This is a genomic window from Paenibacillus sp. Y660 (assembly GCF_057221575.1).
Window position 1 is genome coordinate 1 of record NZ_JBXBBJ010000012.1, and the last position, 57,671, is coordinate 57,671.

The 57,671-nt window shown below is 48.9% G+C and carries 32 protein-coding genes and 2 pseudogenes (1 of these 34 running past the window's edge); 6 read left to right on the plus strand and 28 right to left on the minus strand.

Annotation, left to right across the window (positions count from 1 at the left end; all coding sequences use genetic code 11):
• Positions 1–677: 677 nt before the first annotated feature.
• The 20 genes from AC2TDN_RS15120 to AC2TDN_RS15215 form a co-directional block, all read right to left on the minus strand.
• Positions 678–1,049 carry a hypothetical protein gene (locus tag AC2TDN_RS15120; RefSeq protein WP_484688583.1) on the minus strand — a complete coding sequence of 124 codons (372 nt, stop codon included), beginning with the start codon at positions 1,047–1,049 and terminating at the stop codon, positions 678–680.
• Between the two features lie 124 nt (positions 1,050–1,173).
• Positions 1,174–2,187: an S-layer homology domain-containing protein gene (locus tag AC2TDN_RS15125; RefSeq protein WP_484688584.1), complete on the minus strand. Its 1,014-nt coding sequence runs from the start codon at positions 2,185–2,187 to the stop codon at positions 1,174–1,176.
• Positions 2,188–2,367: 180 nt separating this feature from the next.
• Positions 2,368–3,228: a helix-turn-helix transcriptional regulator gene (locus AC2TDN_RS15130; RefSeq protein ID WP_484688585.1), complete on the minus strand. Its 861-nt coding sequence runs from the start codon at positions 3,226–3,228 to the stop codon at positions 2,368–2,370.
• On the minus strand, positions 3,218–4,036 hold the full coding sequence (locus tag AC2TDN_RS15135; RefSeq protein ID WP_484688586.1) for a response regulator: 819 nt from the start codon (positions 4,034–4,036) through the stop codon (positions 3,218–3,220). The genes AC2TDN_RS15130 and AC2TDN_RS15135 overlap by 11 nt, the downstream gene beginning before the upstream one ends.
• A gap of 21 nt (positions 4,037–4,057) precedes the next feature.
• Positions 4,058–5,419, minus strand: coding sequence for an ABC transporter substrate-binding protein (locus AC2TDN_RS15140; protein WP_484688587.1), 1,362 nt, complete (start codon positions 5,417–5,419; stop codon positions 4,058–4,060).
• 232 nt (positions 5,420–5,651) lie between these two features.
• The gene (locus AC2TDN_RS15145; RefSeq protein ID WP_484688588.1) at positions 5,652–7,370 is read right to left on the minus strand and encodes a sensor histidine kinase; all 1,719 of its coding nucleotides are present in this window, start codon (positions 7,368–7,370) and stop codon (positions 5,652–5,654) included.
• 238 nt (positions 7,371–7,608) lie between these two features.
• Positions 7,609–7,677 (minus strand): histidine kinase, encoded by a 69-nt coding sequence (locus AC2TDN_RS15150; RefSeq protein ID WP_484688719.1) that lies wholly within the window; start codon positions 7,675–7,677, stop codon positions 7,609–7,611.
• 109 nt (positions 7,678–7,786) lie between these two features.
• Positions 7,787–8,590, minus strand: coding sequence for a response regulator transcription factor (locus tag AC2TDN_RS15155; protein ID WP_482067452.1), 804 nt, complete (start codon positions 8,588–8,590; stop codon positions 7,787–7,789).
• Positions 8,587–10,467 carry a sensor histidine kinase gene (locus tag AC2TDN_RS15160; protein WP_484688589.1) on the minus strand — a complete coding sequence of 627 codons (1,881 nt, stop codon included), beginning with the start codon at positions 10,465–10,467 and terminating at the stop codon, positions 8,587–8,589. Before AC2TDN_RS15160 ends, AC2TDN_RS15155 begins: the two co-directional genes overlap by 4 nt.
• A 44-nt stretch (positions 10,468–10,511) precedes the next feature.
• Complete coding sequence (locus AC2TDN_RS15165; RefSeq protein WP_482067454.1) at positions 10,512–11,342, minus strand: carbohydrate ABC transporter permease; 831 nt, start codon at positions 11,340–11,342, stop codon at positions 10,512–10,514.
• 17 nt (positions 11,343–11,359) lie between these two features.
• Entirely contained in the window at positions 11,360–12,250 is an 891-nt protein-coding gene (locus tag AC2TDN_RS15170; RefSeq protein WP_482067455.1) for a carbohydrate ABC transporter permease, read from the minus strand.
• Positions 12,251–12,349: 99 nt separating this feature from the next.
• Positions 12,350–13,672: an extracellular solute-binding protein gene (locus AC2TDN_RS15175; protein ID WP_482067456.1), complete on the minus strand. Its 1,323-nt coding sequence runs from the start codon at positions 13,670–13,672 to the stop codon at positions 12,350–12,352.
• A gap of 322 nt (positions 13,673–13,994) precedes the next feature.
• On the minus strand, positions 13,995–15,230 hold the full coding sequence (locus AC2TDN_RS15180; RefSeq protein ID WP_482067457.1) for an aminopeptidase: 1,236 nt from the start codon (positions 15,228–15,230) through the stop codon (positions 13,995–13,997).
• 217 nt (positions 15,231–15,447) lie between these two features.
• The gene (locus AC2TDN_RS15185) at positions 15,448–16,713 is read right to left on the minus strand and encodes a glucuronate isomerase (protein WP_484688590.1); all 1,266 of its coding nucleotides are present in this window, start codon (positions 16,711–16,713) and stop codon (positions 15,448–15,450) included.
• A 161-nt stretch (positions 16,714–16,874) separates the two neighbouring features.
• Positions 16,875–18,317: a nickel pincer cofactor biosynthesis protein LarC gene (larC, locus tag AC2TDN_RS15190; protein WP_484688591.1), complete on the minus strand. Its 1,443-nt coding sequence runs from the start codon at positions 18,315–18,317 to the stop codon at positions 16,875–16,877.
• A gap of 1 nt (position 18,318) precedes the next feature.
• Positions 18,319–18,993, minus strand: a complete 675-nt coding sequence (gene larB / locus AC2TDN_RS15195; protein ID WP_482067460.1) for a nickel pincer cofactor biosynthesis protein LarB — start codon at positions 18,991–18,993, stop codon at positions 18,319–18,321.
• Complete coding sequence (gene larE, locus AC2TDN_RS15200) at positions 18,990–19,805, minus strand: ATP-dependent sacrificial sulfur transferase LarE (protein ID WP_482067461.1); 816 nt, start codon at positions 19,803–19,805, stop codon at positions 18,990–18,992. Before larE ends, larB begins: the two co-directional genes overlap by 4 nt.
• A gap of 26 nt (positions 19,806–19,831) precedes the next feature.
• Positions 19,832–21,346 (minus strand): gluconokinase, encoded by a 1,515-nt coding sequence (locus tag AC2TDN_RS15205; protein ID WP_484688592.1) that lies wholly within the window; start codon positions 21,344–21,346, stop codon positions 19,832–19,834.
• Positions 21,343–22,620 (minus strand): nickel pincer cofactor-dependent isomerase, group 22, encoded by a 1,278-nt coding sequence (locus AC2TDN_RS15210; protein ID WP_484688593.1) that lies wholly within the window; start codon positions 22,618–22,620, stop codon positions 21,343–21,345. Before AC2TDN_RS15210 ends, AC2TDN_RS15205 begins: the two co-directional genes overlap by 4 nt.
• On the minus strand, positions 22,617–23,378 hold the full coding sequence (locus tag AC2TDN_RS15215) for an SDR family oxidoreductase (protein ID WP_484688594.1): 762 nt from the start codon (positions 23,376–23,378) through the stop codon (positions 22,617–22,619). The genes AC2TDN_RS15210 and AC2TDN_RS15215 overlap by 4 nt, the downstream gene beginning before the upstream one ends.
• 170 nt (positions 23,379–23,548) lie before the next feature.
• On the opposite strand from AC2TDN_RS15215, the gene AC2TDN_RS15220 reads away from it, so the two are divergent.
• Positions 23,549–24,550, plus strand: coding sequence for a LacI family DNA-binding transcriptional regulator (locus AC2TDN_RS15220; protein ID WP_484688595.1), 1,002 nt, complete (start codon positions 23,549–23,551; stop codon positions 24,548–24,550).
• Between the two features lie 104 nt (positions 24,551–24,654).
• Here the strand turns inward: AC2TDN_RS15220 and AC2TDN_RS15225 are convergent, their stop codons facing one another.
• On the minus strand, positions 24,655–24,891 hold the full coding sequence (locus tag AC2TDN_RS15225) for a helix-turn-helix domain-containing protein (RefSeq protein WP_484688721.1): 237 nt from the start codon (positions 24,889–24,891) through the stop codon (positions 24,655–24,657).
• Between the two features lie 11 nt (positions 24,892–24,902).
• Here AC2TDN_RS15225 and AC2TDN_RS15230 point away from each other — a divergent pair.
• From AC2TDN_RS15230 to AC2TDN_RS15245, 4 genes and pseudogenes are all read left to right on the plus strand, one after another.
• Positions 24,903–25,184 (plus strand): annotated as a pseudogene (locus AC2TDN_RS15230) (Gfo/Idh/MocA family oxidoreductase); the annotation flags it as partial.
• A gap of 18 nt (positions 25,185–25,202) precedes the next feature.
• Complete coding sequence (locus AC2TDN_RS15235) at positions 25,203–25,943, plus strand: Gfo/Idh/MocA family protein (protein WP_484688596.1); 741 nt, start codon at positions 25,203–25,205, stop codon at positions 25,941–25,943.
• A 190-nt stretch (positions 25,944–26,133) separates the two neighbouring features.
• On the plus strand, positions 26,134–26,316 hold the full coding sequence (locus AC2TDN_RS15240) for a hypothetical protein (protein WP_484688597.1): 183 nt from the start codon (positions 26,134–26,136) through the stop codon (positions 26,314–26,316).
• A 206-nt stretch (positions 26,317–26,522) separates the two neighbouring features.
• A complete protein-coding gene (locus AC2TDN_RS15245; RefSeq protein WP_482067468.1) occupies positions 26,523–26,888 on the plus strand; it encodes a hypothetical protein in 366 nt (121 codons plus the stop codon).
• Between the two features lie 206 nt (positions 26,889–27,094).
• On the opposite strand, the pseudogene AC2TDN_RS15250 reads toward AC2TDN_RS15245, so the two are convergent.
• Positions 27,095–27,214 (minus strand): annotated as a pseudogene (locus tag AC2TDN_RS15250) (DMT family transporter); the annotation flags it as partial.
• Positions 27,215–27,936: 722 nt separating this feature from the next.
• On the minus strand, positions 27,937–29,217 hold the full coding sequence (ectB, locus tag AC2TDN_RS15255) for a diaminobutyrate--2-oxoglutarate transaminase (RefSeq protein WP_482067469.1): 1,281 nt from the start codon (positions 29,215–29,217) through the stop codon (positions 27,937–27,939).
• A 234-nt stretch (positions 29,218–29,451) separates the two neighbouring features.
• Between ectB and AC2TDN_RS15260 the strand changes: the two genes are divergently transcribed.
• On the plus strand, positions 29,452–30,930 hold the full coding sequence (locus tag AC2TDN_RS15260) for an alpha/beta hydrolase family protein (protein ID WP_484688601.1): 1,479 nt from the start codon (positions 29,452–29,454) through the stop codon (positions 30,928–30,930).
• 60 nt (positions 30,931–30,990) lie between these two features.
• On the opposite strand, the gene AC2TDN_RS15265 is transcribed toward AC2TDN_RS15260, so the two are convergent.
• The 5 genes in view from AC2TDN_RS15265 to AC2TDN_RS15285 are tightly spaced (at most 36 nt apart) and all read right to left on the minus strand, a layout consistent with a single transcriptional unit that may run on beyond the window.
• Entirely contained in the window at positions 30,991–32,772 is a 1,782-nt protein-coding gene (locus AC2TDN_RS15265) for an ABC transporter ATP-binding protein (protein WP_484688603.1), read from the minus strand.
• Positions 32,769–34,568 carry an ABC transporter ATP-binding protein gene (locus AC2TDN_RS15270; RefSeq protein ID WP_484688605.1) on the minus strand — a complete coding sequence of 600 codons (1,800 nt, stop codon included), beginning with the start codon at positions 34,566–34,568 and terminating at the stop codon, positions 32,769–32,771. The genes AC2TDN_RS15265 and AC2TDN_RS15270 overlap by 4 nt, the downstream gene beginning before the upstream one ends.
• Before the next feature lie 19 nt (positions 34,569–34,587).
• Positions 34,588–47,262, minus strand: a complete 12,675-nt coding sequence (locus AC2TDN_RS15275; RefSeq protein ID WP_484688607.1) for a non-ribosomal peptide synthetase — start codon at positions 47,260–47,262, stop codon at positions 34,588–34,590.
• 21 nt (positions 47,263–47,283) lie between these two features.
• Positions 47,284–55,017 (minus strand): amino acid adenylation domain-containing protein, encoded by a 7,734-nt coding sequence (locus AC2TDN_RS15280; protein WP_484688609.1) that lies wholly within the window; start codon positions 55,015–55,017, stop codon positions 47,284–47,286.
• Between the two features lie 36 nt (positions 55,018–55,053).
• Positions 55,054–57,671 carry the final stretch of an amino acid adenylation domain-containing protein gene (locus AC2TDN_RS15285; protein WP_484688612.1) on the minus strand. 5,095 nt of this gene lie beyond the right edge of the window, so only the last 2,618 of its 7,713 coding nucleotides appear in the window; its start codon lies beyond the right edge, outside the window; its stop codon occupies positions 55,054–55,056.

The following is a 57,671-nucleotide window of genomic DNA, read 5'->3' on the forward strand; positions in this document are numbered from 1 at the left end:
TTGATTAATACGGTGCGATGATTTAAACTTCATAGTAGAGCGTCCTCCTTGGATGATAGGTAATAAGGGCTTTGACCCCGTGCAACCCTATCGTACCAGAGGCGCTCCTTTTCATTCAAAGGCCATTTCTTAGCACCTACAGGAATTTTATCACCATTTAAACGAGGTTGAAATTGGTTTTTTGAGTGAATAGCGGAACCTGAGTCCGCGAACGCCACAATAATCGCTGAATTAGAAAAATAAAGGATTGTCTGTCCGCCGAAGTTCTCATTTACACCACCGCCCTCATGCCTGATTAGTTACAATCGAAGATTGTGGAAGAGCCTATCACTTAGAAGCGTCTCTTGCGCTTGCTCAACATTTACTCCATTTGGCTGCGATAGCTCTAAAAAGAAAAATAGCGGTACAGGAATAACCCCTGCACCACCATCATATCACTTTTTTATTCAATCCGAGCTACTTCTCTAGCGAGTTTAGTCCTTTTTATACGAAAATAGCCCCTCAAAAAAGCGCAAAAAGACACTCTCCTCTTAAAAAAGAATGTCAAAAATTTTTAAGAGACTTCGGCGGATTCTACCTTAACATTGAATCCCTGGGCCTCGATTTTTTTTATCCAATATTCCACAGATGATGTTGAAGAGGTTAGATAGTCCCAGCCTACTTCACGGTAAGCTATTCTATCTTTTAGTATTCGTATCGTATTGGATGACATTGTAATTGCTGCTGTCCACATAACGATAGACTAAACCAAACCTTGTCGGCGCCTCGTTAAACTTCAGCTTGACTTCATATTCGCCATTCGCATATTGCGGCGAATCCTGATCGTAGACGATGACGGCTCCTTGCGTAACCGCTTTGACAGTCCCATTGTCCGCAGTAAAAGCGGTAATCCCTTTGCCTGCTGTCCAACCTGCAATGCTGCCGTCATTGTAATCCTTAAAGTAGCCATCATTTGTCTCAGCTGCGAAAACAGCAGCGGAAGGCATGCAAAGCTGAATGCCAAGCAGCATAGCCAAAAGAACGCTGAACGGTTTGGTGCTTCTTTTCACTTTGATCTCCCTCTCTTTGCTTAATGAAAACCAGACGAAGCTATGCCGTTCTATGTATCTTCTTTTTTTTGCATCCCCCCCCAACATTGCCGTCTGATCGATATTGACGATACAAAATGTATCATCAAGAGCCTGACAATAAACGCTTAATGACGACAGCCGACTCTGCTCTAGTTGTCTGCTTTTTCGGCGCGAAGGAGCTTGCCGTTCTTCCTTTCAACAATCCGGAAGCAATGGCGAACCCTGCCGATTTTTTGGCCCATTCGCTAATTTGGCCTTCATCTTTAAACCCTTTTAGGTTGCCCGCTTTAAGGCTGTCTACTTTAACTCCGGCAGCATAAGCCTTCGCCCTCATCAGCATGACGCTCATTTCCTCTCGCGTAATGCTTTTATCAGGCGCAAAGGTTTGGCTCGTAATGCCGTTGATAATACCTGCGGCATATGCGCTTTTTACCGTTTCCTCATACCATGAGCCTGCCTTCACGTCTGCAAACGGATTTTTCCCGCTGCCGACCTTCAGTTCTAGTGCTCTTGCAATCAATGCTGCGAACTGCGCTCTCGTTACATTGTTGTTTGGAGCAAACCGATCGCTATCGATTCCTTCCACGATTTTTTTATCGACCATTTGCATAATGTCGTCTTTAGCCCAATGGCCGGCGATATCGCTGAAGATTCTAACAAAATCGATGGACTCCTTTAGCGTGAAGGCTTGATCCTTCAGATTTTGATCTATTATTTTCATCGAAGTCCAGTCCACCTTGGCGGTTCCTGCCTTTTTCGCTTTGAACGTAATGGTGCTAATTTCCATATTTCCTGCTTCACCCTTCACATTTCCGATCTTCGTATGGGCAAAAGTAATTTCATTGTTTTTAACGATTGGAGCGACGGAAAATCCTTTGAAGCTCGATTCCGCTTTTACAACCTCCAATTGTTCCGGATCAAACTTGAATTTTGCTTCATACGCGTACAAATCCTTCATGTTTTCTCCGCTAAAGGTGATCGTAAACTGTGCTTGAGCAGATTCCTTGACCGATGAGCTCATCACAAAGTCAGATGCCTTCTCCGCACTGGCAGCCGTCATCAGCAGCATGGAACAAATCGTACAGATTAACGTGTTCAACAGTATTTTGCGATACAAATTGTATCCCTCCCCTTGGTTTTATTGACCCCTCTATCATACAGACCGTGGAAACGGATACACATGATCTATTTTGAAGTAAAGTTGATTATTTTTGCATTTAACGACTTATTTTTCTCTATAACGAAAAAAGAACCTCCCAAACCACTTAAACGTGATCAGTAGGCTCTTTTTGTACCCTTACATATAAGAAGTGATGATAAGACGCTTATCTTTCTCCTTGCGATAGGCTACTGGGCTAAGTCCGGTAACTTTCTTGAAAATCCGGCTGAAATGCTCAGGGTTGACGTACCCTACTTTTTCCGCGACATCATATATTTTCAAGCCGTTTTCCAGCCCTTCCTTCGCTTTCTCAATTCTCAAACTCGTCAAATAAGAAATGAAGTTAACACCGGTCTCTTTCGCGAACTGCTTGCTTAAATAGCTCTCGCTGACGCCGACCATCTCGCTAATATTGGAAAGATGAATATCCTCGTCAAAATGATTCTCAAGAATCGACTTCGCTCTCGCGACAACCGGGCTAAGCCAGCCAGCTGTGGATGGTGATTTGGGATGCAATTTCTCATGCAGCTTCTCCAGAAACAGCTCAACCCAATGAATGGTCTCTTCCCAAGTCTCCAAATTCCGAACATGCTCCATCGGATGAGGAAACTGCTCATGGAACTTTTCCCAGGATACGCCATTTTGGTGCATGAGCGATCCCAGCTCCCATATTAGGTCACTCAGCGCTGACTTGATATCATCAGGCGAAGAAGGAAAACGCTCGACCAGCCGTTCTAAGCCTTGCTGCAGCCGCTGCTTCCAAAGCGAAGGTTCTGCTTCCTTTAAAGCTTGCAGCAGCTCCGGCTTAAATGACGCCCACTCCTCCTTCCAATCGTCCTCCTCTATTCGATACGGCCGCTCCGCCTCTGGATATAATAAACGATCATAACCATGATAGTAGCTAAGAATAGACAGCCGTTCAGCTTGTCTGAACAACCGGTTCCATTGCATGACGCCGCTTGCGACATCGCTGATTCCAATCGATAGATTAAGATTCAAAAACTGGCGCAGCCTTATTTTCACATCGGTTAATACGCTTTGGGTCAGCCTTCGTATGGCTAGTGTGCTGCACTGCTCGGGAAACGTAAAAAAATAAAGTGTAATGGCGATCATCTTGGCGGCATACGCGGCATACCCCTTCATTCCGGTCTCTATTGGTCACCGTTCGTATCGTCTGCAGCACCATGCGGTGAACATGCTCGAAGGGTACAACCTCCGATAATCGGATAAGCGCTACCTCTTGATTTTTCTCTCCCAAATGATTTCTGACAAATGCCAATCCTTGCCTAAGCTCCTCATCATGCTCGTATGAAGGTAGATTTGAAGCATGCGATAAGGAAAGCCGGTGAAGGATTGCGCACACCGTTTCCTCTTCATCCTGAGCGGGGGATGCTGCAGCTGCAGTGTTTTGCCGCCGGTTTAATTCCGCTATCGTCTTGTGCAGCACAGGCGCGATATACGCTTCGTCCAATTTCGCTTTAAGCATATAATCGAAGGCGCCAAGAACAAACGAATCCCTCACATAACCGTAATCGCCGTACGCGCTGAGCATAATGACCAGCGGCTCGCGGGATAATGAAGCGTCACGGAGCGCTTTCAGCAGCTCCACTCCGTTCATCCTCGGCATTTGAATATCGGCTAAAATGATGTCGATATCCTGACATTCCCGCAGCAGCGTTAACGCCTCTTCCCCATCACCGGCTTCCCCGGCAATTTCGATGTCCGTTGAAGCTAATGAAATATACTCCCGTAGTGCCAATCTAGCTAAAGGTTCGTCGTCAATAATGAAAGCTTGGTATTTCGCCATCATATTTCCCCCTTTTTGATATCACCTGTCAAAATATAATGGAAAATGGATATTGTTGCTCTCGACGTATTCAACCGCCTTACTCCAATTTTCATTCAATTTACTCAGAATATCAGCTACGGAAGCGCCTGCAAAAATTTGCTGCGCCATCTTCTTCTCGTCATATTGCGCTGCGTTTTTCAGCTTCACAAATTTCTCATCCGACCCTTGATACATAAACGGATTGAAGGGATGCCGGTTGTTCACCTCATTAAAGAAGGGCAGATGAGCTGTCACATCATTCAAGGTGGAAGAGTTCTGTGAATAGTTAATATATTGTTGATAAACATCTCGGCTGAACATCCATTCCAGAAAAGCTATCGTATCTTCCGTGTATTTGGAATTTTTGTTGATCGCCATATATTGATCTGGCATGGTGACAGCTTGCAGCGTCTCATTTGTCGTTGCTCTCCAGGGAAGGGCGAATGCATCGATATCCGCATCCTCCGAATTCACCTTCGACATATGATCGGTATAATACCATTGCCCTAGAGCGATCATCGCTGCTTGGCCCGTTTGAAACAATTGTGTTGCCTGATCGAACCCGATCGCTAGCGCATCTTCTCCTGCAAGCTTGTTTTCCGATATGATTCTCAGCATATTCGCTGCTTTCTCGAAGCCCGAGCCAGCTCCGAACGGTCTTTTAATATTCGCAAGATTAGCCAAATATTGCTCATCCTCCGTCAATATAGGAGGGCCGAATTCAATAAAGGGATAAAAGGTCCAGTCGTCCTTCCCCCCGATCGCAATCGGTATATATTGGCCATGTTTTTTGATTTTTTTCATTACAGCCATAAACTCGTCATAGGTTTGGGGCACCTCTACGCCAGCCTCTTTAAAAATACTAGGGTGATAATAGACGTATTCCGAGAAGGACACAAGCGGCAAACCGAGTATATGCCCATCCAGCCTGGCCGGGTACCGGTTTCTGCCTGTCGCATTCAATTCATCCAGCGATAGGAGTGAATCTTTATATGTCGTGAGATGGCCTGGTTTCAAATAGAACAAGTCGGGCAAATCATTTGCCGCCAATCGCACCTTTAAATATTGACCGCTGTTATCCGGAATCGTTTCTACTTCGACCGTTACATTCGGTTTAACAACCGAGTATTCCTTTACCTTTTCCGTCCAGAAGGCAATATCCGTCTTGGATTCCCATATTCCTAATTTTATTTTGACCGGCTGATTATGATTGGAGGCCTTTTTTGATCGTGTATCATGTGAGCCAAATGAATTAACCTTATTATTGATTTCGATTTTGTTATAGCCGATGTAACCGGCAAGCAGGCTTATAAAATTAAGGCTGATGACTAAGGCGGAACCTACTCCTTTTCTCAATCTCATTCATTTATCTCCCTATGATGCTTGGAATATGATTAGACTTGTTGGCGCTTTCAGCGATCTATTTGCCATCTTACACGGTAAATAGACAAAGCGATATGACGTTTTTGGTTCAAACATGATCTTTTATGCATCATTTTCCACTTATCCACCAGCCCAACTCTTGCTTACTTCCTAAAAGGAATGTCGGCCATTTCCTCCTCATCCGGTTCAATAATTAAAGGCAGCCGTATTCTCACCTTCGTGCCATGCGGATAATTGGGCTCATATTGCAAACCGTAACGATCGCCATAATGCAATTGAATACGCCGATGCACGTTTCGATTCCCCATCCCGCTAAAAGCATAGCTAGGCGATCATGTACTTGAGCCATCAGCTCATCTGGCATGCCCGCCCCGTTGTCTGCGATCGTAATGATCAAATCGTCATCTGCCGCATGAATGGCAACATCGATTTTTCCGGGATAATCGATTTCTTTCAGTCCATGAATAATACTGTTCTCCAAAATAGGCTGCAGCAGCAGCTTGAGCAAATAATGGCGGGAGATGTTGCTGTCGATATCCCATTCCGTCTGAATCGACCTTCCGAATCGAATCTCCATAATATATAAATAATGCTTCAGGTGGTCTACTTCTTCCTCTATCGTAGTGAGCAGACCGCCGCGATTAAACGAAGAGGCGAGCAAACGGGTTAAGGCATGCGTCATGTTGCGAATATTGTCTGCTTTGCTGATTAAAGCCATGTACTTGATCGAATTTAACGTATTGATCAGAAAATGAGGGTTGATTTGGGACTGAAGAGCGGCAAACTCAGCTTTGCGCTTCTCGATCTCCTGCTGCTCATGCTGATCAATTAACTCCTTAACCTGTTCCGTCATCAAATTAAAGGAATGGCCAAGCCGCACCATTTCCAAGCTTCCCGAACCGGTATATCTCGCATTTAAGTCACCGCCGGTGACACGGACCATTTGACGGAGCAGCGCGCTGATCGGCTCTGTGACATTGGATACGAGATAGAAGGAAACGAGCACAAACGCCAAAATGATCAAAATCGCAAGAAACCATACAAACGAATTAACGCTTCTGTAATTTTCGAGCAAATCCTTATAAGGAAGCATCTGTACAATATACCAATTTGAATTATCCACTCTAGCATAGGTAATTAATTTGCGGCTGCCCTCTGTATCGTCGACGAAAGAGCCCTTCTCCTCATGGCCGATCTTCGATTTCCAATTGCCAGAAATCAAGCTGCCTCTATCCACAATCGTATTGGATGCGATAATTTCACCTTTCTCGCTTACGATGTGCAGAACCGATTCGGAATTATCACGGGATTGCAAAATACGATCGAATGCGCCGCTCTCAAACGTAAACAAAATCATCTCTAGTTTAGAAAAAGGGTTAGGGTCGCTTGGGGAAAGTGCAGCGGCCATAATATGTGGATTATAATTGCCATACAGCATATTCGGGAGCATGCCTAAGAAACGGACGATGTTAGGCGTACTCGTCGTATCGTGATACCATTTCTGCTGACGGATGTTCGACTCTTCGCTCACCATATTTTTTAAATAGGAGTACGATTTGCCGTTATCAAAAAAGAAGTTGACCGATAAGACTCGGCCAGAGACTGACGCCGTATACTTCTCGATCAATATTTTCAGCTTATTGCTGGCTAATTGCTTCTCAATGCCCACCTTGTGATGGACGTCAAACACCGATAATATGACATCCTGATCCACCCCGATTGAAGCAAATAGACCCGCCATCCGGTTAATTTCCTGACTAACGGAATAGGCTACCGCTTGCGAGGTCTGAAGCGACCGTCCCGTATTTTGCTGAAGGATATCCCGCTCATAGATGTTCAAAATGACCGCGCAAATTAATATGACCGGTACGATGACGACTAAAATGAAAAAAAGTCTAAGTATCGTGGACATGCGTAAATTTTTTTGCATAAGGACCCCTTCAGCTAAATTTTCAGAGCCTGTCTAGCAATTACAGCATTTGGAAGCCTCTCGTTTCAATTCGACAATCTGCGATAAAACCCTCTCGCGATGTCTTCGTTAGCTTTATCATAAACGAGCAAGCCCTTTTTTTATTTAGCCATAAACGAGAATAGTTGGACAATTCCGTTATGAATAACCGAAACTCCTCCTAGAACCCCGTTTCGAATAAAATAGGACAGGTTAAGTTCTAAATAGCTATCCACTTTATATAGTTTAATGTATTCAGCAAAACATGCGGATTTATTTGCGCTTGCAGCGCGCGGAAGCCTTATCCTCTTTGCCATCCAGCCATGATGCTAAACAGAAAAAAACCGCCATATGCGCATGGCGGTTTAAGCTTGCTATATCCCGATTCACACCTACAATTAAAGTGATGTGCGATCAGTCTTCTGAGACTCTGACATTCGATATTCGGTTGGTGTTTCCTGACATGATTTTCGGAACACCTGCGTGAAATGACGCATATCATTAAAGCCAACCTGCACCGCAATATCCGATACTTTAAGATTTGTATCTCGCAGCAATGCCTTGGCTTTTTCCATTCTTAGCTGAGTAATGTATTCCTTATAACCAGCACCGACTTTTTGTTTGAACAGCAGGCTGAAATAAGTTGGATTTAAAAAAACGGCCGCAGCGATTTTATCGAGCGACACATTTTCATGAAAATGCTCATGAATATATTGAATGGCTGTGTCGATCATTCCTGTTGATGCTTTGTCGCTATCCTTTAACAGTTGGGTTGACTTTGTTGCCTTTTCTTCGAGCTCCAACAACTCTTTTGCAGATAATCTTTCTTGCTCCTTAATCATTTCGGCCTGCAATCTTGTAATAAGCGCTATCAATTTTTGCTTCCCGATCGGTTTAAGCATATAGTCGGAGGCTCCTTGCCTGAGCGCTTCCTGTGCATAGTAGAAATCGGCATGGGCTGAAATGATGATCCACTTAATACGTTGATCCAATTCCCTGCCTGCTGCCAGAAGCATTAATCCGTTCATCTTCGGCATCTTGATGTCCATAATGACGATATCAACCGGTGATTTGGAGAGTAGATCCAGCGCTTCCTTCCCGTTTCCTGCGACTAAAATCGAAGCATCCGGAAAGGAGGAGAGAATGGTCCGTTTCACACCGTCACATATCGGTTTCTCGTCATCCACGATCAAAATATTCATGAATGCTCCTCCTCCAAAATAGCGGGAACGACAATGGATACTCGCGTTCCCTCTCCAAATGTGCTGCGGATTTGCACGCCATAAGCTGGTCCATACCAAAGCAAAAGTCGTCGGTGTACGTTAGACAGCCCAATCCCCGTATCGGATTCCCGCTGCAAGTCAATGGAGATTAAATCTTCTGCTTGCCCTTCAGGGATTTCCTCGAGCCCGTTCGCCGTCTTCCTCTCAAACGTGCGCTCCTTCTCAGACTTGATATGGAGTAAGGATAATAGTGACCGAAGCTTGTCCTGCTCCATGCCAACACCATTATCCTCAATATGAATATAGAGATTCCCAGCATCAAAATTGGATGTAATAAGGACAACTCCAGCTTCATCCGAGTCCTTCTCGTCCAGACCGTGAACGATAGCGTTCTCAACAATCGGCTGTAAAATCATCTTCGGGAGCTTTATTTCATGCCAAATGGGATCGATCTCTATTTTAATTTCTAATCGATGACTCATTCGTGTTTGGCAAATGAGTGCGTAGTTTTTAATTTGTTCGAGTTCTTCGTGGAGCTTTACACTTGATGAATGCTCCCAGTTGCTGCTATATCTAAATATTTCAGAAAGGGAAAGGACAACCTCGCTAAGCGTTTCTTCTTCCTTCTCCTCCAGCATCCAGTAAATCATATCCAACGTGTTATACAAAAAATGAGGATTCACTTGTGCTTGCAGAACTTGAAGCTGTACATTCTTCTCACTCGCGGATATCGCTCGAATACGATCTATCAAACCATTGATCCGATCAACCATTCGGTTAAATCTTTGAGCCATTTCCCTAATTTCCTCGAATGACTTTACTTCCATCATACCATTAAAATCCCCACGCTCAACCTGCTTCATTTGACGAATCATTTGGCTTATCGGCAAGGAAACCGATCTCGATACAAACAATGCCAATAGGATGGACAAGAAAATCAGCAGCATAAAAATCATGAGAAGAAATTGCTTCGTCTGATTGAGCTCAAAAGCGAGATCCGATCTGGGCGTTATGCTCAAGAGCTGCAGTCCCTTGCTGTTCAGCATGCCATTAACTATTAAATAACGATCATTGTCAATGATCTGAACAGGCTTGCTGTCATGTTTATCCGCAATATCACGCGCAATAGAAGTTGCAATGTGATCTTGCTTATTATGAGCCAGTAAGGCCTTATCGCTGTTCAAGAGAAATGATTCGCTATTATTGGACAACTCCAAATTTTTCATGATGTCATTAAGAGCCTTTGGCTCCATCTCGACAAGTATGATGCCCATCGACTTCTGATTGGTGAAGTCCACCAATTGGCTTCCGAAAGCGAATACAGATCTTTGTTCAATTTGATCAATAATTGATTTTTCCTTTACGCCAAGCCAAATAGGCTCCCCTTTGGATTGCTTAATCTGATAGTACCAGAGGGAATCCTTATAGCCAACGTCAATCACCTGTGCATTTCGGCTTCCGTAGCTGTACACTTTTCCTGTATCCGTTATCACGTAGATGCCAATAATGTCATCCCACGAATAATAAATCGAGCCTAAGGCGTTTGTTATCGTACGCTCTCTAATAGCCTGTAGTGAAGGAATGTCTTTTTGATCACGTGCCGCATAGGTTTGGATCTCCGGACTGCTGACAATCGATTTCGCCAATATCGAATAACCCTTCAGAAGCAGCTCGGCATGACCGCTAGCTTGCGACATGCTCTTTAATGCCACGTCTCCTACTTTGTCATTGACTTGGATTGCCGATCTTTGGTAATACAGCATGGTTAACATAAGCATGAGGATAAAGGAGCTCCCGACAAACAATAGAAATAAACGAACACCTAATCGATTAAACCGTTGTTTGCCCCGCCTCATGCTTTTATCTCCCTTGAATCCATTTTAAGGCAGATCTCAATGGATCATCCTTTTACCGCGCCTGCAACCATGCCTTGCGTAATTTTGTCAGCAAGGAGGAAGTAAACGATCAGTACAGGAATAACGCCTAAGATCAAGTATGCACCAATTGCACCGTAATTCGTCGTATATTTTCCGACAAAGCTATAAATACCGAAAGGCAATGTTTTGAGATGAGAGCTAGAAATAAAAGTAGCCGCCATAATGTATTCGTTCCAAATGGTGATGAACGTTACGATCGATACAGTCATCAAAGGCGGAACTGTAATTGGGAAAATAATGCTTGTAAAAATCCGATAAATGGATGCCCCATCAATTGCTGCCGATTCTTCGAGCTCATGAGGAATTCCTTTATAAAATTCGGACAAAATAAAGACAGCCATTGGCACAGAGAATGCGATATAAGGCAAAATAAGCGATAGATGCGTGTCCATAATATGCAGCTTATTAAACAATACAACAAGCGGAATCAGCGTCGCTTGTGTCGGTATCATAATACCGACCAAGAAAACAAGCATGACGATTTTGGATGCTTTCCATTTGAAACGGGCAATTGCATAGGAAACCATGGCGCCGAGTATCAATGTGATAATCATCGATACCCCTGTCACAATAACGCTATTCCACAAATATTGCAAGTAGTGGCCGTTCACGAATGCATTCGTGTAATTTTCCCATTTCATAACTTGTGGAAGGGCAAAGAAGGTGCTTGATAATATTTCCTCGTTAGTCTTAAAGGAGTACAACACAAGCCATAGCAATGGATATACTTGTGTTATTATTAGAAGGGCCAAAAAAGCCCGGACAATCGTTTTTTTGATTTTCACTTGTATCATCCTCCTGTTCCGCACTATTAAGATGCGGCATTCTCTGAGCGTTTGAAGGCAAAATTAAGCAATATTGTAGCGACCAAGCCTTCTGCGACTAAAAATACGGACATTGCGCTGCCGTAGCCGTACTGGAAGGACATGAACGTTTTGTTATACATGAGGGTAGAAATAACTTCGGTTGAATTTCCTGGTCCTCCGCCTGTCATTACCATAACAATATCGAATGCATTAAGTGAACCGATAACCGCTAGTATAAGCGATATTTTAAGTACGGGTGCCATTAACGGAATGGTAATGTAACGATCAGCTTTAAAGCCTTCTGCTCCGTCGATACGTGATGCTTCATATATTTCCTTGGAAATATTCTGCAAGCCTGTAAATTGGATTAATACATGGTAGCCTAGATACTGCCACAAGGCGACGAAAAAGATTGCATAGATCGCGATTTTAGGTTCTGCCAGCCAAGTATGTGTCCAGCTCTCCAGCCCTACCGATACAAGCAGCTTGTTCAGCATGCCTCCAAATTCGGCTGGGTTATAGATCGAACGCCATAGCTGACCGATTACGACAACAGACAAAATAACGGGCAAAAAGTAAATCGAAACCAAAGTGTTCGGTTTGCGAAGGTACCTTGTAAGTAGAATACCTATAAACAATGCAAACGGAATTTCACATGCCGATATTAGCGCGAAGAGCAAACCCCGATTTACCGCTGGCCAAAATAACGGGTCTTTCGTAAGCATGGAAACAAAGTTGTGAAGTCCTACAAATTTCGCCGTGCTCATGCCGTCCCATTGGTAGAAAGAATAGAACATGGATACAATAATTGGAACAAACACCATCAGCACATACAAGATAAGACACGGCAGTATGAAGATCGCTAGTGCTGTTTTTGAAACTTTCAAAATATTCATTGTAATCCCTCCGTGTTGCCATAGGCTTCATTGGCCTGCTTATTGAATAAAGGAAGGGAACCGTGAAGGCTCCCTTAGTTAATGTTTTAGGTTTGTAGATTAAGGATTGTTGATGTCAAAATTACTTTTGTGCTCAGCAGCAATATCTTCAGGTTTAACCTTCTGAATGAACATGCCTTGAAGCGAATTCAAGTGATATTGAGTCGTGCTTGGATCAATCAAGTTGTCGAACGCGATCGAGCCGCCTTTTACTGACTTGAAAATATCAAGAACATCAATTGCTGTTTGCGAGTAACCCGCGCCAGCGAAATCACCGTCTACGATTTGTGCAAGACCAACTGCACCTTTCATGTCAAACATCTTTTTCGGATAGTTAGTCATGTAGTAAAGCAAGAACGCTTTGGATTCTTCCATATGCTTCGTACCCGCGGAAATAACATAACCTGAACCAGGTCCAAGCATAAATTCATTTGGATCGCCTTTGCCATCTACTGTAGGGAATGGTTTCGCGACTACTTTATCCTGAACTTCAGATCCTTCGATAGAAGCAGTTACCCAAGAACCCATGTAGTACATTGCAGCTTTGCCAGTCAAGAACAAATTCTCGCCTTGCTCATAGTCGAATGATGTTGCACCTTCTTGGAATGCACCTGCTTGAATGAGATCTTGCATTTTTTCAACGGACTTCACAAATGCTGGGTCGTCGAAAGATTTTTTCTTTTCAATTACGTCTTGCAAGAAGCTAGCACCGCCAAGACGGATTACGATGTTTGTGAACAAGAACGATCCTGTCCAAGGCTCTTTCTCACCAATTGCCATCGGAATGATTCCTTTAGCTTTAAGCACTTTGGAAGCCTCTACAATTTCTTCGAAAGTAGTCGGGATCTCGAGACCCGCTTGTGCGAACAGATCTTTATTGTAATACATTAGACCAATGTCATTTGCTTCCGACAATCCATAAGTCTTGCCATCAAATGTGTAGTAGTCAAGTATTCCTTGTTGGTAGGAATCACGCAAGCCGTCTTTGTCCAAAATGTCGTCAAGCGGAGCAAGCTTGCCGCCATCAACATAAGGTTTCATTTGAGCCCCTGGATTCACCACAGTAATATCCGGCATGTCATTGGAAGCTGCTTGCGTTTTCAACTTCAATTTCTGTTGGTCGCTGTTTAACGCGTCCACTTCGATTTTGATGTTAGGATTTGCCTCAGTGTAATCCTTTACAATTTGACGAAGCGCTTTCAATTGAACCGAAGATTCATCTGCTGTATGAATTTGAAAATTAAGCGTAACCTCTTTTTTCTCCGTGCTTGTGTTGCCAGTAGTCGGATTACTGCTTTCTTCCGTTGGTGCGTTGTTGCCTCCGCATGCAGCCAAGCTGATAGCGAATAATGACATTACCATGATCAGAATCAATTTCTTCATCTTTTTCTCCCCCGATTCTAAAATTTGATAGTGCGCCTTGCCTATTTACAATTATCACGTAATATAGCCTATTGACGTGATACGTTTTTTTTTGGTTTAATGTTTAATTTTTTTAGGATAATCCACATTCCTGACACAAACCTCACATGAATCCGATTGCGACAATTCCAGTAATTTGGATATGCCCATCTACTCTAATCCAAGTATGTAAGAATTAAAAAAACCAGCGCAACAGCGGATTCCATTTAGAAATCGCAATTGCGCTGGTTTTTGTTGATTGGCCAAGCAGATCATTCTGAATGAGCCAAAGCCTTTGCTTTAACTAGATCGCCCAATTGCCATTGCGGAAAATAGGCTCGCGGGTTCCATCCTGCATCACGCCGTCAATATTCATATCGGGCGAGCCGATCATAAAATCTTCATGCGTAAGGCTTCTGTTTGCACCGTGAGCGAGCAGCTCCTCAGGGGACATTTTGGTACCGCCAGTGAGGTTAACTGGATACGCCTGACCTAGTGCAAGGTGGCAAGAGGCGTTCTCATCATATAAGGTATTGATAAAAATCACATTAGAGTTTGATATTGTCGAGTCATGAGGAACAAGCGCGATTTCGCCCAAATGTCTAGCCCCTTCATCCGTACCCAGCAAATTAGTCAGCGCCTCATAGCCTTGCTCAGCCGAGTAATCGATCACTTTGCCGTCCTTGAAGGTCAAGGTGAAGCCGTTAATAACCTGGCCATTGTAATTTAAAGGCTTCGTGCTTCGAACGACACCATTCACACCATCTCTATGGGGCATCGTAAATACTTCTTCCGTCGGCATATTCGGGTTAAAAAACACCCCTTTGGCGTTCGCTTTGGCTCCGCCCAGCCAAATATGACCTTCCGGCAGCTCAACGGTCAAGCTAGTGCCTGGCGCCTCATATTGCAGCTGCTTGTAGCGCTTGCCATTAAGCACCTCAACCATTTGGAGCAGCTTCGCATTATGTTCTCTCCATGCTTGAATCGGATCTTCTAGTCCGATGCGCGTGGCATCGACAATCCGCTCCCACAGCTTCTGAACCGCTTCTTCCTGCGATACATCCGGAAATACTTTCGACGCCCATTCCGGCGTTGCATAGGAGATAAGCGTCCATGCGTTGGTATGGCTCATCAAGGCGCCGCGGTAGCTGCTCATCGCAGTAGAGGCCGTCTTAGTCGCTGTCGCAACCCGGGCCGGATCCACGTCGTTCAGAAGATCCGGGTTCGGCGAATAAATGGTAATAAACGCCGCACCTTTATCTGCATAATCCTCCCATGCCTTGGCACGCCACATCGGGTACTCCAAGAAGGCTTCCTCCGGCGCCTGCTTGTACTTAATGCGGGTTAGCTCCTCATCGTTATATTCGACATGCACGTTTTTCGCTCCGGCTTCATAAGCTTTGGAGGCAATAAGCCGTACCAATGGAGCGGCGGTAATCGGAGCCATAACGACAACCGTCTGCCCTTGCTGAACGTTGACGCCAACTTGTACGGCCAGCGCAGCGTAATTTTCCAAATGCTGATATGTAGGATATGTCATTGTCAGTTTACCTCCAATATTAGTATAAATTTACTTGGCAATTGCTTGCTTCTATTATAGTACTCCCTTACAAAATGCTCAAATGAAGCTAGGGATCTATGCGTTTAATGAAGCATGGAATGCATATTCGGAATTAAAAAAATCTCCCTTATGCAAGAAAAGGCAATTCCCCGCTTTACGCGGTAAGAATCGCCTTTTCATTTGAAGCACCATTCGATTAGGAAATACCTTTGCCAAGGAAACGCCAGAAGTTCCGATTCAACATATCATCCAAATCTCTTTTGATTTCCTCCTCAGTCACTTCCCAGCCGCTATGATGCAGCTTCTCGTATTTATCTGCCAGCACGTTCCCGATAATTGACCTCGAATGCTCCCATTTATAGATCAGCTGCTCGAAGACACGACAATCCGAATGCTGCGGAATGACCGAAGTGCCTAGAAGCTCTATGCGGAACCTAGTCATTTCCTCAACCATGGACTCGATATGGAGAAACCACCAGCAGCCAAAGATCATCAAATTACGGAACTTGCGGGCAAGCACCGTTAATTCATGCTGATTCTCTCTTGCAAGCATAGTAATAAGAAACTTTTGCTCCGGATAACGTCGGCATAACGCTTCAACGGCAGACACGTCTGAGCGCATGCTCATATCACCAGCAAGTCCCAGCGACGGGTTCACTTTTCTGCGAACGCCAATCATAAGCGCAAACGGAATTTGCTGCTCCTGGCATACGGGAATCATAACTTCATCTATCATCTTGCTTCTATGATCATCGGCTGGGTATTTAAAATCGCCCGGCATCGACACCGCAAGATAGAGAGCATCCATCCGAATAATCCATTCAGACAGAAAACGACGGGTCTCCTCTTTTGTCCGCTCCGTCCACTCTGCTTGCACGTCATACCCGAGCTTTTGCAGCTCGTTTACGGAGTGAGGCCAATCATTAAGCAGTGCGTCAACCCGAAGCGCCGCAAAAAAACGGGGATCCGACTTCCCATTGCCTGACAACCAGACCGGGCGTTCTACAGCATCAAATGGGTCGTTTGTCATGACGATTTTTTCAATTCCCGCAATCTGCATCACCGTATCGACTTGCTCATGCACCGTTCGCTTCGCCAAGGCTTGACGGTAATCGTCCAGGTTGCGCGAGGATACGTCGAATCCTAGTCGCTTCAAGATGGTGATGAATCCGGTAGCCGCCTCGCTTACCGGAGAATGGTCAATGAATAGCTGCTTCCATATCCAATCCGCTTGCTCGCGCTTGGTCATTGACCAGAAGCGGCTGTATTCATCCTCTGACCATCTAAACGATTCCGAAATCAAATAATGATAAGTCAGCAGATCATCGATACCCCACAAAAGCAGATCCCCGAATTCGGGAGCGTATAAATGCGTATGCATATCTGTGACAGGCATGCTGTGAGCCCATTTTTGTACCGTTTGCCGAAGATCAGCCAAGCTTATAACGGATTGGGTATTCATTATTTTTTCCCCCTTGAATTAGTTTCATTGATCATGTTAAAAGGCCAGCTTTGTCGATAGTACGGAAAGCACATGTGCAGCATTTGGCAGGATATAGGCTACGTTATACCAACGTTGTTATTTTTGGCCGAAATTACGTTATCCCCTCTACTCCCAGTCTCCTATTCTTTCAACTGTTTGTAGACTTCGCGATATACGGTTTCTAGAGGTATCCCGGATGTTCGGGCAGCATGAGCCGCATCCTCAAATTCCGGTGATTGGCGAATGATCCTCTCTCCGTCAATCGCCTGCTTTACTCTTACTATGCCGTATGGCGTTTCAACTTGAATCCATCGGCGCTCCAGCGCCCTGCGCTGCCGCTCGCTTCGGCGCACACCGAAGGTTGACGTTTCTGCAAGCAGCGTTTCCTCGCATCGGTCGCTATCAGCTGGTCGGCATAACACGCTGACGAGGACACCCGGACGGTTTTTTTTCATATAGACCGGCGTATGGTACACATCGAGCGCCCCGGCTTCGAATAGCTTTTCCATCGCATAACCAAGCATTTCCCCCGTTGAATCGTCCACTTGGGCTTCGAGTACGACAATCGTCTCTTTGTTTTCTTGCTGCTCTTGTTGATACAAAATAGCGCGCAAAACGTTCGGATGCTCAAAATCCTTTGTACCTGCGCCGTAGCCGATTCGATCAATCGTACCTGCGGGCAAAGTGCCGAAGCCTGCTGCCAGCGCTTTGACGATCCCGGCGCCGGTCGGCGTCGTCAATTCACCCTTAGCCGTGAACGGCGATAACGGTACGCCTCGAAGCAGCTCCGCAGTCGCAGGGGCCGGAATCGGATATAATCCATGTGCCATGCGAAGCTTACCGGTTCCTGTAGGCACGGGTGAAACGATTATTTTGCCGACATCGAGGCTCTCCAGCGCTAAACAAACGCCAATGACGTCTAAAATGGAGTCCATAGCTCCGACCTCGTGAAAGTGAACGTCAGCCGGGTTCATGCCATGAATTTTGCCTTCTGCTTCGGCAATCAGACGAAAAATGGAAAGACTCCGCAATTTAACTCGGTCTGGCAGGCTTGAGTGTTCGATCATGCGTAAGATGTCGGAAGCTTTTCTATGCTCATGCGAATGCTCATGCGAATGATCGTGGCTGTGATGATGATTATGATCATGACTATGATCGTGACTATGATCATGGCTGTGACCGTGACTGTGATCATGGCTGTGACCGTGACTGTGATCATGGCTGTGACCGTGACTGTGATCATGGCTGTGACCGTGACTGTGATCATGACTGAGATCATGACCGTAATCATGACTATGATCGTGATCATGCCCATAACTGTGACTGTGGCTATGAGCGTGTTCATGATCATGGTGATGATGAACATGAGCATCCACATGATCGCTGTTAACAAAGTCTAACTTCAACCATTTCGCTGTGATGCCCCTCCGGTCCACCTCTATAAATTCCATGGTGAACGGATCGATTGGCAGCTTCGATAAATGGCTAATCATATAAGTCGGGTCTGCTCCAAGGTCCACCAGCGCGGACAGAGCCATATCTCCTGCGATGCCTGAAATGCAATCCAAATAAAGCGTCCTCATGCTACGTGCCCTCCGCTACCAGTTGTAAAATCATTGCTGCTTGAAATCCTGCCCCAAATCCGTTATCGATGTTCACTACCGTAACGCCTGCTGCACAGGAGGTCATCATGGCAAGAAGCGTCGTTATGCCTTGTAAATTCGCGCCGTATCCTACGGAGGTCGGCACAGCTATTACCGGCCTGCGAACAAGTCCGCCAACAACGCTCACCAAGGCTCCCTCCATGCCCGCGACCCCAATGACAACGGATGCTTCCCTGATCCGTTCCTTTTGGCTTAGCAGCCGATCGATGCCAGCGACTCCGACGTCGTAGATGCGATCAACCTCGCAGCCCATCCACTCCGCAGTCCCAGCCGCTTCCTCCGCTACTGGAATATCCGATGTCCCGCCGGTCACGACGGCTACCTTGCCAGGAAGCACTCGCGTTGACCTTCCTAGCGAGATAAGGCGAGAGGCTTCGTCATAGCGGGCATCAGTAAATTTTGCAACTACTCGTTCGCCCATCTCGGGCGTTGCACGCGTTACAAGCGCCCTGCCATGAATCTCAACAAGCCGGGAAAAAATCGTTTCCACCTGCTCGGTTGTTTTGCCCAGTCCAAAAACGACCTCGGGATGCCCGGTCCGCTCATTGCGCCCCACATCCAGCTTGCAAAAACCAAGATCCTCAAATTCGTTCATATCGCCGCTCCTCCGTGTTCAAGCACTTTATTCATGCTGCCGCTGCGATAACCCGAGAGATCCATGGACACATAGAGGAAGCCCAGCTCCTTCAAGCGGTCCGAGATGATCGATGCAAAGCTAATCAACCGCTCCATCGCTCCTTGCTCCACTTCGATTCTGGCGATATCGCCATGGCTTCTCACCCTGACTTGACCGAAGCCAAGGGAGCGAATATAGCGCTCGGCTTCACCGACGCGTCCCAGCTTCTCAATCGTAATCGTCTCGCCGTAAGCGATCCGAGAGGAAAGACAGGCGAAGGACGGCTTATTCCAAGTGGCAAGCCCGTGCTCGCGGGATAGATCACGGATTTCTTCTTTATAAAGACCCGCTTCCTGCAAAGGGCCGCGCACGCCGCGTTCCTTCGCCGCCTGAACTCCCGGCCTATGCTCATTCATGTCATCCGCAATCAGCCCATAAACGATATGGCGGTAATCACCGTCCTTGATGAACGGTTCAAGATGCTCGAACAGGCTTTTTTTGCAAAAATAACAACGGTTCGCATTATTCTCTTTATAACCAGGTATTTGGAGCTCGGACGTTTCAATTACTTTATGTGTTGCTCCAAGACGCTTCGCCAGCTGGATGGCTTCCTCCAGCTCTTCCGACGGATATGTCTCCGAGTCAGCCGTAACCGCCAAGACACGCTCGCTTCCAAGCGTTTTGATTGCGGTGTCCAAAAGAAAAGTGCTGTCGACGCCTCCAGAGAACGCGACCACAACGGATTCCATGTCCTTTAAAATCGCTTGCAGCTTGCTGTATTTATCATGCATGTTACTGCTCCCTCCTTCTGCTAAGGTCATCCAACCGACGTATTTTGAAGCAATGAAATTTCCCTCATCGGCTCTTTCAACCGATCGTATAAGCTTAAATATAGCGGCAATAGTCTTTGGTATAGTTGATGATTCATCAAATCAGGTACATAGAGGCTGCCCTCATCCATCTTCCACCTGAGCAGCGGGCCTTCGCAACCTCCCATGGCGTATAATCCCAGCTGAGCGGCTCCGAGTCCCGAGCTTTCGACGGATACGGGCACGCTTACCGGTACCCCCAGCATATCGGCCAGCATCTGGCACCATAAAGCTGAGCGCGCAAAACCTCCGGATGCCCGAACCTCCTTAGGCTTTTCCCCAGCTTGCCTCATTAAAGCAACGATAGCCGTAATTTGGAACATGACCCCTTCCATAGCAGCGCGAAGCATATCCGTTTCATTGTGCGAGAGCGTCAGTCCGAACATAACCCCCTTCGCCTGCGCATCCCAGAAAGGAGCCCGTTCACCCGATAAAAGCGGCAGAAAGAGCAGTCCATTAGCTCCCGCAGGGACAGCTGCAGCAAGCGGAAGAATCTCTTCAATCGCTTTGCCCGGGTATAGCCGATCCGCAATCCATTTCGCTACGATAGCGCCATTGTTGGAAGGTCCGCCAACAATCCAATGGTTACTCGTCAAAGCGTAGCAAAACAGCCGCCCAGCCGGATCGAAGGCGGGCTGACTTACGGCGGATCGTACCGCCCCGCTTGTGCCAATCGTTACGGCGAGCACGCCTTCCTCCACAGCTCCAATTCCGAGATTAGCCAGCACGCCGTCCTGCGCGCCGACGATAAAAGCCGTATTTGCGGAAAGTCCCATTCGCTCGGCAGCTTCCGGCTTCAACCCATTCAATCGTTCCGTAGTTGGAACTAGTCTTGGCAGCTGCTCCTCGCGGATACCTGCCAGAAGCAGCGCTTCCTTGTCCCATGCCAACGTCTCCAAGTTAAACAATCCAGTTGCACTTGCCAGAGAATGATCCATAACCATAACACCAAACAGCTTATTTAAAATATATTCCTTAATGCCAATGAAATGGCTTGCAGAATAAAAAAGTTCTGGACGCTCTTCCCTCATCCAGATCAGCTTGACGAGCGGCGACATCGGGTGGATCGGCGTTCCCGTCCGCGAATATATCGGCAAGCCGGTGCCGTCTGCGAGCAATCGTTCAGCCTGAACGGCGGCGCGCAGGTCTGCCCATGTAATGCTGGGAGTTAGCGGAAGCCCGCTGGCATCCAGAAGAATTAAGCTGTGATTGGCGGAGCTGAACGCAGCGCACACTACATTTTCAGCTGAATAATCGCCTTTCCTCATAATGCTCGCTACACCTTCAAGCACAGCCTCATAGATAACATCCGGGTCCTGCTCGGCATAACCTGGACTTGGCGTATGCAGCGGATATTCGATCGACTCGCTGCCGTGAATGTTTCCAGCAAGATCGACGGCCAGCGTCTTCGTGCTTGTCGTTCCGATATCAATTGCGATAACAATTTTGGGATCCGCATTCATTTCGGCAAATATCCTTCCTCGTCGAACGTCCACTCGTAAGGTCCTTCCAATATTTCAATGCGCGGATTGATCTTTGCTTCCTCAAGGAGCGCTGCCGAAATTTCAATCGTTCCAAGGTGGAGCGTATCGCGGATGCGGACAAGCTTGCACGCGGTATAATCCAAAATGTTGCAGGTTTTGATAGCCGCTTTAATGGCATCACGGTCATTCGCAAGCGTAGTCGCCTGCTTCGTTGGCGCACAGACCGTTGATGTAAGCCCATTTGCATAGGTGCTCGGCCAATCCGTCTTGCCAACCAGCCTGCTCGTCGTGAAATCGGCCGTGCCTACGCCGTTGGCATTCCCTTGGGATTCCGGCGTAAGATCAAGAACAACCATCTTATTGACCTCCGGGCCTCCATGCGCATACGGTGTAGGGTATCTTCCCGTAATATTCGGATCGGCTCCATCGCCGCTGATGTTCTTGCCGATATAATCGATCACGAGCACGTCAAGCTCCGTAAAAAGAATTTGGGGAAGGCGGCTTTTCGCTTCGATGAGCAGCTCCTTTTCCCTTTCTTCCATAATATCCGTACCAAGAACCTCGATCCGGCAAATCTGGTCATAAGCATTCTCGACGACCGCCACGCCGAACTTAATCGGGAGCTTCTCGATCATAACCTTCGCCATTGCAGGTACATTCTCAGCCATATACTTAAACCCAAGCTGATGGCACGCTTCCGCTCCCTTTTGCTTGCCTAGCCCGATCGAAATCATTTTGAACATCCCGCTTTCAATCGCCCCGCGAAAAGCGGTATGCGGCTTAATGCGGTTGATGACGACGATTGCGTCCGCCTCCGTCGCAGCGATTTTGTCACAATAAACCGGCAAGCCGTTCGGCAGACGCTCTAGCAGAACGACTTCCATCGATGAGCGCACGGGACAGCCCATTCTCTGCTCGTCAACGCCCAGATGGGCAAGCACCTCCGTCTGCCCGGCCGCTGTCGCTCCTCCATGGCTTCCCATGCATGGCACGATGAATGGCTCAGCGCCGATTTTCTTCAGCTCGTCGATCACCGTCTTCGTCAATTCATCGATTCGGGAAATGCCCCGGCTTCCGACGGCGACCGCAACCTTATGGCCGGCTGCAATGCCGGCCATCGATTCGGATGCTTGCAGCCGTGCGGTGAGATGTTCAAGCGGATCTTCTAGAATCGTGTCATCAAATGATTGGCGAATCTTCACAAGCTTGGGAAGCGGTATGTTTTCAACTAACTGTGTTAAAATATCGCTCATATCGTCATCGCTCCAAATCCGCCGTCTACCCGCAGAAAAGCACCGGTTACAAACGATGATGCGCGCGGTGAGGCTAAGTATACAACCGTTCCCTTGAGCTCTTCGGGAGCTCCGAAACGATCCATCGGGGTATGCCGCATAATCGATTCAATTCGATCCGGAGATAAAATCTTTTTATTTTGCTCAGCAGGGAAAAAGCCTGGAATAATGGCATTGACTCTTATATTGTGCGGGGCCAATTCGCGGGCCAAAAATTGCGTGACACTGTTGACTCCCGCTTTGGATGCCGAATAAGTGAACACCCGAGAAAGCGCCGGAGCGGACGATACCGATGAAATATTAATGATGGAGCCGCCGTACCCCTGTTCAACCATTCTTTTTCCGAATACTTGGCTTGCCAGCACGACGCTCTTTAAGTTAACGTCCATAATCCGGTCCCATTCATCCATCTCTAGTTCAAAAAAAGGCGTCGTGCTGTTCGTTCCCGAGGCGTTGACTAGCGTATCCACGCGTCCTCCCCATTGCAGCACTTGCTCGAGTACCGATTCCAGCTCGTTTTTCTTAGTCGCATCCGCTTGGAAGGATCTTGCCGAGCCGCCGCTTCGTTCTATTTGCTCGCACACCAATGCGGCCTTCGCCATATCCCGGCCAACGACAGCAACCTTTGATCCCGCTTCGGCGAGTGCAGATGCCATGGCACTTCCCAGTACGCCATTGCCACCGATCACAACTGACACCGTTTCCTGTAAATTAAACATAAGCAAACCACTCCCACCCCAAATTAACAACGTTGTTATTTTCATCATATCCGAATATTCCTTACCTGTCTATACGAAATGTTTACCGCTTTCATTTGCAAAATAGACATTCTGTGATAAAGTGAACGACATAATTGAGTGCGTGCATATGTGCCTTCCGGAGGGAATTCATGGTAACGATTAAAGATATTGCAGACCGGGCCGGCGTTAGCTTCTCCACTGTCTCGAAGGCGCTGCGAGATAGCCCGCTCGTCCAGAACAAAACAAAGCAGCATATTCTTGCCATCGCAAAGGAAATGGGCTATCAACCCAACATCGCAGCCCGAAGTCTCGTCTCTCGTAGAAGCGGGGCGATCGGCGTCGTATGGCCATCCATCGAACGCGCCGCGCTTTCCTCCCTCATTACCAAAATTAATGAACAGCTTGAGAACAATGGCTACATCACCTTGCTATCGATCAGCAATTTGGAATCGGCGGTTGAAATTTTTCGCCGCTACCAAGTAGACGCCATTCTCGTCTTCGGAGACCAGGATCGCATTTCCAGCTTCAACCATTTAAATCCGCTGCAAATCCCGATTCTTACTTACGGCGCTGCCGGATATACGCCTTACTCCGCGGTTGACGTAAACCGGGGTCAAGCGGTTCGCCTTGCCGTTCGTCACTTGGCGGGGCTCGGTCACAAGCAGATCGCGTATATCGGGGAACCGCAGTCGCATGATCCTTTGCAGACGGTCAAGATCGAAGCTTTCCGGGAGGAAATAGACTCTCTAGGGCTGCCAGCCTCGGATGACGCAGTGCTTCAGATGAACGGCTTGGAATTTCACGACGGTTACATTGCCGCGCGAACGATGCTTGAGCGTACGCCTCGACCAACAGCTGTAATTAGCGGCGGCATCGATTTGACTCGCGGCATCCTTCGGGCGATAGGCGAGCATGGGCTTCGCGTCCCGCAGGATATTTCCGTTGTCAGCTACGACAACCTGCCCCAAATGGAAGACATCGGCGTTCCTATGACCGTGGTAGGCGCAGCCATCGCGACGATCACATCGGTTATCGCAGCTACCATTCTTGAACTTATAGATAAACCGGAATCGCTCAAAATCGTCTACTTGGAACCGGAGCTTGTCGTTCGTGCTTCTACTTGCAAGCTGCAAGGCGGCCAAGTTGAATGAAATATGAGCGCGCACAAGCGAATAAATAGGTATAAATAAAAGAAAAAGGCCCTACTGTCATCTGCACAGAAGAGCCTTTGCTCGTTTTTTAAGCTCCGTCCCGATCACTTTGTCCGAAATATTTTCCGATATTCACGAGGCGCGAGGTTAAACCTTCGTTTAAAGGACCGCTCGAAATTCGGTATCGTATTAAAGCCCGAGGCATAACAGATTTCCGTGATCGGCAGCAGCGTGTTGCAGAGCAGCGCCCTAGCGAACTGCAGCCTTTTCTCTTGCAGATGCACTTGGAAAGATGTCCCCGTCTGCTTCCGAAAGCACTCGCTAAAATAATTCGCAGACAGACCAACATGCTCAGGCTGAAATAGTCGGAACCAAAGGCGTCGTCATGACGAACAGCTTAAAGAGCAGCTCGCTTCAAATCCACAAGCATCCTTCCGGAGAGTCGGCCCCTGCTGTATCCATCCCAGAAAGCCCTGCATTCAAAAGTCCATATGCACTTGAGCTCGAGCATTTTATCCGCTGTATTCGTGATGGATCTGAAGCAATCGTAACCGCGAGCGATGCGTATAAAGCGCTTGAATTGGCGCATGCTGCGCTTGAGAGCGCACGTACCGGCAAACCTGTTCAACTCTAATAGCGAGGAGGAAAAAAAATGAAGAAGCTTAAAGTGGGTATGATCAGCTTTGCGCATGGCCATGCATACTCCTATTTCGAGGCACTAAGGAGATTGCCCAAAGTAGAGCTCGCAGGCATTGCCGATCCGGTAGAAAGCAGAGTCAGCGCTCTCGTAGCCGAGCATCATCTTCCTTATTACAGCGATTATCATCAGCTGCTTGATCAAGAGATAGATGCCGTCGTCATTTGCTCAGAAAATGTTCATCATGCCGAGATTACTATCGAGGCTGCCAATAGAGGAAAGCATGTGCTATGCGAAAAGCCGCTGGGCATTCAAACAGATGAAATGCATGCGATGATTAAAGCTTGCCGCGACAATCAGGTACAGTTGATGACCGCCTTCCCCTGTCGATATTTAGCTGCGGTTGTACAAGCGAAGAAAGCGATTGAAAGAGGAGAAATCGGCAGCATCGTCGCAATTAAAGGAACGAATCGGGGGACTGCGCCAGGCGGCTGGTTCGTTGATCCCAAGCTCTCCGGAGGCGGCGCTTTGCTGGATCATACTGTCCAAGTCAATGAGGTGTACAGCCGGCAAGCCGGCAAAGGACAATGGAACTATTGGGGAGACAACATGGATTTCCATATGATTCAAGCATTTGTCCAAGCTATCCATAGCGGTCAACCCGTCCCGATTACAGGCGAAGACGGCTTGCGTTCAACGAATGTTGCCCTTGCAGGGTATCGATCGATAGAACTAAAGCAGCCGGTTGCACTATAAAATTTTACGGTAAGAGGGTTCGATAAACAACCAGCCTTGATATTGTACTCCAACACGTTCATACCATTTCCCCTCCCGTTCACTAGTCTAACAAACTATAAGATATGTTACCGTAACAAACATACAAACATAGTTCTACCAGCAAACATAACTTATAGAGAGCTCAACTTAATAGGAGGTGGATTGAACGATGTTCACTCAAACGAGTACAATTTTAGTGCTTTTTATTTTATTAATAATTATCGCTTGTAACTGCGGCTTAATTAGCCGTAATGATCGACATGATGACAAAAAAGATGAGAAAAAAGATGACAAAAAAGACGAAAAAAAAGACGATAAGCTCCATTTCGGCTTCTATGGCAGATGCTGCTGAACATTTATAGTTAGCTTCCAAAGAGACCCATCGATGGGTCTCTTTGCTGTTTAAAGAGCTGCCATCATTTTAAATATTCATAGGCAAATCACATAGATTAAAAGTCTCCGTAACAAGTATCCAGTCATTGAACGACATCCATGCATATTTTACAGTGTAGTCAAAAAGTATTATTCAAGATTATGGAGAAAGGAAAGTGATTTGAAGTGAAAAGAATAAAAAAAGCCCGTACAAGCGCAATTTTACCTGCTGCAACTGAGCCTTTAAATGACATTAACACAGGAGAAGATTCTCTAACAGCGCCTATATCAATAGGTGAAAGATCGATGTTTGCCCGAGTCGGCGGTTTTGACGGAATCATGTCTATGATGGGGAAGGTTCAACAATTTTTCGGCATGTTCCAGCAGATGCGGCCGGCGATCAAGATGGTCGGTTCATTTTTGGGACCAAAAGCTTTTTTAAGCAACGTACCTAGTAGAAAACCAAGCATGAAAAGAAAAAATGTCGAACTACGATCAAGAGCAGCAGCTTCGCGAAATAGCACGAAACGAAAACGGAGCACGCGTCGATAATAAAAATGAATGAAAAATAGATAACAAGGATGCAATCTCAGAGCAAACATCCTGTTCCCTGAGCATCTATTTTAAATCATGCATCCTTATTTGCTTTCTCGTAATTCCCTAATAGGATACCTTAAACAGGCCCTCTGGCAGCTTCGCTTCCCATTCAACAGGCGAAGCAAGTCCGAGCGCGCGTATTACGACTTGAACACTCTTAAAATGCCGAGCATTGTTCCAAACACCGTTCCTATCTCGCGAATGGGTGCCGGATGTGACAGCGGCGCAAGATTCATAGCAAAGAGAAACAACAGGTATGATCCAGACGACAGTACCGTTCCCCATAAAATCGCTTGTAATACATAAACCGACCATTGTCTTCGTAAACATATTCCAAATGGCATGGGTCAAGCCTGAGCATAAAACAAGTATGATACCTAAGGAAATAACTTATCCCTCCTCCGATTGATTCGTATTTTTCATTTTTTATCTTACTTATCGACCTTTACAATATCAATATAAAAACAATAAAAAACAACTAAAACCACATTATAAAGTCGATAAGAAAAAACAAGCTAATGCCTCTTTACGAGGATTAGCTTGTTTCAATCAGAGAACACATTGGTTCAAGTTTGTTTAATAATGATGCTTTGGACCACCTAATAGGTTGCTCATAAGCGTTCGATGCCAATTAAATCACTTAAAGTCGATCCTGATAAGCCTCCATAATCCTGTTAAGCGCATATGTGTTCTTACAGCTCACCAAAACACATGATTCATTAGCTTTAAGAACAAATGTGTTCTTACAGCTGTCTTTTTACGTTTCTAATACGTCTATTTGCTGCTGTTAAGCGCATATGTGCGCTTAAAGCTCATCAAAACACATGATTATTAGCTTTAAGAGCAAATATGTTCTTACAGCTTGCCTGTTGAATCTGGTTTCATCTATCCCATTTAATATGGATAATATGAAAGCTAAGCCTCCAACTCCACCATCACGGTGAGTTTGGAGGCTTTTTTAAAAAGCTAGGCATGCTATGGCACCTATTTAATTAAGACTGCTTTATGCCAAAAGATATTCGGAAGCCTTATACTTCTCATAGCATTCTTGCACCACTTGCTTCACGATTTCACAGCCCTCTTCAAGCTCTTCCAACGAGATCGTTAGCGGCGGCATCAGCTTGATCACTTTATCGTCGCGACCCACCCTCTCGAGGATAAGACCAAGCTCGTAGCAGCGAGTAGCAATTTCCTTTGAAAGGTCATGCTTGCTCGCAGATACGTCAATTCCCCATATAAGACCCATCCCTCGAATTGAGATGGACTGGTCGATCGGCACAATCTCTTTGGTCAAAAACTGACGGACAAACTCCCCTTTTCGGTACACATCCGCTTCGAGATTAATAGAGTCGCCATATTCGAGCGCGGCTGTTGCCCCGACAAAAGCAAGCTGGTTGCCGCGGAATGTGCCGGTATGCTCCCCCGGATTCCAAATGTCCAGCTCCGGCTTCATGAGCACGATGGACATCGGAAGGCCGTACCCGCTGATTGATTTTGAAAGCACGACGATATCTGGAACGATGTCCGCTCTCTCGAACGAGAAAAACGGGCCCGTCCGACTGCATCCAACTTGAACCTCATCGCAAATGAGCAGGATGTCATGACGGTTGCAAAGCTCCCGCAGCTGCTTCATCCACTCTATCGGAGCTTCGTTGATTCCGCCTTCCGCCTGCAGCGTCTCGAAAATAATCGCAGCCGGCTTCTCGATACCCGAATGCCCATCCGTAAGAACCTCTTCTAGATATTGAATCGTATCAAATGAATTCATAAACCCTTGCGGAAACGGCATAAAATGGACGCGATCCAAATCCGTACCTGCAGCGCCGCGATGATATAGATTGCTGGTAGCGGCTAAGCTTCCAAGCGACATACCGTGAAATGCTCCCATGAACGAGAATATGCCGGTTCTTCCTTTTACCCTGCGTGCCAGCTTCAATGCCGCTTCAACCGCGTTGGTGCCGGTCGGTCCGCAAAATTGCACTTTGTAGGATAAATTTCTAGGCTTCAAAATAAGGTCCGAAAACCGGTTCAGAAAGATTTCCTTCGCCGAGGTGTGCATATCCAAGCCGTGGGACATGCCGTCCGATTCCAAATACGCAACGATTTTCTGTTTAATAAAGTCATTATTATGGCCATAATTCAAGGCTCCCGCTCCTGCAAAAAAATCTAGGAACGATTTTCCAGATTCGGCGTATATTCTAGAGCCCTTTGCTTTTACGAATACATCCGGGAAAGACCTGCAATAAGACCGTACATTCGATTCCATTGTCTCAAAAACGTTCATTATCCCACTCTCCTATTATGTTTTCAATAAAATACCATACAATATTTAACATACTGTCATCATTTGATTAAATAATTATGAATTAACATCTCCTTATTCATGTTAATAAAATGTTAATTTTTTTCATTAAAATAAAAACTTGTAACTCTATCAATGCGAGTATACAATATGGATGGGCTTCTGCAATAAAAGCAAGAAGACCGAAAAAGCATGTCCCTATTAAGGAGGTTTGAAATGAAAATCTTTGAAGTTTTGGTTTTATTCATTTGCATTTTTCTGATCATACGAACTCGCTTCGGCAAAAGCATAACCCGATCGACGGTTATCTCGATGACTTTACTTACAATCGTTTCCGTTGTTCTTCACCTGACGGTAAACGGGTACCGCTGGCAAATGATTCCCGCTTACGCTTTGACACTCTTTGGCATCTTCCGCATGCTGCGGCATGGAAGACATGCAGGACTATCGTTGGCACGCACGAAACTGCTGTCGGTAAAGCGGGCTATCTCTTCAACCTTGCTTGCCGTATTTATCATTATTGCCATCGCACTCCCAACGCTGCTCCCGGTATTTGGCTTCGATTCGCCAACCGGACCATATGCTGTCGGAACGGTAGAATATGCAATGGTTGATCCGAATCGACAGGAAACCAATACGGAAGATCCTAACGATCATAGGGAAGTGCTGGTTCAGATTTGGTATCCCGCCGATATCGATAAGCCTCTTCAGGGCAAAGCTCCTTATGTCAAAAATGTTCCGGTCATCGCAGCAGAAGTAAAAACCAAGCTTCAAATCCCTAAATTTTTGTTTCAATACCTTGAACTCGTCAAGACGAACTCTTATCCGAATGCTTCTGTTGCAAGCAAACAGCAGTCATACCCGCTCATCCTGTTTTCGCACGGACTGCCCGGAGCGCGGTTCTCGAATACGTTCCAATTTGAAGAGCTAGCCAGTCAAGGGTTTATCGTAGCCAGTATCGAGCATACCTACAACGCCCTTGCAACCGTTCTGCCTGACGGAAAATTCGTAACGATTGCCAACCTCCCGGGAATGACTGACATTAACGCATGGGATAGCCTTATTTCGGACATTTGGGTTAAGGATTCAACCTTCGTGCTTGATGAGCTGGAGAAGCTAAGCAATAAAGACTCGAATCATCTGTTCAGCGGCAAAATCGACTTGAACCACGTTGGGATGTTCGGTCATTCCTTCGGCGGCGCGAATGCTGCTCAAGTATTGTACTCGGACCCAAGAGTTAAGGCCGCAATTAATATGGACGGCACCTTGTTTGGCAACACGCATAAAGCCGAAGGTACGGGCAAGCCGTTTATGCTGATGGACACCAAGCCTTTTGAAATGGAGACCAACCCTGTAGCTCCAACCGAATCGCAATTGCAAGAACTGAGCATGACGCGCAAGCAATTCGATCGAATGTCCATTGAGCTCCCAATGCGAATGAAGCAAGCATTAGGCTCAGGAGCCTATGAATTATCGTTGCAGCGTACCCGTCACATGAGCTTCAGCGATTACTATTTTTGGTCTCCGGCTTTTCCCATTATGGAGAAAATGCCGCTTTCGCCAAGACGTGCGCATAAGGTTATCAATGCTTATACGGTCGCTTTTTTCCAAAAGCATTTGCTAGGTCTGGACACACCTCTTCTTGATGCGGAGCAATCCACAGATTATCCGGAAGCAGCATTGAAGCGATACTAAGGTCACGGGAGTCAGAACGTATCTTGTTCTGGCTCCCTTTCCCTTTCATCGTTCACAAAATTACACAGCTGCATATTCCCTTTCATTGTCGAACTGATGCTTGTATAAACTCGCGTACAAGCCCCGTTGATGAATAAGCTCCTCATGGCTCCCCTTCTCGAACACCTCCCCCTGCTCCAATACGTAAATGACGCTTGCCTCTTGGATCGTTGACAATCGGTGAGCAATGACAAGCACCGTACGGTTTTTCATTAGCTGCTCCAGAGCCTGCTGCACCCAATATTCGGATTCGTTGTCGAGAGCGGAGGTCGCTTCATCGAGCAGCAGAATCGGAGAATCCTTCAGCAGCGCTCTTGCAATCGCTATTCGCTGGCGCTGCCCGCCTGAGAGCTTGGCGCCTCTCTCGCCAACCATCGTTGCATAACCGTCAGGCTGTTCCTCGATAAACTCATGCGCATAAGCAGCCTTAGCGGCGGCGACCATTTGCTCGCGTGAACCGTCCGGCTTGCCGAGCATAATATTTTCTTCGATCGTACCTTCAAATAAATAGGCATCCTGAGGAACATACGCGATCATCCCGCGAATTTCTTCTAATGTATACGCTGAGAACGGCTTGCCGGCAATGCCGATTGCGCCGCCATCAATCGAGTAAAACCCGAGCAGCAGTTTAAATAATGTGCTTTTTCCGCTGCCGCTTGCGCCTACGATCGCTGCAACTTGCCCTTGCTGGACATTCAAATGGAATCCTGACAGCACCTGAGCACCAGTTTCATAGGAGAAGCTGACATCCTTAAACTCCAGCATCGTATCCTTGCTCAGCGTGGATTCCTCTGCGCGTTTCGGAAACCGTTCTTGCTCCGGCTCATGGTCGATCACTTCAAATACGCGCGCTGCTCCTGCAAGCGAGCTCTGCATCATGGAAACAACGCTGCCAACCTGCAGGAAAATCATCGTGACTCCCATCTCGAGCTGCACGATTGCAGCCATCGTCCCAAGCTCCAGCGCACCTTTTGCGAACATAAATATACCGACAACCAAGATGCCGCCGAAGCTTATGAAATTGATCAAGTAGTTAACAGCCTCAAGCAAACCATTGCGGTGTCCCTGCTCCAAGGAAGAAGCTTTTACCCGTTCGCTCTCTTCATTGTATTTTCCGGTAATGATGGTCTGAAGCCTGAACATCTTCACCATGTGAAGGCCGGCAAGCAAATCCGTTAAGCGTTCCGTCAATTTGCCCAGCCGCTGCTGCAGCCGGTTGCCTGTGCCGCGGAGCGGACCCGCGAAGGCCAAATTAACGGCGATGCCGGCAGCTCCAAATGCCGTTAAGGCGAGGGCAAACCGCCAATCCAGTATAAACATGGAAATAATGGAGCCAAGCAGCGTAAAAGCGTCGGTTAAAATCGACTTCAGATGCTCGACGTAAATATTTTCCATCGTTTGAACGTCACTCGTTGAGCGGGAGATAAGATCTCCCGAATGCCTGGTTTCGAAATAGCTTGGAGGCAGCTCCCCGAGATGATCGTATAACCGTCTCCGCGTGTTCACCATCGTTTGCTTGACGATCTTCATATACAGATAAGAGAAAATCGGCGATAGCAGAGCAATGCCTAGAAATGCGGCGCTTACGAAAGCGATCGAATTGTAAAAGAGCTGCCGGTCGCCCTGTACCGAGAAGTCGAGTAAATTTTTGAATACGAACGCCATCATTATGGTAATGCTGCCATTAACCATGCTATCGCCAATCAAGCCGGCAAAATACAGCCTGCGACCGGAGCCAAGCAATCCGATCATTCTTGCAAGCTCCGCCTTGCTTTTCTTCAGCAGCGACTTTTCTCCAATCATCTCCGCGCTCCCTCCCCTGACGCTTGCTGCATCGCATCGCGGCTTTCAAGAGCGGCGAATTGCTTGTAGTACAGCTTCATGTAAAGGCCTCGTTGCTCCAGCAAGGACGCATGCGTTCCCCGTTCAATGATTCGACCTTGATCAAGCACCAGAACGAGATCCGCTTCTCTAATCGTGGATAGCCGATGTGCGACCACCAGCACGGTTCTGTCCTTCATGACGCGCTCCAGCGCCTCCTGAACGATGGACTCCGACTGCGTATCCAAAGCGGAAGTCGCTTCATCAAGCAGCAATATCGGCGCATCCTTCAGCATTGCGCGTGCAATCGCTAGGCGCTGGCGTTCTCCGCCAGACAGCCTCGCTCCCCGCTCCCCAAGTATGGTCTCGTAGCCTTCCGGAAGCGCCTCGATAAAGGCATGAGCGCCTGCTGCTTTTGCTGCATGGAAGATATCCTCACGGCTTGCTCCTGGCCTGCCGTAGCCGATATTTTCTGCAACGCTGACCGGAAACAAATAGGTATCCTGCGAGACGAGCGCGAGCTGATCGCGCAGATCAACTGGGTTCCATTCATGCAGTGGCCGCCCAAACACTCGAATGGCGCCGGACAACCGAACGCCGCTTACATCCGCATCCACATCCGCCTCGTTCTCCAAGCCGTAAAAACCGCAAATCAGCTTTAAAATCGTACTTTTGCCGCTGCCGCTTGGGCCAACTAACGCCACGGTCTGCTTCGGATTCGCCTTGAAAGTGATGCCAGCAAGCACATCTGGCTTACTTTCATAAGCGAATGAAATGCCGTCAACCTCGATTGGTACGGCTGCCTCATCAACGGTTTGCGCCCCTCGCTCAGAGGGCTCGAGCGGCAGATCCAGTACTTCGAACAACCGCTTCGCAGCTCCCTTCACCTCTTGGATCTGGGCGGAGAGCACCGGTGCCATCGATAGCGGCTGCATCAGGAAGTTAAGCATATAGAGAAAAAGCACCATGCTTCCTGCAGTCAGTTCTCCCTCTCCGATCAAATAACCGCCGTATGACACGCTGAAAATAATCGGACTCGACATAAGGAGCAGGCTGATAGGCGCAATGAATGCCCGTCTTTTCTCAACCTGCAGGCCCTTCTTAAGAACGAGCTCCATTGCAGCCTTGTACTTCACCGACATCGCCTTGAACATATTGAACGCCTTCAGCATCGGAATGCCGCCGATTGTATCCTGCGCGATCGCATTGGCCGAGCCCAAATACTGTTGAAGCTGCTCGGACATTTTGTTCATCGGAAATATAAGGACGCTCGTAACTACGATCGCAACGGGAAGAAACAAGAGACTAAATAAAACCAGCTTCCAGCTCGTCATGAGCAGCACCGTCAGTGCACCGATAAAGACGACCGGCATGTAGAACAGATTTGCAAAATGCAGCATAAAAAATTGCTGGAGCACCGCCGTGTCATTCGTCAATCGCGATACCAAATCTCCAGAGTGCCTGCTTTCCAGCGCAGCCACCGTCGATCGCTCCAAGTGACTAACGATATCGCGGCGTATATCGCGCAAGGCGCACGCGCTGAACCGGGTCAGCGCGTACTTGATCAAATAGCTCGCTGCGGCACCAATAACCGTTAATGCCGCTAGCAGCTTGAGGGTTGAGCCAAAGCTGTGTGCAAAGCTTTCCGACGCGTCCTCTACAAGCCTTTCGATGAAGAGTCCCAGCCATATATCGATGGCTGCAACCGTCAATGATGCTGCAATGCTGAGTACAATCCAAAAGCTGTAAGGCTTCATATACTTGAACAGCTTAACCAAGGGTGAGCTCCTTTCCCGATCAGCCAAGCAGCTGTCGGATCAATTCCGCATTAGCCGTAATATGTGCAGGCTCGAGCATATCCTCATGCGTGCCGGCGCCTTTATATTTAAGATGCCTGCCGGTCGTATGCTTGCTCCAGTTAAGCTGGCGTTGAAGCAGGCTCAGCTCCTTGCCTTCGGACTCGATGAAATGGATGTCGGCTGCAAGCTTGCCCTTGTTGTCAAGCTTATTCAGAAAGGACATATAGGCGACGATGTGCCGGTAAATCGCATCGCGGATCATATTATTTTGCAGGTACGCTCCATATTGCGAGCCTTCTGCTTCCTGCTCGATAATTTTCCCGACCTCCTCTTCCGTCTGCTCAGCCGACTGCTTGATCGCCTTCTTCTTAGGCTCGGCATCGAGCATGATGAGATCAGATACGCTGCTCCCCTCGGCTTCAAGCATTTGGGCTACATTGAAAGCCAGGTTGCCGCCTGCTGAGTAACCGAGAAGAAGATATGGACCTTCCGGCTGTACGCTGCGAATGTATGCAACATACTGCTCGATTCGATCATCCTCATGAATGAAATCGAAGCCGTAAACAGCTATGCCTGCCTCTTCCAGCAATGCGCCCAGCTCTTGATAAACGAAGCCGTAGCCGGCAATCGGCGGGAAGCAGAACAAATGCCTGTCTGCTGAACGATTGAGCAGTGTAATCGGCTGATCCGCGCTTCGCTGAATGCGGCGGCTTGTTATGTAGCTAGCAAGCTCCGCAATCGTCGGCTGCTGGAAGACGGCAAGGAATGGAAGCTCCACCCGCAGTTGTTCATACACGTTAGCCGTAAGCATGGTGGCCTTCAACGAATTTCCGCCTACCTCGAAGAAGTTGTCGTGAATGCCCACCTCAGTGACGCCGAGCAGCTCCTCCCAAATTTGTGCAAGCTTTTGCTCCTCTTCATTTCTTGGCGCCATATAAGGCTTGCGCAATGCATGAACGTCTGGCTGCGGCAATGCCTTCATATCGATCTTGCCGTTAGGCGTTAACGGAAGCCGCTCTAGTCGAATGAAATGAGCAGGCACCATATATGCTGGAAGCTCTTTGACAATGGCAGCTTTGGCTGCCAGCACCGCCTCTTCGTTATCTGCGACTAGATAGGCGCATAAATATTTTTGTCCGCTCGCATCGTCGAGTGCTTGAACAGAGGCAACGCGAATGTCAGGCTGCTTTAGCAGCACCGCATCAATTTCAGCAAGCTCAATGCGATAGCCGCGTACCTTCACCTGCTGATCGATGCGTCCGGCAAATTCAATCATCCCATTTGGCAGCCAGCGCGCCGAATCGCCTGTTCGGTACATGCGCTCGCCCGGCTCGAATGGACAAGGGATGAATTTCTCCTCCGTCAGCTCCTGTTGATTCCAGTAACCGCGCGCAAGACCGATGCCTGCAATGCAAAGCTCTCCTCTGACACCGATCGGCTGAAGCTGCATCCGATCGTTTACAATATAAATTTTTGTGTTGGCAATCGGCTTGCCAATCGTAATGGTCTGATTTGACTCAAGCCCGCGCATATAGGTGGACATTACGCTGCTCTCGGTCGGCCCGTATTCGTTCACCAGCTCTGCCTTTGCGTTTTTTAGCTTCGTTTGCGCAACCAGGCCGCTGCTGACAGGCTCACCGCCAAGCATAATCTGACGAATGGATCCAGCCTCTTCCGGCTCAAGCAAATGGATGATTGAACCGAATAAGCTCGGCACCCCGTTTAGATTCGTGATTTTAAAGGCTGACACCATCTTCTTCAATGCTACCGGGTCCTTTGCTTCTTCATTCGGCACGAGATAGCTGACCGAACCTGAAGCAAGCGGCGTAAACAAGCTGATGACGGACGCATCGAAGGAGAACGACATCATTTGCAGCGCCTTGTTCTCTGGTCCGAATCCGAATTCGGCACGCCTCCACTTTACCGTATTGGCAATGCTTTGATGCTCGATCATGACTCCCTTCGGTTTGCCGGTTGTCCCAGAGGTGTAGATCACATAAGCTAGATCCTCAGGCAAAACGGTCCATTCCGGGTTCGAGTGGGACGCATCGTAGCTGTCTTCAGAATTCAGATTAAGCAGACTGCCGCTGAATTCGATTTCCAATGCCTCTATCATGCTTGCTTTTGCCAGCAGCAGCGGCGTTCTGCTATCCTCAAGCAAATAACGGATGCGGTCAGCAGGATAATCGGGATCGATCGGCAAGTAAGCTGCGCCTGCTTTCATAATGGCTATCATGCCTACGACCATTTCAATCGATCGATCTGCCGCAATTGCGACAATATCGCCTCGCTGTATGCCGCGGCCTCGAATGACGCGGGCTAATTGATTGGCCCTCGCATTAAGCTGCGCGTACGACAGGGATGACTCCCCTTGTACGATAGCCGGCTGTGACGGATGCAGGCTTGCCTGCTCCTCGAACAGACCGTGCAGCAGACTAGCGCCTGTATACTCGCGCTCAGTCGCATTCATTTCGGACAGCCACTGCTTTTCCCCGTTAGACATCAGATCTATTTGTCCAATGACGGAATCAGGCGAATACGCAGCTGCCTCAAGAATGCGCAGGAAATGACCAGTCATGCGTTGAATGGTCTCCTCCTGGAACAGATCCGTGCAATATTCAAAGCTTAGTCGTAAAGTCCCCTCGCCTGGCGCTGCTATCAAGGACAGATCGAATTTAGAAATGCTATGCTCTTGACCGAATGGTACGATACGAAGCTCGTTTTGCGAATGTGAGACATCGGATGTTTCGCTTCGTTCAGCGTCCGCATTTTGCCAAACCACCACGGTATCGAACAGCGGATTGCGGCTTAGATCACGCGGAAGCTGCAGCTTCTCGACCAGCATTTCAAACGGATAATCCTGATGCTCGAATGCATTCAGCGCATTTTGCTTCACGTCTGACAGAAACTCCCGGAAGGAACGATCCGCGTTAAGCGAGCTGCGAATGGCCAATGAATTTACGAACATGCCAAGCATGCCTGACGTATCGGCATGCGAGCGTCCCGCGATCGGAGCACCGACCACGATATCCGGGTGTCCCGAATAACGAGCAAGCAAAATTTTATATGCTGCAAGCAATACCATGTACAAGGTCGCTCCGGAATGCTGCGCCAGCCTCTCAAGCCTGTCCGTCAAATCGGAGTTTGCTTCAAACGCGGCTACAGCGCCGGAGAAGCTCTTAACGGCTGGACGCGCATAGTCGGTCGGAAGCTCTAGAAGCGGTAAGTCTCCCCCTGCAAATTGTTTCAGCCAGTATTGCTCCTGCTCAGCGAAAGCCTCGCTCTCCAACCATTCGTTCTGCCATAAGGCAAAGTCCTTATAGTGCAGCACAAGCTCCGACAGGTCCTCACCTTCATACAGCTTAATGAGCTCCTGCAAGAAGATCGAGCCTGATACGCCATCCGAAACGATGTGATGCATGTCATATGCAAATACATGCTTATGCTCTGAGATTTGGATGAGAGCCGCGCGCAGCAGAGGCGCAGCTGCCAAATCAAATGGTCGGAACCATTCTTCGAGCAATTGCCCTGCCGCTTCCTCGGAGCTTGCTTGATAGCGCTCCAGCTGCATATCAACCGTGTCGTGAATACGCTGAAACGGTTCACCGTCCACTAAATAGAAGGAAGTGCGCAGCGGCTCATGCCTTGCAACGAGCTTTTGCAGCGCCTGTTCAAATCGTTCTGCATCGATAATCCCTTCCAAACCAACGACAGCCGGCATGTTATAGGCAAGGCTTGTCCCTTTTCCTTCAAACAGGTCGAGAATGTACATGCGCTTCTGTGCCGAAGACACTGCATATAATTCCTTCTTAGGCGCGGGTCTGATCGGGCTATAGGATTTCTTGGCATGCCCGTCGATATAGCGTGCAGCCGCTTCGATTGTAGGCGATTCGAATAGATAGCGAAGCGGAACCTCGACTCCGCATGCCTTATGCATCTGCGCGAGCAGCGCCATCGCTTTGAGCGAGTGGCCTCCGAGAGCGAAGAAGCTGTCCAGCACGCCAATGCTTTCAACGGCAAGGGCCTCTCGCCATAGGCTGACAAGCAGCTCCTCGGTTGGCGTTCGAGGTGCGACATACGCTGCGCCTGTTGCCAGTTGTCCTTCAGGCTCAGGCAAGGCTTTCCTGTTTATTTTGCCATTGGAGGATAGCGGCAAGCGCTCCAGCTGAACGAAATGCGAAGGAATCATATACGCAGGGAGTCCGTTCCCTAGATGCTCGCGCAGCTCGCTTACGTTCAGCTCGCGGTCAGCCGTAAAATAAGCGCACAGGAAGCTGAGCTTCTCCTTATCCTGCAAGGCGACAACCACCGTATCGCGAACAGCCTCATGCCTTTGCAGCGCGGTTTCGATGTCGCCTAGCTCGATGCGGTAACCGCGAATTTTGACCTGAAAATCAAGCCGCCCCAAATATTCCACATTCCCGTCCGGCAGCCAGCGCGCCAAGTCGCCTGTACGGTACATTTTTGTGCCGGGAGCAAACGGATTGTCTACAAACTTCTCTGCTGTCAGTGCAGGGTTGTTCACATAACCTCTAGCCAAACCAATTCCGGCTATACATAGCTCACCTGGAATGCCAATCGGCTGAAGATGGAAATCCCCGTTCACCACATACAGCTGAATGTTATCAATCGGCTTACCTATAGGAACGATACCCGCTGCATCATTTGTCGAGCAGTCAAAGTACGAGACGTCAATGGCAGCCTCGGTCGGGCCGTATAAGTTAATCAGCTTAGTGCCATGCCTGCTGTAAAGCTCCTTGTTGAATCGCCTCACTTGATCGAGCTGGAGCGCTTCACCGCTTGCGAATAACAGGCGCAGGCTAGGCAGCCGCTCCGCGTGCGAACCACTGGCAATATATTCGAGGAACAAACCGAGCATAGATGGAACAAAATGCAGCGTCGTTACACGGCTTCGCTCGATCGCCTGAACGATTTCCTCCGGGTCCTTCTCCCCTCCCGGCTTCAGGAAGCAAACCTTTGCTCCGGTAATGCCCCACCAGAACATTTCCCAGACGGAAACGTCGAACGTATACGGTGTTTTTTGCAAAATAACGTCGTTCTCGTTTATCGGATACGCCTTTTGCATCCAGTGAATACGGTTAATCGCAGCTCTATGCTCGATCATGACGCCTTTTGGCTTGCCAGTAGAGCCAGAGGTATAAATCACATATGCGAGATGACACGGCCCTGCGATCGGCTTTAAATTACGATCTTCCCCGTCCGCATAAGACGCTGGATCATTAAGATCAATCACTTCGCCAACCTGCAGTGAACGCGCTTTTGCCACAAACTTCGTTTGCGTCAGCAGCCATTTTGCTCCGGAATCCTCCAGCATGTACTGAATTCTCTCTTCCGGAAAATCAGGATCGATAGGCAGATAAGCTCCTCCCGCTTTCTGAATAGCGAGAATGCCGACGATCATCTCAGCGGCGCGTTCCAGCATAAGCGGCACGATGCGGTCTGGACCGACGCCGCTCGCACGCAGCTTATATGCCAACCGATTAGCTTTGGCGTTCAGCTCACGATACGTTAGCGTTCGGCTGTCATCCACTACAGCGACGGCGTCTGGCGTTTTGTCCGTTTGAGCTTCAAACCATTCGTATAGCGTCGTCTCAGCTGGAAATTCTGCTTCCGTATCATTAAACTGCTCCATCAATTTCGCTTTTTCTTCACCGGTCATCATATCGATATCTGCAAGCAGCACCTCGGGATTACCGGCAACCTCTTTTAAAATACGAACAAAATGATCACCCATCCGTTCAATCGTCTCGCGCTTGAAGAGGGAAGTTCCATACTCGAAGCTTATGATAAGATCGTCTTCCGTCTCCGTAGCTTCAAGCGATAAATCGAACTTGGCGGCGCCGCCCTCAAAATGGAACGGCTCAATTCGGAGCCCAGTCAGCTCCCGCGTGCCCATATCGATATTTTGCAGGCTGAACATCGTGTCAAAGAGCGGATTCCTGCTCAAATCGCGCGGCAGATTCAGCTTTTCTACCAGCGTATTGAACGGATAATGCTGATTGTCCAGCGCCGCTAGCGTAGATTGCTTCACTTCCTCCAGCAGCTGTCCGAAATTTTTGGACGCCTCGGGGTTGCTGCGCAGGGCAAGCGTATTAACAAACATGCCGATTACCGACTCTACATCCGCATGCGGACGTCCCGCCACCGGCGTACCGACGACGATATCGGTCTGGCCGCTGTATTTGTGGAGCAGCACTTTGTACGCTGCAAGAAGGACCATATATAAGGTCGTTCCTGTCCGGGCTGCCGCAACATTCAGCGCGTCTTTCAGCGCACTGCCGGCTTGAATTGCATGATTTGCGCCTTTGAAGCTTTGCACGGCGGGACGCGAATAATCGGTCGGCAAAGCCAGAAGCGGCACTTCCTCCGCGAATGCCTCCAGCCAGTATTGCTCTTGCCGCTTCAAGGCGGACTTCCCTTCACCGCTGCTTAGCCATACGGCAAAATCCTTGTAGCTAATGCGCAGCGGAGGCAGCTCCTCGCCTTCATAGAGCTCGGCGAATTCCTTCATGAAGAGGCTCATCGACACGCCATCGGCAATAATATGGTGCATATCGCATAGCAGAATGTGCTTCTCCTCCGAGAGCTGGATCAGCTCTACCCGAAGAAGCGGTGCCTGCTCCAAATCGAATGGCCGAATAAAGGCTTCGATAAGCTCGGATAAATCAGATTCCTCTGCTAGACGCAAGCTAATGCCAAACGAAATATCATCGTCTGAAGCAATATGCTGGACGGGTTCGCCGTCTACCAGACTAAATGAGGTGCGAAGCGCTTCGTGACGGGAGACCAGCTTGCGGAATACAAGCTGCACATGCTCCCATTCAAGCGGCCCATCTATCGTCATGACACGCGGAAGATTGTAGCTGATGCCAGCTCCCTCGAACCGGCTTAACACAAACAATCGTTCCTGAGCTGGCGACAGCGGATAATACGGCTGCTCAGGCGCTCTGCCTATTGCGGTCTGTACCTCTTTATCCGCCTGATCCATATAGATGGCCAATGCTTCCACTGTCGCCGCTTCAAACAGCTTTCGCAGCGGAACGTCAACACCAAAATGCCGTTTCATTCGGGCGATTAGCGTCATTGCTTTCAAGGAATGACCGCCCAGAGCGAAGAAATCATCGGTCACACCAACAGGCTGCGTGCCGAGCACTTCTTCCCATAACGCAGCTAGCTGCGTTTCCGTATCGGTGCGAGGCGGCACATAACCCGCGCTTTGAGCTGCGGCTGCCGTGAAATCAGGCTTCGGCAGTGCGCGGCGATCGATTTTGCCATTAGCAGTTAGCGGGAACCGTTCCAGCTGCATGAAGCATAGCGGAATCATATAGGCTGGAAGCTGCTGTGCCAGCGCCGCACGAAGCTCCGAAGCAACTAGCTCAGCTTCACTGACATAATAAGCGCATAGAGCCTTTTGTCCGTTCTGGTCCTCACTCGCAACTACGCATGCTTCCTTCATTCCCTGCAGCTTCAACAAAGCGGAATCGATCTCTGAAAGCTCGATCCGATAGCCGCGAATTTTTACCTGCTGGTCAATCCGGCCCAAATATTCGATCACGCCATCTGCGCGCCATCGCGCGAGATCCCCGGTTTTATACATCCGTTCTCCATGCTCGTACGGGTTTGGAACAAATTTCTCTGCTGACATTTCCGGTAGATTCGCATACCCGCGGCCGACACCGTCGCCTCCAACCACAAGCTCGCCAGGGACGCCAATCGGCTGCAGATGGCCAGCTTCATTCACGATATAGGCTGTCGAGTTGCTGATTGGCATGCCGATCGGAATAGAATCCTCAAAATCAGACTCAATTGGAAACGTCGTCGAGAAAGTCGTATTTTCAGTTGGACCGTAACCGTTAATCAAGGATAGTCCCGGCGTGCTGCGGCGCACGCGGTTAATATGGCGCGGAGATAACACATCTCCCCCGATAATTAATTGACGAACACCAGCAAACATGCTCGGATTCTCTTCCGATAGCTGGTTAAACAGCGGCGCTGTCAACCACATCAACGTAATCCGGTGCTCGCGAATATAGGCAGCCAGCTGTTCTGAATGAAGCAGCACATCCTTGTCCACAATATGCAGCGTCATGCCATTCAACAGAGCTCCAAATATTTCAAACGTAATCGCATCAAAGCCGACAGAGCCCGTCAGCAGCAAACGTCCGTCAGAATCGAAGGAAGCGTATTTCGTTCCTTTCACGAGTCGGACGACACTCCGCTGCTCAACCATAACTCCCTTCGGATTGCCGGTAGAGCCTGACGTATACATGAAGTAGGCAAGGTCGTCTGGCGCAATAGCTGCGTTAAAATCCTCATCCTCGGCAGTCTCACTCGACATCAATTGTGTCAGCTCAAACCAGCCGATATGCAGGCTTGTCAACGGCTTGGTTTCGAATGTCAAGCAAGCCGATGCTGCACTGTCCTCCAGCATGAATCGAATCCGCTCCTCCGGAAATAGCGGATCGAGCGTGACGAAGGCAGCTCCTGCTTTCAAAATGCCTAGGATACCGACGATCATCTCAAGCGATCGGTCAGCATAGATGCCTACGGTATGGCCGCGGCCAATCCCGTTCTTTTGAAGCGTGCGGGCTACTCGATTGGCATAGGCATTAAGCTCCTTGTAGCTCAGCTGTCGTCCGCGATAGGTGACAGCATGATGCACAGGCGTTTGCTCAGCTTGTTTCTGGAACAGCTCTGCAATGGAGGCATCACGCGGATAAGCGGTGCGGCTGTCATTAAAGACCCGCAGTATAACCTGCTTCTCGCCACCTGTAATGATTTCGATCTCACGGATAGCACCGTTTGGCCGAGCGGCTATGCTCTTCAATATTTCGATAAAATGACCAAGCATCCGCTTAACGGTCTCCTCACGATATAAAGCAGAGCTGTACTCTGCGCTAAGCAGCAGCCCCTCCTCTGCTTCTCTCGCCTGCAGAGACAAATCAAACTTGGACACATGCGCCTCAGAGGCGAGCGGAATGAAGCTTAGACCAGGCAGACCGGTCGCTTCAAGATCCATATTTTGCAAAATAAACATCGTATCGAACAGCGGATTGCGGCTAATGTCCCGCCTAAGCCCAAGCTTCTCGATCAATGATTCGAACGGATATCCTTGATTATCAAAGGCTTCGAGCGTAGATTCCTTTACTTGCTGCAGGAAAGTCGCAAAGGATTTATCCGCTTCCGGCCTGTTCCGCATAACTAGCGTCCCGACGAACATCCCGATCATCGGTTCTGTATCCGCATGCTGACGGCCTGCGGTTGGTGATCCGATGATGATATCTTCTTTTCCCGAATATTTGGCCAGCAGGACGTTATAAGCAGCGAGCAGTACCATATACAATGTCGTATTCGTTTTCTTCGCAAGTACTTGCAGCTGGTTCAGCAGCGGCCAGTCTGCTAGCTGCGTTACGACGCCGCCATGAAAGCTCTGTACAGGCGGGCGCGGAAAGTCGGTCGGAAGATCAAGCACCGGAAGCTCGCCGGAGAACCGATTCAGCCAGTATTGCTCCTGCGCTTTCAATTGAGCTGAACCTAGCCGCTCCTGCTGCCACACCGCGTAATCCTTATACTGAACGCGCAGCGGCTCTAGGCTTGTGCCTTGATACAGCTCAACAAACTCCTTGACCACTATGCCAGCCGACACGCCATCGGAAATAATGTGATGCATGTCGTACAGCAGCAAATGCTTGTTTTCCTTTAATTTGACCAGCTCCACCCGGAAGAGCGGTGCAGCATTCAGCTCGAACGGACGGATGAACGCTTCCGTCAAGCGTTCGGTTTCGGATTCATCCGCTTCCGAATAAGGAACATGAAGCTGGGCATGCTCCTCTATGATCTGCACCGGCTCCCCATCTACAGCCTCAAAGCGGGTCCGAAGCGTTTCATGACGATTAACTAATTGGCGAAAAGCCGATTGCAGCAGAGGGACGTTGAGCTCCCCTTCAATAAAGATGAAGCCCGGCAAATTATAGCTTGTCCCCGAACCCTCAAGAGAGCTGACAACATACATCCGTTTCTGTGCCGAAGATACCGGATAATAAGCTCTTGCCGTCACCGCCTCAATCGCTGAATAGGTATGGCCAAGACCAGACTCCTTCTGCCGGATAATATAGTCCGATATCGCTTCAATAACCGGCGATTCGAAAATAACGCGGAGCGGAACCTCTATCCCGAAAGCTTGATTGATTTGCGATATCATCGTCATCGCTTTAAGGGAATGTCCCCCTCTTTTGAAAAAATGATCCTTCGTTCCGATGACCGGCACCGCAAGCAGCTCCTGCCACATAGCACATAATCGTTCCTCCGTATCATTCGAAGGCGGGGTATATTCCACAGCATCGCCGGTTATTGCTGATGTGAAGTCTGGCTCCGGAAGCGCTTTTCGATCCAGCTTGCCATTTGGCAGGCGCGGCATGCGATCAAGCTGAACGAAATGCGTCGGCACCATATACGATGGAAGCTCAGCCGCTAGTCTTTCCTTGATGTCTAGGAGTGCAAGCTCGTCATCCGCAGTCAAATAAGCGCATAGCGTCTTTTGCCCATTCGCATCATCACGTGCAACGACGACGGCTTCCTCGACAGTCGGATGACTCAGCACCGCAGCTTCAATCTCCCCAAGCTCAATGCGATAGCCGCGAATTTTGACTTGATGGTCGATCCGGTCTATATATTCGATCCGCCCATCCGGGAGCCAGCGGGCAAGATCGCCGGTACGATACATCCGCTCCCCCTGCTGGTAAGGACAATTCACGAATTTCTCAGCGGTCAGCTCCGGCCTCATCCAATAGCCCCGAGCAAGCCCGGCACCCGCAATACACAGCTCGCCGGGAACACCTATCGGCATAAGCTGCAAATGCTCGTTAACGATATATATAGCCGTGTTTGCGATCGGTCTGCCGATCGTTACCGCTTCATCTGCCTTTAACTGACGGCAAATCGTAGCGACTACGCTGGTTTCTGTCGGACCATACTCGTTCACAAGCTCCGCTTGCGGCGCTATTTTCCGGCTCCGTTCAAGGAGTGCGTCTGGGATTCGTTCTCCTGCCAAAGTCACAATACGCAGGGAGCAGGCAGCCTCCGGCTTCATGCCGTCTATAATGACCCCATACAAGCTTGGTACACTTATGAAATGCGTCACTCCCGCTTCGGCGATATGCCTTCTGAGAGACAACGGGTCCTTCGCTTCCTCTTCGGAAACGAGCACGACCGTTGCTCCGGAAATGATCGGCGTGAAGAAGCTTGTCACAAAGCCGTCGAACGAGAAGGAAAACAGTTGAAGCACGACATCCTGTTCCGTTAAACCGTACTCGGCTGCTCGCCATTGAATCGAGTTTGCAACTCCGCGATGCTCGACCATAACACCCTTTGGCTGTCCGGTTGTACCTGATGTGTAGATGAGATAAGCCATATGCTCTGGCCCAGCCAGAGCTGTCAAATCGGAATCATCCGCATCATAAGCAGCCTCGTCGCCTAGATCAAGCGTCTGCGCTGCACCGCATTCGGCCATCAGATGGGTTTGTGCAAGTACGAGATTAGCAAGGCTGTCATGGATTAAATAATCTCTACGCTCTTTCGGATAAGCCGGGTCAATCGGAAGATAGGCTGCTCCTGCCTTCATGACAGCTAGAATCGCTACGATCATCTCGTTTGATCTCTCTGCCATTACGGCAACTACTGTATCCGCAGCTGCTCCGCGTGCGCGAAGCGTACGCGCAAGCCGATTGGCGCGCGCATTCAGCTCGCGGTATGTAAGACGCTCCGTGCCGAATTGGACAGCTGTTCTCTCAGGCGATCGAAAGGCCTGCTCCTCGAACAGACCATGCAGCGTTCGTCCTTGGGGTAAATCAAGCGACGTATCATTAAAAGTGTGCAGCAATAGCTGTCTTTCTTCCTCAGAAAGCAGAACAAGCTGCGATAACGGCACGTCCGGTGTTTCAATCCCTTTAAGCGCAAGATTAAGATGAGCGGCTAATGAAACCACATTTTGCTCACTAAATCGTTGTAAGTCGTATTCGATTGCGACCTCCAAGCGATTCTCATCCTTACGGAACACAAAGGCTATGCTTGATCGAATATTAGCCGCATCGTTTCTAGCGTGGACACCCTCCAGCATGACGAGAATTGGCAAATCTGCTATTCCATCCTCCGATAACGCAATCTGCGCATATTCGGCCAAGGTGTGAAACGGAATGTTCTGATGCTCATTCGCCTCCGTCACGGCTTGACGGACATGACCTGCAAAGTCGCGGAAGGTATGCTCGCTCTTATATTCGGTATGAATGACCAGCAGCTTATTGACCGGCTCTTTCAAATCTTTATGCTGCTTAAACACCGGCACCCCAATCCGGGCTTGACCTGCCGATGCATGGTGGTGCACCAAATAGCTGACGCCGGATAACAGCAGCATAAACAGGCCGTATTCCGTGCTTGCCGCTGCTTTCAGCTTGGCTGCAGCTGCCTCATCAACAACATGAAGATAAGTGCCGATACCACTGGCTGCCTTCGCGGATGAGGCAGAGCTGCCTTGGATAATCATCCGCGGAAGCACGCTCATGCCGATGTCATCCTGCAGCTTTTGAGCCCAAAAATGCTGCTCCTTATCGTAACGGCCGCTCGTCAGCAGCATTTGTTGCGCGTATTTATCGATCATTACGAGTCTCCTCCAACCGAATCAGAATTGAAACTGTACGTCTTCCCCCAGCAAATTATCCATTTGCTCGGCTTCAATCAGCTGTATGTCGCCGATACGGATGCTTGAATCGTTCGTTACAGCCTCCAGCACCTTGATATAATGCTGCGCCAGCCGGTCAATCGTGTCCCGTTTGAACAACGCTGCTGCATATTCGAAGGAGAATCTGAAGCCCTCCTCATCCTCAACCGCCGACAGCGTCAAATCGAACTTCGCAATCGAGCTGCCTAGTTCATAAGGCACAAACTGCAAGCCGTCGATTTCCTCTGCCTCACCCGCAATATTTTGCAGGCTGAAGACGGTATCGAATAATGGGTTGCGGCTTAAGTCCCGCTGCAAATCTAGTCTCGCTATTAGCTGCTCCAGCGGAAAGTCCTGATGCTCGAAAGCTTCGAGCGTAAGTGTTTTTACTTGAAGAACAAATTCCGTAAACGATAAATCGGCATCATGAATGTTTCTAAGCGCCAGCGTATTAACGAACATGCCCATCACTTGCTCGAGCTCAGCAAGCGGTCGTCCCGCAGCCGGAACACCAATAACGATGTCAGACTGTCCCGAGTACTTAGAGAGCAAGACGTGATAAGCCGCAAGCAGCACCATGAATACCGTTGAGCCTGTTTCCTCACTCAATAGCAGCAGCTTATCTTTTAGGCCCGGAATTGTGCTAAACGTAATCGCATCGCCTGCAAAATCTCGTTTCTCCGCTCTACTGAAATCAGTCGGAAGCGCTAATTGCGGAACGCCTCCCTCAAATTGCGCTAGCCAAAAAGCTTCCATACGCTCATAGGCAGAGGAGGCAAAAAGCTGGTTCTGCCATGCGGCAAAGTCTTTATACTGCAGGTTTAAAGCTGGAAGCGAACGCCCGGCGTAAAGCTCGGCAAACTCTCGAACCAGAATAGCCATTGATACACCGTCAGAAATAATATGATGCATATCGAACATAAGCAGATGCTTTGACGGCTCAAGCATGACAAGCCCTACACGCAGCAAAGGCGCCTGCTCCAAATCGAATGGCTGAACAAATTCGTTTAATACACTTTCCAGCTCGGCTTCGCCTGCATGCCGATATGAAATTTCGAACGCAGCCTCATCGTGAACTTTCTGTACCGGCTCTCCCCCTATGGAATGAAACGTTGTCCGGAATGTCTCATGGCGCTGAATGATGCTGCGGAAGGCGTCCTGCAATCGGTCAGGATTCAATTCTCCCTGTATGATCATCGCGCCTGGCATATTGTAGCCCGTTCCTTCGCCATCGAATTGATGCATAATGTACATGCGGCGCTGAGCGGCTGACACTGCATAATGCGGACTGCTCGGCAGCGGTACAATTGCTGCTGTCACTATTCGCTCCTTGCGGTCAATCGCCGATGCTAAAGCTTCGAGTGTCGAGCTCTCAAACAACGAGCTGAGCTCCAGCTTTACGCCAAAGGCTTGCACAACTTTGGATATGAGGTTCATCGCTTTCAGCGAGTGGCCGCCAAGCTTGAAGAAATCGTCCTGCACACCGACTCGCTCGGCGCCAAGCAGCTCGGACCAAATAGCTGCGAGCTTCACTTCCGTCAATGTTCGAGGCGCGATATGCTGCGATCCGGATTCAAGCAGCGATCCAGCGGTTTGCCGCAAAGCAGGACGGTCGATCTTTCCATTCGCTGTGAGCGGCATCCTCTCTAATGGAATGAGGCGTGGCGGAAGCATAAAGCTAGGAAGCTTAGCTTCCAGATGCTCACGCAGCTCGGCCGGCTCAAGCCCGTTTTGAGCCGTATAGAAGGCGCAAAGATAAGCATCGCCTTGCCCGTCAACAAGATCGAGCACGATAGCTTCAACAACGCTGCTCATCTGAACCATCGCCGCTTCAATCTCACCAAGCTCGATTCGGTAACCGCGAATTTTCACCTGATGATCGATCCGCCCCAAATATTCGATGCTGCCGTCAGGCCGCCAGCGTGCTAAATCTCCGGTTCGGTACATCCGCTCGCCAATCAGGTAAGGACAAGCAACGAACTTCTCCTCGGTCAGCTCCGGCCGGTTTAAATAACCTCTAGCCACGCCTACGCCTCCGATGCATAATTCCCCAGGTACGCCGATCGGCTGCAGCTGGTTGTCCTGGCTGACAATAAATATTTTCGTATTCGCAATAGGCTTGCCGATCGGTATGGACGATGAAGCTTCAAGCGGCTGCTCGTTAATCTCGCAAGCGGTCGCGCATATCGTCGTCTCCGTCGGACCATAGGCATTGACGTAGCTTACATGGTCAACCCACCGGGTGACAAGCTCTCTTGAAGAGGCAGAACCAGCGGTAATGAGACGCCGCAAGTAAGGCAGCCGCTTCGGCTCCAGATGAATGGCAAAAGTAGGAGGAAGCGTAATGACTGTAATTCGCTCCTCGTTCATAGAGGCTTCGAAGCTTGCATAATCATTCATCGCTTCCTTCGGAACGATATGGAGGCTTGCTCCGGTGAACAGCGCCATAAATATTTCCCAAACCGATGCGTCGAACGAGCTGCTTGCGAACTGGGCGATTCGATCCTCCTTGCCAATGCCGTACTGGTTTTGGAAATAAACCTGTAAATTAACAAGCCCCTTATGCTCCAGCATCGTCCCCTTCGGCATGCCGGTTGTTCCGGAGGTATAGATGACGTATGCCAAGCTCCCGGACGAAATAATTGGCTGTTGCTGCTCACCCTGCGCTTGATCGATGCTCGTGAGCGTTTCGGCGGCGGCGGTCAATTCACCAAGCTCCTGACCTTCTGCTCCCAGACCCATAAGCTCCTCGTATATGAGCAAATTGCTTTGCGTATCTACGCTTGCCCGAACCTTGTCATAGTCAAGCTGCCTCGTAACGAGAAGCTTGGCTCCGCTATCCCGGACGATGTACTGAATCCGTTCATCGGGATAATCGATGTCGATCGGCAAATAGGCTCCGCCGGCTTTCATAATAGCCAGCAGCGATACGACCATCTCGGTTGATCGCTCCATCAACACGCCAACAATCGCTTCCGCTCCAATACCGGCATGACGAAATTTATCAGCCATCTTATCGGCCTTGGCATTAAGCTCTGCATAGGAAAGCGTAATGCTGCCTAGGCTCAAAGCAGCGGCATCAGGATTAAAGCTTGCTTGCTGCTCGAACAGTGAATGAACGGTTTCGTCAGCCGGAAGCTCGCTTCGTGTATCGTTGAAATCCTCCAGCAGTCTCCGGCTGTCTTCAGCTGTGAGCATATTGATTTCCGCAAGTGTCAGCTCTGGCCGCCGAACGATAGATGTCAATATTTCCGTATAGCAGCTCAGAAACAGCTCCATCGTATCCTTGTTGAACAAGGATGTACTGAATTCAACGCCTAGCGTTATTCCTTTGCTAGATGGCTCAGCCATGAGCGTCAAATCGAATTTGGACCATTTATTTTCAAATTCATGGGCACTTACTTTTAACCCGTTCGGATCTTCTGCGCCTTCTGATAGATTCTGTACCATGAACACCGCGTCGAACAAAGGATTTCGGCTCAAATCACGCGGCAAATCCAGCTTCTCCAGCAGCGTTTCATAAGGATAGTCCTGATGCTCGAACGCAGACAATGAAGTCTCCTTCACTTCTTTCAGCAAAGCACGGAATGTCTTTTTCCCTTCCGGCTTCGCACGAAGAGCCAACGTATTCACAAACATCCCGACGATTTGATTCATATCTTCATGCGTTCGTCCAGCTACCGGAGAACCGACGATGATATCCGTATGGCCGGTATATTTGTACAGCAGTCCAAAGTATGCAGCAAGCATCACCATGTACAGGGTAACGCCTTCCTTCGCTGCAAGCTCCTCGAGCGCAGCTGCAAGCCTCGGTTCAAGAAGCATAGACAAATGCTCGCCCTCAAAGCTTCTAATAGCAGGCCGCGCGTAATCGGTTGGAAGGTCAAGCAGCGGCAAATCTCCTGAAAATTGCTCCAGCCAGAACGCTTCCTTCCTGCTGAAAGCCTCCGATCCGACGAGGCTGTTTTGCCAGACGGCAATATCCTTATAGTGGATGCGCAGCTCCGGCAGCTCCTCGCCTCGATACAATGCCGTGAATTCATCAATGATAATGCCTAGCGAAACGCCGTCTGCGATAATATGATGCAGATCAAATAGCAGCAAATGACGGTCAGCAGCCAGCTTAACCAGCTCTACGCGAAATAACGGCGCTGCTAATAGATCGAAAGGCCGGACAAAACGTTCGATCAGCTTTTCGGGCTCATGCAAGGCTTCCGATTGTTCTGAAACATCGATCCTATTCACATGAAAAGAAATGCTGTCGTGTATGCGCTGCATAGGCTCGCCATCGGTAAGTATGAAGGAGGTTCGCAGCGATTCATGTCGCTCAACCAGCTTTTGCATCGCCGCTTCGAATCGGACGGCATCGATTTCGCCCTCAAGCAGAAATATGCCGGGAATGTTATAGCCCGTATGAGCCGCGCCCAATTGTTGGAGTACAAACATCCGTCTCTGCGCGGACGAGGCAGGGTACATAGGCTGCTTCTTCGCCTGCGGAACGGCCGAAACCGTCGAAACGTGTTCGGAATCAGGCTGATTTGGAGCTGAAAGATATGTAGTCAGTGCTTCAATAGTCGGTCTCTCGAAAAGCATTTTAAGCGGAACGTCGATGCCGCACTGCTTGCTTATGCTGGATACGAGCATCATCGCTTTAAGGGAATGCCCTCCCAGTGCGAAGAAGTTGTCGCAAATGCCGACTTGGGCAACTCCAAGCACCTCTTCCCATATTGCAGCCAGCTTTTGCTGCAGCTCATTTGTCGGAGCGACATAGGCAGTTCCTGTTCCTGCGTCTCCCTCCGGCATCGGAAGCGCTCTTCGATCGGTCTTCCCGTTAGGCGTAATCGGAAGCTTCTCAAGCTGAATGAAAAATGACGGCACCATGTAATCAGGGAGCGCTTCAAGCATATAATCCCTCAGATCAACTGCTGATAACATTTCCGATGCCGCGTAATACGCACATAAATATTTGCTGCTCTGAGCATCTTCGTATGCGAGTGCCGCCGCTTCCGTAATAGCTGGATGATTGAGCAGACGAGACTCAATCTCGCCAAGCTCGATACGATGACCGCGAATTTTCACTTGATGGTCGATGCGGCCCCGCAATTCAATTTCCCCATTCGGAAGCCAGCAGGCGAGGTCTCCAGTGCGATACATGCGCTCAGCGGGACGGTATGGGTTCTGCAAAAATTTCTCTGCGGTTAATTCGGCGTTGCCGATATAGCCGCGCCCGACATTGTCTCCAGCGATATATAGCTCGCCGGGTATGCCAACGGGCTGAAGCTGCAAGCCGCTGTTTAAAATATAAATGCCTGTATTCGAAATCGGCCGTCCGATCGTCGGCAATTCGGCTATCGGCTCTGCTGCCCCGAGCGACAACGTCGTAACAACATGCGTTTCCGATGGGCCGTAATGGTTGTGGAGCGTAACGCCACGTTCTCTCAAATAAGCTCGAAGGCCATCCGAAACGACCAGCTGCTCGCCCGCGGTTATGATGTGCTTAACGCAAGGCGGGAACAGCTCTACGTAGCTTTTTTCATTAAATACAAATTTGAGAAAGGGAACCGGCAAAAACAAGACGGGAATCGATTGCTCGCCGATCCACGATGTTAGTTTTTCAACACTGCGCTTCGTATCGTTATCGATTAAACAAAGCGTGCCTCCTGCCAGCAGCGTCGAAAAGATTTCCTGATAGCAGACGTCGAAGCTGATCGTCGTGTATTGCAGCACCTTCGTATGATAAGGAACGGCTGTTTTCGACCATGCATAGGAAAGTAAATTGACCATGTTTTTATGCTCAAGCATGACCCCTTTGGGCTGCCCGGTCGTGCCGGACGTGTAGATCACATAAAACAAATCGTTCGAAATCGCTGAAGGAGGCAGATTGTCAGACGGCAGCTGCACATACAGCTCGTCTTGCAGCATTTGCAACTTGATATCCTCACCAACAATAGTTGATGCCTTGTCAGCCATATCCGGCTGGATCAAAAGCGTTTCCGCTCCGCTGTTATTCAGCATATAGGCGGCGCGCTCTTCCGGAAGGTCTGGATCAATCGGCACGAATGCGCCGCCAGCCTTCAATACAGCTATCACACCCGTCACATATGCGATCGAGCGCTCCGCCATGATGCCGACCGTCTTGCCAGGGCTGACGCCCTGCCGCCGCAAGCTATGCGCCAACCGATTCGCCGCTGCATTCAGCTCGCCATAGCTGATTTGCTCAGCGCCCATCACGATCGCAACCGCTTCTCCCGTACGGGCTGCCTGCTCCTCAAACAAACGGTGAACCGTATGCTCGGATTGATACTCGCATGCATCACCGTTAAATGATTCCAGCAGCTGCTGCTCTTCGCCGGTTACGATTCGCATGCTGCGAACGGGCATGTCCGGGCTTGCAACAGCTTGCTCAGCCAACGTAATCAGATGACCTTCAATAGCCTCAAGCTGCTTCGGATCATAAATGGATGCATTGAAATTAAGCTTTACTGTCAAATCGTCGCTCGGAAGAACCATCACGTTCAGATCATAGCTCGTCTGCTCATACATGCTTACATCGCCTACATCGAAGCCAAGCGTATCCTCCGAGCCGCTCTCTGAAACTTCCTTTTCAATCGGATAGTTTTCAAACACGACAATATGATTAATCAGGCTGTTTTTTAATTCCGTCATATTTTGAATGTCATATAACGGCATATAGTCATAACCTTCCGATTCAATGGCCTTCCTCTGCACGCTTGCAGCCAGCTCCGCGAACGATTCATTCCCCAGCGATCGTATGCGAACCGGAATCGTATTGATAAACAGCCCAACCATCGTTTCAATACCAGGCAGCTCCGATGGGCGGCCGGATACGACAGAGCCAAACACGACGTCCTCCAAATGGTTGTACCGCTTAAGCAGCACGCCCCATAACGTCTGGAACAAGCTGTTTAGCGTAATCTGACAGCTGCTTGCCAGCTCCTGCAGCTTGCGGGACAGCTCCAGACCAAAGCTGAATCGCAGCTCGGCTTGCTCATAATGTTCGGCTTGAACAAGTGACTGGGCTTTGCGCCTTGGAAGCGATGCCTCTTGCTCGTAATCGCCAAGCAGCTCCCGCCAGTAAGTTAAAGCTTTCTCCTTGTCTTGCTTCTCCAGCCACTTGATGTAATCGCTGTAAGGCTGAGCCGGCGCGAGCGCAGGCGTTTCCTGCCGTTTCAAGCAGCCATACATGCTGAATAATTCATTGATGATGATCCCAAGGCACCAGCCGTCCATTAGAATATGGTGATGGCTCCAGATCATTTCGTATTCGTCCGCTGCAAGACGGAAAACAATCATACGCGTCGGGATATCGTGAGAGAGGTCGAAGCCTCTCTCACGATCCTTTTGTCTGGCGGACTCAAGACTTGCCTCTTGGGCCTCTTTGGTTAAATCCGACAAATCCTCAACATGGATTTTTAGCGAGCGTTCCTTGAGAACAACCTGCACCGGGCGCTTGACCTTGTCATATAAGAAAGTAGTCCGAAACACATCGTAGCGCGCAACTATACGGTTCATGCTCTCTTCGAACAAAGCGACATTCAGCTCTCCGCGAATACGAACGGTCATTTGCTCAAAATAGGAGGCGTCCTGGCTCATGATGGTATGAAACAGCATGCCTTCCTGCATTGGAGACAAATAATAAATATCCTTCACTTGCTCTTTCTTAAAAGTTGACATTTCGCACCTCTCTGACAAGCATATTCGCTCGCTTTCTCATTTCAGCTTCTCTTCCAGCAGATCGAAAATGTCTTCCAAATCGTCAACCGACATCCCTTTTGAGCTAATATCGCTTGGCGTCAGCTCAGCATCCTCTTGTGAGGTACAATGAGCGATTACGCTTCCGAGCTGCGCGCGATAAGCATTCATAAAGCGGCTCATCGTCTCCTCCGAAAATTCCAAGCTGTTGTAATGGCATTTCATTGAAAGTCGGCCTTGCTCGACGATGCCTCCGAAGCTCCATGCAAAGCTGTTTTCCGCTTTTGAGCTGACAGGGGACCCATTGTCATAATCCGACATAGTGAAAATTTCGTTTGTTACATCTCCGTCAATTTGCCCTAAGTAGTTGAAGCAAATCTCCGGCTCAAGGTCGAAGCCAAGCGCTGGCTTTAATGGGTCTGGCGTCATATATTTCAATAGATCGTAGCCGATGCCTTTGCCAGGTACAGCTCGAAGCTGTTCCTTCGTCAGCTTAATCTGACGAGATAAATCGTCCTCCGCGCTCATATCCAGCACAACCGGATATTGGGAGGTGAACCAGCCAACCGTGCGCGAAATGTCCAGCGCCTCTGAGATAGGCTCGCGTCCATGTGATTCTAGGTTGATGCCTACCTGATCTATGCCGGACCATTGCTTAACGGCAAGACCTAATGCTGTCATCAGCAAATCGTTGATCTCCGTATTATAAGCACGTCCAGCGCGCTTCAGCAGATGTTCCGTTTCCATCTCATCCAGCTCGAACTGTGCAGTCCGCAATGTCGAGAAATCACCGCGGCCCGCATGTCTATCGCGAGGAAGAGGAATGACGCCTCTCTCCTCCAGCTCTCTCCAATAATCTGCCTCCCTTAGAAGCAGCGGGCTTTCCGCATACAAGCGGAGCTGCTCCGACCAATAGAGGAAGGAATCGGATTTGAGCGGAAGCCGTACCTGTTCTCCGCTCAGCGCTTGGCTATATGCCTGCTCCAGATCCTCGAACAAAATGCGCCAGGATACGCCGTCAATGATGAGATGGTGGGCGATCAGCAGCAAATGATCGCCGCTTGCCGTCTTGTAATGAGCGGTCAGGAACAATGGACCCTCTGACAAATTAATCGAGCCTTGAAGCTGCTCTGCATGCCTCGCAAGCACCGAGCGGTCATCCGACTCGCCGGTTAAATCAATATACTCGTATTTATGCGTCTCCTCTTCCTCCAGCCCCCGATTGAAGGGGATATAGGAGCCTTCTGCATTCGGACGGAAAACGAAGCGCAGCGCATCATGATGCCGAACGATCGCATCAATGGCAGTTCGGATCGCCTTCTCCTCGAACCGCCCCGGCGTAAACAGCATGACCGATTGATTCCAGTGATGGGCATCGGTAAATTGCTGCTTAAAGAACCAATGCTGAATCGCGGTAAGCCCAGCTTCGCCTGTTACGGCGCCTTGCTCAATGCTCCGGGTGACGGCCTTTAGCCGCGGAGCAAGCTCACCGATTGTCGGATACTGGAATAAATCTTTAATCTCCAGCTTCAAACCATGCGCACCGAGTCTAGCAGCTACTTGTATCGCTTTAATAGAGTCGCCGCCAAGCGCAAAGAAATTTTCAGCCGAACCAATATTTTTTGCGCCAAGCACGCCTTGCCAAATGTCTGCCAGCAGCTGTTCGCGAATGGATTCTGGAGCGATATACACACTGCCGGTAGCGATGCTCAGATCCGGTTCAGGCAGCGCATGCCTGTCAATTTTCCCATTAGAGGTCAGAGGAATTTTGTCCAGTTGGACAAAATAGGCCGGAACCATGTAATCAGGCAGCGATTCTTTCGTAAATTGCCGCAGCTCGGTGACGGTCAGCGCTTCCTCGGCAACGATATAGGCGCACAGCGCTTTGCTGCCGTCCTTCTGGTCACGTGCAATGACGGTTGTTTCCTTAACTTTGCTATGATTAAGAAGTACAGTCTCAATTTCACCCAGCTCGATGCGATGACCGCGGATTTTAACCTGATGGTCGATGCGACCAAGATACTCCATCTCGCCGTTTGCCAATCTGCGTACCAGATCGCCAGTCCTGTACAGTCTCTCGTCAGAATTGTAAGGATTCGGCACAAAGCGTTCCCGCGACAGCTCATCCCGGTTCAAATAACCTCTGGCAACGCCATCTCCGCCAACATACAGCTCGCCATTAACGCCAATGGGAACAAGCCTCTGTCTGGAATCGAAAACATAGCAGGTAAGCGTAGCAATCGGCTTGCCGATATTGCTTACATTTGTCGCGATCTCATGATCCGTTATCACTTTGTAGGTGACATGCACGGTCGTTTCGGTGATGCCGTACATATTGATCAGCTTTGCGGCAGGATACAGGTCGCGGTAAGGCCGCAGCATTGCAGGATTCAAAGCTTCACCGCCAAAAATGACATAACGGACAGCTAATCCTTGGTCCTGCCGGTGCATCTCTTCTTGAATCAAGGCATAAAAAGCAGTCGGCGTCTGGTTCAGCACCGTTACCTTCTCCCGCCTCAGCAGCTCCGCAAACTGCTGCGGATTTTGCGCGGTATGGCGCGGAACAACGACGACTTGTCCGCCGTACAGCAATGCGCCGTACATTTCCCATACCGAGAAATCGAAGCAGTACGAGT

Excerpts from the sequence above, each read along its gene's own strand:
- AC2TDN_RS15135 (WP_484688586.1), bottom strand. The coding sequence starts at position 4,036 with ATGGCGAAATACCAAGCTTTCATTATTGACGACGAACCTTTAGCTAGA.
- AC2TDN_RS15140 (WP_484688587.1), bottom strand. The coding sequence starts at position 5,419 with ATGAGATTGAGAAAAGGAGTAGGTTCCGCCTTAGTCATCAGCCTTAAT.
- AC2TDN_RS15145 (WP_484688588.1), bottom strand. The coding sequence starts at position 7,370 with ATGCAAAAAAATTTACGCATGTCCACGATACTTAGACTTTTTTTCATT.
- AC2TDN_RS15155 (WP_482067452.1), bottom strand. The coding sequence starts at position 8,590 with ATGAATATTTTGATCGTGGATGACGAGAAACCGATATGTGACGGTGTG.
- AC2TDN_RS15160 (WP_484688589.1), bottom strand. The coding sequence starts at position 10,467 with ATGAGGCGGGGCAAACAACGGTTTAATCGATTAGGTGTTCGTTTATTT.
- AC2TDN_RS15165 (WP_482067454.1), bottom strand. The coding sequence starts at position 11,342 with ATGATACAAGTGAAAATCAAAAAAACGATTGTCCGGGCTTTTTTGGCC.
- AC2TDN_RS15170 (WP_482067455.1), bottom strand. The coding sequence starts at position 12,250 with ATGAATATTTTGAAAGTTTCAAAAACAGCACTAGCGATCTTCATACTG.
- AC2TDN_RS15175 (WP_482067456.1), bottom strand. The coding sequence starts at position 13,672 with ATGAAGAAATTGATTCTGATCATGGTAATGTCATTATTCGCTATCAGC.
- AC2TDN_RS15180 (WP_482067457.1), bottom strand. The coding sequence starts at position 15,230 with ATGACATATCCTACATATCAGCATTTGGAAAATTACGCTGCGCTGGCC.
- AC2TDN_RS15185 (WP_484688590.1), bottom strand. The coding sequence starts at position 16,713 with ATGAATACCCAATCCGTTATAAGCTTGGCTGATCTTCGGCAAACGGTA.
- larC (WP_484688591.1), bottom strand. The coding sequence starts at position 18,317 with ATGAGGACGCTTTATTTGGATTGCATTTCAGGCATCGCAGGAGATATG.
- larB (WP_482067460.1), bottom strand. The coding sequence starts at position 18,993 with ATGAACGAATTTGAGGATCTTGGTTTTTGCAAGCTGGATGTGGGGCGC.
- larE (WP_482067461.1), bottom strand. The coding sequence starts at position 19,805 with ATGCATGATAAATACAGCAAGCTGCAAGCGATTTTAAAGGACATGGAA.
- AC2TDN_RS15205 (WP_484688592.1), bottom strand. The coding sequence starts at position 21,346 with ATGAATGCGGATCCCAAAATTGTTATCGCAATTGATATCGGAACGACA.
- AC2TDN_RS15210 (WP_484688593.1), bottom strand. The coding sequence starts at position 22,620 with ATGAGCGATATTTTAACACAGTTAGTTGAAAACATACCGCTTCCCAAG.
- AC2TDN_RS15215 (WP_484688594.1), bottom strand. The coding sequence starts at position 23,378 with ATGTTTAATTTACAGGAAACGGTGTCAGTTGTGATCGGTGGCAATGGC.
- AC2TDN_RS15220 (WP_484688595.1), top strand. The coding sequence starts at position 23,549 with ATGGTAACGATTAAAGATATTGCAGACCGGGCCGGCGTTAGCTTCTCC.
- AC2TDN_RS15235 (WP_484688596.1), top strand. The coding sequence starts at position 25,203 with ATGAAGAAGCTTAAAGTGGGTATGATCAGCTTTGCGCATGGCCATGCA.
- AC2TDN_RS15240 (WP_484688597.1), top strand. The coding sequence starts at position 26,134 with ATGTTCACTCAAACGAGTACAATTTTAGTGCTTTTTATTTTATTAATA.
- ectB (WP_482067469.1), bottom strand. The coding sequence starts at position 29,217 with ATGAACGTTTTTGAGACAATGGAATCGAATGTACGGTCTTATTGCAGG.
- AC2TDN_RS15260 (WP_484688601.1), top strand. The coding sequence starts at position 29,452 with ATGAAAATCTTTGAAGTTTTGGTTTTATTCATTTGCATTTTTCTGATC.
- AC2TDN_RS15265 (WP_484688603.1), bottom strand. The coding sequence starts at position 32,772 with ATGATTGGAGAAAAGTCGCTGCTGAAGAAAAGCAAGGCGGAGCTTGCA.
- AC2TDN_RS15275 (WP_484688607.1), bottom strand. The coding sequence starts at position 47,262 with ATGATCGATAAATACGCGCAACAAATGCTGCTGACGAGCGGCCGTTAC.
- AC2TDN_RS15280 (WP_484688609.1), bottom strand. The coding sequence starts at position 55,017 with ATGTCAACTTTTAAGAAAGAGCAAGTGAAGGATATTTATTATTTGTCT.